This is a genomic window from Pseudovibrio sp. Ad46, from assembly GCF_001623065.1.
Taxonomy (GTDB): Bacteria; Pseudomonadota; Alphaproteobacteria; order Rhizobiales; family Stappiaceae; genus Pseudovibrio.
In genome coordinates, this window is record NZ_LMCG01000019.1 from 57,672 (window position 1) to 104,177 (window position 46,506).

42 protein-coding genes and 1 tRNA gene (1 of these 43 cut by a window edge) are annotated in these 46,506 nt (G+C 51.2%); 14 read left to right on the forward strand and 29 right to left on the reverse strand.

Annotation, left to right across the window (positions count from 1 at the left end):
- From PsAD46_RS04665 to PsAD46_RS04685, 5 genes are all read right to left on the reverse strand, one after another.
- Nucleotides 1-213 carry the beginning of an SDR family oxidoreductase gene (locus PsAD46_RS04665; protein ID WP_063306253.1) on the reverse strand. It extends 657 nt beyond the left edge of the window, so only the first 213 of its 870 coding nucleotides appear in the window; it begins with the start codon at nt 211-213; the stop codon falls past the left edge of the window.
- A 328-nt stretch (nt 214-541) separates the two neighbouring features.
- Nucleotides 542-1,411, reverse strand: coding sequence for an ABC transporter permease subunit (locus PsAD46_RS04670; RefSeq protein ID WP_057464094.1), 870 nt, complete (start codon nt 1,409-1,411; stop codon nt 542-544).
- 9 nt (nt 1,412-1,420) lie between these two features.
- Nucleotides 1,421-2,203: an ABC transporter ATP-binding protein gene (locus tag PsAD46_RS04675; RefSeq protein ID WP_057464093.1), complete on the reverse strand. Its 783-nt coding sequence runs from the start codon at nt 2,201-2,203 to the stop codon at nt 1,421-1,423.
- Between the two features lie 123 nt (nt 2,204-2,326).
- On the reverse strand, nt 2,327-3,313 hold the full coding sequence (locus PsAD46_RS04680; RefSeq protein ID WP_063306254.1) for an ABC transporter substrate-binding protein: 987 nt from the start codon (nt 3,311-3,313) through the stop codon (nt 2,327-2,329).
- A 292-nt stretch (nt 3,314-3,605) separates the two neighbouring features.
- The gene (locus PsAD46_RS04685) at nt 3,606-5,120 is read right to left on the reverse strand and encodes a PLP-dependent aminotransferase family protein (RefSeq protein WP_063290949.1); all 1,515 of its coding nucleotides are present in this window, start codon (nt 5,118-5,120) and stop codon (nt 3,606-3,608) included.
- A gap of 171 nt (nt 5,121-5,291) precedes the next feature.
- On the opposite strand from PsAD46_RS04685, the gene PsAD46_RS04690 reads away from it, so the two are divergent.
- Nucleotides 5,292-6,629, forward strand: coding sequence for an aminotransferase class III-fold pyridoxal phosphate-dependent enzyme (locus PsAD46_RS04690; RefSeq protein ID WP_063306255.1), 1,338 nt, complete (start codon nt 5,292-5,294; stop codon nt 6,627-6,629).
- Between the two features lie 79 nt (nt 6,630-6,708).
- The gene (locus PsAD46_RS04695; protein ID WP_063306256.1) at nt 6,709-9,183 is read left to right on the forward strand and encodes an FAD-dependent oxidoreductase; all 2,475 of its coding nucleotides are present in this window, start codon (nt 6,709-6,711) and stop codon (nt 9,181-9,183) included.
- Between the two features lie 65 nt (nt 9,184-9,248).
- Here PsAD46_RS04695 and PsAD46_RS04700 read toward each other — a convergent pair whose 3' ends face one another.
- The 7 genes from PsAD46_RS04700 to PsAD46_RS04730 form a co-directional block, all read right to left on the reverse strand.
- Complete coding sequence (locus PsAD46_RS04700) at nt 9,249-9,800, reverse strand: AAA family ATPase (protein WP_063306257.1); 552 nt, start codon at nt 9,798-9,800, stop codon at nt 9,249-9,251.
- Nucleotides 9,801-10,013: 213 nt separating this feature from the next.
- Nucleotides 10,014-11,792 carry a sulfoacetaldehyde acetyltransferase gene (gene xsc / locus PsAD46_RS04705; RefSeq protein ID WP_063286688.1) on the reverse strand — a complete coding sequence of 593 codons (1,779 nt, stop codon included), beginning with the start codon at nt 11,790-11,792 and terminating at the stop codon, nt 10,014-10,016.
- A gap of 182 nt (nt 11,793-11,974) precedes the next feature.
- Nucleotides 11,975-13,780, reverse strand: coding sequence for an aminodeoxychorismate synthase component I (pabB, locus tag PsAD46_RS04710; protein ID WP_063306258.1), 1,806 nt, complete (start codon nt 13,778-13,780; stop codon nt 11,975-11,977).
- A gap of 243 nt (nt 13,781-14,023) precedes the next feature.
- Entirely contained in the window at nt 14,024-15,496 is a 1,473-nt protein-coding gene (locus tag PsAD46_RS04715) for a methyl-accepting chemotaxis protein (protein ID WP_063306259.1), read from the reverse strand.
- Nucleotides 15,497-15,912: 416 nt separating this feature from the next.
- Nucleotides 15,913-16,392: a MarR family transcriptional regulator gene (locus tag PsAD46_RS04720; protein ID WP_063286691.1), complete on the reverse strand. Its 480-nt coding sequence runs from the start codon at nt 16,390-16,392 to the stop codon at nt 15,913-15,915.
- 208 nt (nt 16,393-16,600) lie between these two features.
- Nucleotides 16,601-17,275, reverse strand: coding sequence for a peptide-methionine (S)-S-oxide reductase MsrA (gene msrA, locus PsAD46_RS04725; RefSeq protein WP_063296235.1), 675 nt, complete (start codon nt 17,273-17,275; stop codon nt 16,601-16,603).
- A gap of 26 nt (nt 17,276-17,301) precedes the next feature.
- Nucleotides 17,302-17,619, reverse strand: coding sequence for a hypothetical protein (locus PsAD46_RS04730; protein WP_208981041.1), 318 nt, complete (start codon nt 17,617-17,619; stop codon nt 17,302-17,304).
- Nucleotides 17,620-17,929: 310 nt separating this feature from the next.
- Here PsAD46_RS04730 and PsAD46_RS04735 point away from each other — a divergent pair.
- Nucleotides 17,930-18,019: transfer RNA gene (locus PsAD46_RS04735), tRNA-Ser, on the forward strand.
- A gap of 74 nt (nt 18,020-18,093) precedes the next feature.
- On the opposite strand, the gene PsAD46_RS04740 is transcribed toward PsAD46_RS04735, so the two are convergent.
- The 8 genes from PsAD46_RS04740 to PsAD46_RS27850 are packed head-to-tail and all read right to left on the reverse strand — an operon-like array spanning nt 18,094 to nt 24,007.
- A complete protein-coding gene (locus PsAD46_RS04740) occupies nt 18,094-19,140 on the reverse strand; it encodes a tyrosine-type recombinase/integrase (RefSeq protein ID WP_063306260.1) in 1,047 nt (348 codons plus the stop codon).
- Nucleotides 19,137-19,325 (reverse strand): hypothetical protein, encoded by a 189-nt coding sequence (locus tag PsAD46_RS04745; RefSeq protein WP_057462193.1) that lies wholly within the window; start codon nt 19,323-19,325, stop codon nt 19,137-19,139. The genes PsAD46_RS04740 and PsAD46_RS04745 overlap by 4 nt, the downstream gene beginning before the upstream one ends.
- Before the next feature lie 8 nt (nt 19,326-19,333).
- Nucleotides 19,334-19,666, reverse strand: a complete 333-nt coding sequence (locus tag PsAD46_RS04750; RefSeq protein ID WP_063306261.1) for a DUF2190 family protein — start codon at nt 19,664-19,666, stop codon at nt 19,334-19,336.
- Nucleotides 19,667-19,681: 15 nt separating this feature from the next.
- The gene (locus PsAD46_RS04755) at nt 19,682-19,894 is read right to left on the reverse strand and encodes a hypothetical protein (protein WP_063306262.1); all 213 of its coding nucleotides are present in this window, start codon (nt 19,892-19,894) and stop codon (nt 19,682-19,684) included.
- Nucleotides 19,894-21,675 carry a prohead protease/major capsid protein fusion protein gene (locus PsAD46_RS04760; RefSeq protein ID WP_063306263.1) on the reverse strand — a complete coding sequence of 594 codons (1,782 nt, stop codon included), beginning with the start codon at nt 21,673-21,675 and terminating at the stop codon, nt 19,894-19,896. The genes PsAD46_RS04755 and PsAD46_RS04760 overlap by 1 nt, the downstream gene beginning before the upstream one ends.
- Nucleotides 21,672-23,087, reverse strand: coding sequence for a phage portal protein (locus PsAD46_RS04765; RefSeq protein ID WP_063306264.1), 1,416 nt, complete (start codon nt 23,085-23,087; stop codon nt 21,672-21,674). Before PsAD46_RS04765 ends, PsAD46_RS04760 begins: the two co-directional genes overlap by 4 nt.
- Nucleotides 23,084-23,548, reverse strand: a complete 465-nt coding sequence (locus PsAD46_RS04770) for a MerR family transcriptional regulator (RefSeq protein WP_063306265.1) — start codon at nt 23,546-23,548, stop codon at nt 23,084-23,086. The genes PsAD46_RS04765 and PsAD46_RS04770 overlap by 4 nt, the downstream gene beginning before the upstream one ends.
- A 36-nt stretch (nt 23,549-23,584) precedes the next feature.
- Nucleotides 23,585-24,007: a hypothetical protein gene (locus PsAD46_RS27850; RefSeq protein ID WP_153040685.1), complete on the reverse strand. Its 423-nt coding sequence runs from the start codon at nt 24,005-24,007 to the stop codon at nt 23,585-23,587.
- Between the two features lie 91 nt (nt 24,008-24,098).
- Between PsAD46_RS27850 and PsAD46_RS04780 the strand changes: the two genes are divergently transcribed.
- Both PsAD46_RS04780 and PsAD46_RS04785 read left to right on the forward strand, forming a co-directional pair.
- On the forward strand, nt 24,099-24,347 hold the full coding sequence (locus PsAD46_RS04780; RefSeq protein WP_084404338.1) for a helix-turn-helix transcriptional regulator: 249 nt from the start codon (nt 24,099-24,101) through the stop codon (nt 24,345-24,347).
- Between the two features lie 24 nt (nt 24,348-24,371).
- Nucleotides 24,372-25,631 carry a hypothetical protein gene (locus PsAD46_RS04785; protein WP_063306268.1) on the forward strand — a complete coding sequence of 420 codons (1,260 nt, stop codon included), beginning with the start codon at nt 24,372-24,374 and terminating at the stop codon, nt 25,629-25,631.
- A gap of 1 nt (nt 25,632) precedes the next feature.
- Here the strand turns inward: PsAD46_RS04785 and PsAD46_RS04790 are convergent, their stop codons facing one another.
- From PsAD46_RS04790 to PsAD46_RS04805, 5 genes are all read right to left on the reverse strand, one after another.
- Entirely contained in the window at nt 25,633-27,531 is a 1,899-nt protein-coding gene (locus PsAD46_RS04790; RefSeq protein ID WP_063306269.1) for a phage terminase large subunit family protein, read from the reverse strand.
- Entirely contained in the window at nt 27,524-28,063 is a 540-nt protein-coding gene (locus PsAD46_RS04795) for a hypothetical protein (protein ID WP_063305503.1), read from the reverse strand. The genes PsAD46_RS04790 and PsAD46_RS04795 overlap by 8 nt, the downstream gene beginning before the upstream one ends.
- Before the next feature lie 240 nt (nt 28,064-28,303).
- Nucleotides 28,304-30,175 carry an AAA family ATPase gene (locus tag PsAD46_RS04800; protein ID WP_063306270.1) on the reverse strand — a complete coding sequence of 624 codons (1,872 nt, stop codon included), beginning with the start codon at nt 30,173-30,175 and terminating at the stop codon, nt 28,304-28,306.
- Complete coding sequence (locus PsAD46_RS28050) at nt 30,172-30,348, reverse strand: hypothetical protein (RefSeq protein ID WP_159096894.1); 177 nt, start codon at nt 30,346-30,348, stop codon at nt 30,172-30,174. The genes PsAD46_RS04800 and PsAD46_RS28050 overlap by 4 nt, the downstream gene beginning before the upstream one ends.
- A 237-nt stretch (nt 30,349-30,585) precedes the next feature.
- Complete coding sequence (locus tag PsAD46_RS04805; protein WP_063306271.1) at nt 30,586-31,431, reverse strand: LysR family transcriptional regulator; 846 nt, start codon at nt 31,429-31,431, stop codon at nt 30,586-30,588.
- Nucleotides 31,432-31,523: 92 nt separating this feature from the next.
- Here PsAD46_RS04805 and PsAD46_RS28055 point away from each other — a divergent pair, with 92 nt between their 5' ends.
- A complete protein-coding gene (locus PsAD46_RS28055) occupies nt 31,524-31,694 on the forward strand; it encodes a hypothetical protein (protein ID WP_193776912.1) in 171 nt (56 codons plus the stop codon).
- A gap of 257 nt (nt 31,695-31,951) precedes the next feature.
- On the opposite strand, the gene PsAD46_RS28520 is transcribed toward PsAD46_RS28055, so the two are convergent.
- Complete coding sequence (locus tag PsAD46_RS28520) at nt 31,952-32,188, reverse strand: hypothetical protein (protein ID WP_084404339.1); 237 nt, start codon at nt 32,186-32,188, stop codon at nt 31,952-31,954.
- A gap of 444 nt (nt 32,189-32,632) precedes the next feature.
- Between PsAD46_RS28520 and PsAD46_RS04810 the strand changes: the two genes are divergently transcribed.
- From PsAD46_RS04810 to pheT, 8 genes are all read left to right on the forward strand, one after another.
- The gene (locus tag PsAD46_RS04810) at nt 32,633-33,355 is read left to right on the forward strand and encodes an IspD/TarI family cytidylyltransferase (RefSeq protein ID WP_063306272.1); all 723 of its coding nucleotides are present in this window, start codon (nt 32,633-32,635) and stop codon (nt 33,353-33,355) included.
- Nucleotides 33,356-33,415: 60 nt separating this feature from the next.
- On the forward strand, nt 33,416-34,711 hold the full coding sequence (locus PsAD46_RS04815) for a CDP-glycerol glycerophosphotransferase family protein (RefSeq protein WP_063306273.1): 1,296 nt from the start codon (nt 33,416-33,418) through the stop codon (nt 34,709-34,711).
- Nucleotides 34,708-35,745, forward strand: a complete 1,038-nt coding sequence (locus PsAD46_RS04820) for a polysaccharide pyruvyl transferase family protein (RefSeq protein WP_063291000.1) — start codon at nt 34,708-34,710, stop codon at nt 35,743-35,745. Before PsAD46_RS04815 ends, PsAD46_RS04820 begins: the two co-directional genes overlap by 4 nt.
- Before the next feature lie 85 nt (nt 35,746-35,830).
- Nucleotides 35,831-37,144 (forward strand): hypothetical protein, encoded by a 1,314-nt coding sequence (locus PsAD46_RS04825; RefSeq protein WP_153040686.1) that lies wholly within the window; start codon nt 35,831-35,833, stop codon nt 37,142-37,144.
- A gap of 128 nt (nt 37,145-37,272) precedes the next feature.
- Nucleotides 37,273-38,322 carry an NAD-dependent epimerase/dehydratase family protein gene (locus PsAD46_RS04830; RefSeq protein WP_063291002.1) on the forward strand — a complete coding sequence of 350 codons (1,050 nt, stop codon included), beginning with the start codon at nt 37,273-37,275 and terminating at the stop codon, nt 38,320-38,322.
- An 88-nt stretch (nt 38,323-38,410) separates the two neighbouring features.
- The gene (locus tag PsAD46_RS04835) at nt 38,411-39,550 is read left to right on the forward strand and encodes a hypothetical protein (RefSeq protein ID WP_153040687.1); all 1,140 of its coding nucleotides are present in this window, start codon (nt 38,411-38,413) and stop codon (nt 39,548-39,550) included.
- Between the two features lie 730 nt (nt 39,551-40,280).
- Nucleotides 40,281-41,363 carry a phenylalanine--tRNA ligase subunit alpha gene (pheS, locus tag PsAD46_RS04845; protein WP_063286698.1) on the forward strand — a complete coding sequence of 361 codons (1,083 nt, stop codon included), beginning with the start codon at nt 40,281-40,283 and terminating at the stop codon, nt 41,361-41,363.
- Between the two features lie 28 nt (nt 41,364-41,391).
- Entirely contained in the window at nt 41,392-43,815 is a 2,424-nt protein-coding gene (gene pheT / locus PsAD46_RS04850; protein ID WP_063306276.1) for a phenylalanine--tRNA ligase subunit beta, read from the forward strand.
- Nucleotides 43,816-44,012: 197 nt separating this feature from the next.
- On the opposite strand, the gene PsAD46_RS04855 is transcribed toward pheT, so the two are convergent.
- From PsAD46_RS04855 to PsAD46_RS04865, 3 genes are all read right to left on the reverse strand, one after another.
- Complete coding sequence (locus PsAD46_RS04855) at nt 44,013-44,441, reverse strand: DUF134 domain-containing protein (protein WP_063306277.1); 429 nt, start codon at nt 44,439-44,441, stop codon at nt 44,013-44,015.
- Nucleotides 44,442-44,738: 297 nt separating this feature from the next.
- On the reverse strand, nt 44,739-45,128 hold the full coding sequence (bamE, locus tag PsAD46_RS04860; protein ID WP_244271719.1) for an outer membrane protein assembly factor BamE: 390 nt from the start codon (nt 45,126-45,128) through the stop codon (nt 44,739-44,741).
- A 1,103-nt stretch (nt 45,129-46,231) separates the two neighbouring features.
- The coding region (locus tag PsAD46_RS04865; RefSeq protein WP_153040688.1) for a transposase at nt 46,232-46,506 on the reverse strand (275 nt) is incomplete at its 5' end.

Consider the following 46,506-nt stretch of genomic DNA (forward strand, 5'->3'; position numbering starts at 1 on the left):
AGAGACGACAAGGTCAACATCATCCATCAGCCCGATCAAGCTGTTTGGGTGAGTAACTTCCCCCTCAAAAAACTCACTGGCTTCAAGGCCTTTCGTGCGGGCTGCTTGCTCATTGCGCACAAGAGCACGAACGCACCAGCCCTGCCGCTGATAATAGGAGGTGAGATAAGAACCCAGATAGCCGGTTGCACCTGCAATTACGACGGTCTTCATGACAATTCCTCAAACGATCAGGTGCCGCAAAAGGTCTGCTGCCAATGAAAATACGAGGCGCCGAGTACCTTTTGGGTATTCCGCCCCGGAAGTGCTTGCGTCGAGTAATGGCTCTTCAAAGGCGGGAGGTCTCTAAGTTTGTAGGGGATGAGGTCGCGCAGAAATTTGCTCAAGCAACGCTTATTCCCACTTTCAAAAATGAGAGCTTCCGCGGATAAAATCAACTGCTATTTGTGCATAGTCAAGGTTTCAGGACAAAGTGGATAAACAAAAAAGGGAAGAGCCTTTCAGCTCTCCCCTTCTGGTCTTGAGTGGCCTCTTGTTGCAATCAGCCTTTGCCTTGCCACGGAATGAGCAAGCGCTCCAAATACCGCATACCAAGTTCAATGGTGTACCCAATAAGCCCGATGACCATGATCCCGATCACCACCGTATCTGTTTGCAAAAAGTTCTTTGCAATCATGATCATGGAACCGACGCCCTTATCAGCTGCCACCAACTCTGCAGCAACAACAGTTCCCCAGCAAACACCCATGGCTGTTCTGAGGCCGGTGAAAATCTCCGGCAGTGCATTTGGCAAAATCACATGAAACAGGATCTGTGTGCGAGATGCTCCAAGTGAATAAGCAGCATGCACCTTGGTGATCTTGACGCTGTTCACGCCAGACCGTGCTGCAATGGTCATGATAAACAAGGACGCTAGGAACAGCAGGAAGATCTTTGCGGTCTCATCAATACCAAACCACAGGATAATCAGTGGTATCAGAGCAAGCGGCGGAATTGGGCGCATGAACTCCACGATTGGATCGAATAATCCACGCGCAATTGAGGATAGCCCCATGGCCAACCCAAGTGGAATGCCAACAAGTGCACCTAACAGCACGCCGCCAAGGACGCGGAACACTGAAATGCCGATGTGATCCCAGAAGGCGACATTACGGAACCCTTCCGAAAGCAGCTTGCCCATCCGGGTAAGAGTTGCATTGACAGACGGCCAGTAGAAGCTCTCCAGCATGCCGAGTGCGCTGGCAATCCCCCAGGCAGATAGTAAAATGACAACAGTCAGGATCGAATAAAACCGACCTGAATTAACCGCGCTGGCATCGCCAAAGCGAACGGTCTTCTGCTGCGTGAAAACATTGTCTTTAAGCCCGAGCCAGACGGAGACTCCTGAAGGCGGTGTATGGTGTTTGCTCATGTTGGCCTCCTATGCTGGTTCAAGTGCTTGGTCGTTGCCCATAATCTCTTCTTCCATGCCCCAAATAAGGGACAGGACTTCCTCACGCGTCTCCACAAATTCATGGGAAGCTTTGATCTGGCGTGGGCTCTCCACCAATCCGCGGTCCGCAAACGGCAGCTCGTACTCACGTAAAATACGGCCTGGGCGAGGGGCCATCACAATAAGCCGCTCCCCAAGGAACAAGGCTTCTTCAACAGAGTGTGTGATGAGAATGATGGTTTTGCGGGTCTCTTTCCAAAGCTTCAACACAAGGCTCTGCATTTTCTCGCGGGTCAAAGCATCCAGCGCACCAAGAGGCTCATCCATCAGGATCACTTCCGGATCATTAGCAAGGCAACGGGCTAAAGCGACGCGTTGCTGCATGCCACCGGAGAGCTGATAGACTGGCTTTTTGCCAAAATCCTGCAAACCGACAATCTGCAAAAGCTCGTCCACTTTGCGTTTGGTCTCCGCCGCAGGTCGCCCTGCCATTTTTGGTCCGAATGCAATGTTTTTTTCAACCGTCATCCATTCAAACAAAGCGCCCTGCTGAAACACCATTCCGCGGTCAGAGCCAGGGCCAGTCACATCCACATTCTCACGGATGATTTTACCCGAGGTGGGGCGAAGAAAGCCTGCAATGATGTTGAGAAGAGTAGTTTTACCGCATCCCGATGGACCAAGAACGGAGACGATTTCACCGTCCTTCACATTCAAATTGACGTTGTTGAGAGCATGGACTTGATCACCGTTGGGAAGGGTGAACACCATAGAGATATTGTCGGCAACTATTCCACTCAAAGCGCTTCTCCCGGTTCTTTGGAAAATGCCTGGTTCGCCCGGTCTTTTTATTGGAAGAATGGCGGGACATTGCCCGCCATTTTCAAAAGTTTTTTATTTAAGATAGCTGGCGTCGACGAACTGGGAGTAATCATCCAGTGCTTCATCAAGCCCGCCAGCAGAAACCATGACATCCGCCACGCCTTTTGCTGCAGCCTGAATGCCACCGCCGAGCCAGTTCTCACTCAACTGCTCTTCATTGCTTGGAAAGCCAAAGTTCGCGATCATTCTCTTTGCAGGCTCAATGTCCATACCCGCAGCACGCGCAATCTTGTCGTACATGGCGTTAGGGTCTGTATTGTAAGCTGTGTTGGCCTGATTGGTGACTTCCATGAACTTCTTCACCAGCTCAGGATGTTCAGCTGCAAAGTCGCTGGTCACGTTCACTACATCAAAGGTATTGATGCCAACGGCCTCCTGCTCTGCACCAGTCATCAGCGGAGTGCCAACCGTTTTCATCCGGTCGAGCGCACCACCAAAGGCGCAGCCCATCGCCACATCACCACGCAAAACAGCAACTGCTGCATCAGCCGGGTTCATTTGCACAAGGATCACCTTTGCGAGGTCAACGCCCAGATGGTCCAGCGTGCGGATCAGCTTGTAATGGGTGACGTTGCCAATCGGAGTGGCAACCTTCTTGCCTTCCAACTCCTTGGCATTTGCCTTGGTAATACCGGTGTCATTGCGCACAATGCAAAGGTCGTTCTCAGCATAAGTCACGGCGACGCCGACAAGTTTGATTGGAGCACCGGAGGAAACACCAACAACGAAAGGCACGAACCCATTGCTGTACGCAATTTGCACATCACCGGAAACCATGGCCTGAACCATCTCGTTTCCGTTGCCAAACGCCCGCCACTCAACTTCCAGACCCAGCGCTTCATCGTAGGTCTTGTCAATCTGGGCTGCTTGGTTCGCGGTGGGCCATTCCAGAAAATAGGCTACGGTGATTTTATCAAGCGCGTGAGCAGAGCTCATACCAAGGCTCACGACCATACCTGCTGCAAGAGCCAGTTTTCCTGCAAGCTTCTTCAATGCCATCTCTATTCCCCCTCTGCGGTGCTAAGTTCTTATTCCCTCGTTATTTTTACGCGTTCCCTATTCTTGGGACTTCCTTAAACCTAAGCTTTCAGCAATTGAGGACACTATGAAACCGCAGGTCCCGGTAGTGCCAGTTGGTGAAACCCGATGGAACCAGACAGTATTTCTCGACTCGTATTCATTTATAAGTGCCCAATCTGCCAATATTATTCTCTATATCTCTGCGGAAGATTGGGTCGGAGCTTCTCAATAACAGTGATTCTTCTGTATAAATAAACGAAGAATCCTATGTTCATGCTGATGTATATAAGCAATCGCTACTTTTTGTGCTGCGACGCAGCAATTTATCTGCGACCTCCGATAGTAATTCTATGCCCTTTGGAATTTTATCGGTGTGGATTGAAGAAAAGCCAAGACGGAAATAGTTTTTACCTTGGTTCGCATCTGCAAAGAACACGTTCCCCGGTTCAATCAATACGCCCTGCTTCAGCGCCTCTTGAGCAAGAACTGTCGCATCCAGTTCAGGTGGCCCGCTCACCCAGAAGGACGATCCACCAAACGCAGAAACCTGCGCCCAGCCAGGAAAGTGCGTTTCCATAGCTTCGCTCAGCGCATTCCAGCGGCTTGAATAGGCATGGTGCAGCTTGCTGATCAACGCATCTTGTGAGCCCTGTGCCAGAAACAACGCAACACTGCGCTGGTTGTTGCCCGGCGGATGGCGGAGCATCAGCCGCCGCATGGCGCGGATTTCCTTGATCACCGGCTTCGGTGCCACAATAAACCCAATCCTCAACCCCGGCATGATGGACTTGGAAAGACTTCCCACATAAAGCACCCGCCCAGATGCATCGACAGACCGCAAAGCAGCGGTCGGTTGCCCGCGATAGTTGGTCTCGTACTCGTAATCATCTTCAATAATCAGAGCGTCGGACTGGGCCGCCCATTCCAGCACCTCGCGACGTCGTTTCATCGTCATCGTGGTGTTGGTGGGGAACTGATGGCTCGGCGTCATATACACCAGCTTTGCATCCCCAAGCATGTCGGCCCGTATGCCTTCCTCATCCACAGGAATGGCCCTAATGTCGGAGCTCCTGAGACGCATGATGTTTCGCACATCGGGATATCCGGGGTCTTCCACTGCAACAGGTGTATCCGGTTTCACAAACAAGTGCGCGATCAGAAACAGAGCATTTTGCGCACCCATCGTCACCAGAATCTCGTCAGATTCGGCAATCACACCGCGCCGGATCAAGATGCGCCGCTGGATCTGTTCAATCAGCATCGGATCATCAGCCGTAAAGCGATCGTCCGTCCAGGCATCCAGCCATTTGATGCTCATTGTCTGACGTACACAATCCCGCCACGCACTGATTGGAAACAGTGTTGGGTCCACCTGACCGTAGATGAACGGGTAGGGATAGCTGTGCCAGTTCTCGGTCTTCAAAATATTGAATTGAGTGGACGGTGTAAGCCGCAACTTAGAAGCCCAATCCACACGATCACCGGGAACTTGTTCCTTGGGCTGGACCCGATCAGGCAGCTGTCCCAGATTCTCAATCACCTCTGGCGACACATAAAACCCGGATCGTTCACGGGTAATCAGATACCCATCCGCCGCCAGTGCCTGATAGGCCAGCATGACCGTGTTACGCGAAACACTCAACCGCTTCGCCAACGCACGCGTTGAAGGAACCGGTGTGTTTTCAGCAAGTTGGCCGGAAAGGATAGCAGAGACGAGCATCTCCCTGATCTGGCTTTGCAGCGTCGTACTGTCATCCCGGTCAACGGAAAACAAGCTGTATCTCATGGCTGGCCCCTCCCTCCAAATCACGAGTGAAGTATCAGCATGAGTTCATCTGGCTCTATGGTCAAGAACAACTGGACCTATCTGACCTATTATTTCGGCGACAAGATATTTCTCACAGTACCTCTGGGGAACTGTTGGCGAATAACTCAGTGTTCTAGGAGAAAGATCGAGATGAGTGTCCTTGCAGAGCCGATTGAACAAGCGAAAACCAATTCTCTTGAGCAACACTGGATGCCGTTTTCCGCAAACAAAGAATTTAAAAGCGCACCGCGTCTCATCACCCGTTCAGAGGGAATGTACCTTTGGAACCAGCATGGTGACAGACTGGTAGACGGTTCCTCCGGCTTGTTCAATGTGCCAGCAGGCCATGCGCGCAAGTCGATTGCGGATGCCGTTCATGCGCAGATGATGCAGAACGGATACACAGCGCCCTTCCAGCTGGGCCAGCCGACATCCTTTGAGTTTGCGGCAAAACTCACCAAAATTATGCCAGAGCCTTTCAATCACGTGTTCTTTGTGAATTCAGGATCGGAGGCCATCGATACCGCGCTGAAAATGGTCATGGCCTATCATCGTGCAAACGGTGCTGCACAGCGCACTCGCTTTGTCTCCCGTGAGCGGGCGTACCACGGCGTGAATATGGGCGGTGTCTCTTTGGCTGGTATGGTCAAAAACCGCGAAACTTTCCCGGTTGTCATGCCAAACATCGTCATGATGCGCCATACGTGGAACGAGGAAAACGCCTTCACAAGAGGCCAGCCGGAAACCGGTGTGGAACTGGCAAATGATCTGCAGCGCTTCTGCGAGACCTATGGTGGCTCCACAATCGCCGCTGTGTTCATTGAGCCTGTTGCGGGCTCCACTGGCACGCTCGTCCCGCCAAAAGGCTATCTGGAGCGCGTGCGCCAGATCTGTGATGAGCACGGCATTCTGCTGGTGTTTGATGAAGTGATCACTGGCTTCGGCCGTCTTGGCAAACCGTTTGCAGTGGATGCGTTCAACGTGATGCCAGATATCATCACATTGGCAAAAGCACTCACCAACGGAGCAATCCCGATGGGGGCCGTTGCAGCGTCGGATCAGGTTTATGAAACCATCACCGAAGCAGCGCCAGAAAATGCCATCGAGTTCTTCCATGGCTACACATATTCGGCACACCCGGCAGCCTGTGCAGCAGGTTTGGCGACGCTTAAAATTTACGAGGAAGAAGGCCTGTTCGAACGAGCAGCTGAGCTGAGCGATTACTTCCTTGATGCAATCTGGTCCCTGCAGGATATCCCGATTGTGAAGGATATCCGAGGCTACGGGCTTATGGGCGGTGTAGAGGTTCACCCGCTTCCCGGCAAACCCGGCATCCGCGGCAACGAGATGCAAAAGCAGCTGTTCTGGAACGGCTGTCACGCCAAATGGACGGGGGACACAGCCATCCTGGCGCCAGCGTTTATTGCAGAGCGAAGTCATGTCGATGAGATCGTAGACGCAATGAGGAAAACGCTCATAGCTGAATAGATCGAAAAAATTATTGTTTTGAGAAGAGCACATTTGTGCTCTTCTTTTGTTTTTCAAATTGGTTGAGGGGAGGCGATCAATGACGAAGTCTATTCCGCAAAATGCGCGTGTCGTGATCATTGGTGGCGGTATTGCCGGGTGTTCAGTTGCATATCATCTGGCAAAGCTTGGTTGGCAGGACATCGTGCTGCTGGAGCGCAAGCAGCTCACGTGCGGCACCACCTGGCATGCTGCAGGGCTGATCGCCCAATTACGCGCATCCAAAAACATGACGCGCCTCGCCAAATACTCGCAGGAGCTCTATGGCGAGCTGGAAGCTGAAACCGAAATCGCGACAGGTTTCCGCCGCAACGGATCAATCACAGTTGCCTTAACCGAAGAACGTCGCAGCGAGATCCTACGCTCAGCCGCAATGGCGCGGGCGTTTGGGGTGGAAGTAGAAGAGATCACCACCTCAGAATTGTTGGACCGCTACCCCTATGTAAATGCGCAGGATGTTACAGCAGCTGTCTACCTGCCAAAGGATGGGCAGGGTGACCCGGGCAACATCGCGCTTGCTCTTGCCAAAGGCGCCCGCCAACGCGGAGCACAGGTGTTTGAAGGTGTCAAAGTCACAGGCATCGCTAAGAAGAATGGTGCTGTCTCGGGTGTCTCTTGGCAGCGAGATGGCAGTGATGAGCAAGGTCACATCGCAGCTGACTATGTGGTCAACTGTGCAGGTATGTGGGCGCATCAACTGGGCAAAATGGCTGGCGTCAACGTGCCGTTACATGCCTGTGAGCATTTCTACATGGTCACAGATAACATCGTGGGCCTCCCACAACTCCCCACGCTGCGCGTGCCAGATGAATGTGCCTACTACAAGGAAGATGCCGGCAAAATCCTGCTGGGCGCGTTTGAGCCAACTGCCAAGCCGTGGGGCATGCAGGGCATCTCGGATGATTTCTGTTTTGACCAACTGCCAGAAGATATCGAGCACTTCGAGCCCATCCTGGAACAAGCGGTCAACCGTTTCCCTGAGTTGGCAGTGACTGGCATTCACACCTTCTTCAATGGCCCTGAAAGTTTCACACCGGATGATGCCTATCATCTGGGTGAGGCGCCGGAACTCAAGAACTTCTTTGTTTGTGCTGGCTTTAATTCCATTGGCATTCAATCCGCTGGTGGTGCAGGTATGGCGCTCGCCCATTGGATGGAGCATGGCCATCCACCCTTTGATATTTCCGATGTTGATATCCGGCGCATGCAGCCGTTCATGGGCAACAAAACGTTCCTCTATCAACGCTCGAAAGAAACGCTCGGCCTGCTATATGCCGATCACTTCCCCTTCCGCCAGAAAGCCACGGCACGCGGTGTCCGTCGCTCTCCGCTGCATGAGCATCTCAAACAAGCTGGCGCAGTCTTCGGTGAAGTTGCAGGCTGGGAGCGCGCCAATTGGTTTGCCGATCAAGGGCAAGACCCGACCTACGAATACTCTTGGAAGCGCCCAAACTGGTTTGAGAACTCCAAGCGTGAGCACCTCGCCATCCGCAACAATGTCGGCCTCTATGACATGTCCTCTTTCGGCAAAATCCGCGTTGAAGGCCCGGATGCGGAAAGCCTGCTCAATCATATGTGCGGTGGAGATATGTCCGTGCCTGTCGGCAAAATTGTCTACACGCAGTTCCTCAATGAACGAGGTGGTATTGAAGCCGATCTCACCGTCACGCGCCTCTCAGAGACTGCTTATCTACTCATAACTCCAGCAGCCACTGTTATCCGGGAACTCAGCTGGCTCAATAAGCACAAGGCTGGCGCCAGTGTGGTCATCACCGACATCACAGCAGGCGAGGCTACGTTGGTGGTGATGGGGCCAAACTCCAGAGAGCTGCTCTCCAAAGTCTCCAATCACGACTGGTCCAACGAGAACCATCCATTCGGAACCATGCAGGAGATCGAACTCGGCATGGGATTGGCCCGAGCCCATCGTGTGTCCTATGTGGGAGAACTGGGCTGGGAGCTCTATGTCTCAACCGACATGGCTGCCCATGCTTATGAGACACTCGTGGAAGCAGGCGCCGATATCGACCTGAAACTCTGCGGTCTCCACGCAATGGATTCCCTGCGCATCGAAAAAGGCTTCCGACATTTCGGTCACGATATCACCGAGGAAGATCATGTTGTGGAAGCAGGTCTCGGCTTTGCTGTCAGCACCAAGAAACCATCCTTCATCGGCAGAGACGCAGTCTTGCGAAGGAAAGAAGAAGGCCTCTCATCCCGAATGCTGCAGTTCAAGCTGAAAGATTCAGAACCACTTCTGCATCACAACGAACCAGTCCTGCGCGATGGTGAGATCGTCGGTTACCTCACCTCCGGCAACTACGGCCACACTCTGGGCGGTGCCATTGGCCTTGGCTACGTGCCATGCAAAGGCGAGACAATCAAAGACATGCTTGCATCCAGCTACCAGATCGATGTTGAAGGCACACTTTACGACGCCGAAGCATCCTTCAAACCGATGTACGACCCCAAGAGCCTGCGTATGCGCGGTGTGAAGGAACTGGAAAGCGCATAACTCAAGACAACACCTCGCACGGCGTGCGAGGTGTTCTTCTAATCTGATAGGTGCGATGCTGCTGCTTAAATATGCTCAGCTTTAAAGTACTCGACCCAGTTAGCGATCTCTTTTGCAGCATCTGCAGCTGTCAGTTCAGTAACATTCAGCTCCATAAAATGTTCTGCATCTTTACCGAGGAGGCCCCTTGCTCTTTGGTGGTTTTGAGCTGCGTAGTCAGCATCACGCGGTTTGCGCTTCAGGTCTCTATCTGAACTCTGAATGCGCCGCTGGTTTTCTTCCAGCTCACAATGCACATGCACAACAAGGAGGGGACCGCGAGATAGCGAGAGCTGTTCAAGGCCAGCCCAGTACTCTTCGCAAAATGCACTCCCAACGGTCAGAGCTTCTGTCATGACCACAGGTACACCGGCAGGCAGCTGGCAAATAAGATCATCAGCAAGGCGACGAACAGCCTTAATACTCTCGTAAAAAGCAGGTGTTTTCCGTTCAGTCAGAGCGAAGGCTAGATTCCAGACGGTGTGATTGTCTAAGAGACGGGCATCTATAGTGTCCGCTAACTCTCGGCCAATGCTCAGCTTCCCAACACCGGGATAGCCATTCAAAACGATAAGCATAATGAAGGTTCCAGAAGAGGTGTAGCACTAGCAGGCCGAAGAGGGATGCATATGAGAAAGTGCACTGGTGAGCCTATTCGAAGCTTGATCTTCAGGCAACCTCCGTTGGTGGGCAGACGCTTTAAAAGAAAAAAGCCCGGGCAGCTTTGCACTGCGCGGGCTTTAAGGTTCATGCCCCTCTCAGAGGAGGCGAGACGGGCACTGCTGGGGGACTTACGCGAGTTCTTGTTCGCGCATATCTTCCGCGTTGATGCCAGCGACAGCAACAGGTGCTTTCATGGCGTCTCTGCGGAAAGGCTCACCAAGTTCCTGGTTGAGGATCACCTCAATGAACGTGGTCTCGTTACGTTCCATCTGGCCCTCAATGGCGTCATTCAGGGTCTTGGTCAGCTCATCAGTGCCGAACACCTGAATGCCCTTCAGGCCGCAAGCTTCTGCAATCTTGGCGTATTGCACTTCTAGATTAAGTTCAGTGCCAACGAAATTATCATCGTACCACAGTGTCGTGTTGCGCTTCTCCGCGCCCCACTGATAGTTGCGGAAGATCACCATGGTGATTGGTGGCCAGTCATCACGACCACACGCGGTCATCTCGTTCATGGAGATACCAAAGGCACCGTCACCGGCAAACCCAACCACTGGCACGTCAGGACGCCCAATCTTTGCGCCCAAAATGGCAGGCAAGCCGTAACCACAAGGCCCGAATAGACCCGGAGCAAGATACTTCCGCCCCTCATCAAAACTCGGGTAGGCGTTGCCAATGGCGCAGTTGTTGCCAATGTCAGAGGAGATAATCGCTTCTTTCGGCAGTGCTGCCTGAATAGCGCGCCATGCCATGCGTGGAGACATCTTCTGAGGCTCGCGGGTACGGGCGCGCTCGTTCCAGCTTGTGCCCGGATCATCATCCTCGTGATCCATGGAAGAGAGCTCCTGCAACCACGCGGACTTCGCATGATGCACCAGTGCTTCCCGGTCTTCACGCCCTTCATTACCTGCGTGATCCGCCAGTTCTTCAAGGATCTGCTCCGCCACAGCACGAGCATCTCCTTGAATGCCGACACTTACCTTCTTGGTCAGCCCGATGCGGTCAGAGTTGATGTCCACCTGAATGACCTTAGCGTCCTTCGGCCAGTAATCCATGTCGTAGCAAGGCAGAGTAGAGAACGGATTGAGCCGCGTCCCAAGAGCCAGCACCACGTCCGCTTTCGAGATCATCTCCATGCCCGCTTTTGAGCCGTTATAGCCAAGCGGACCGACGGAAAGCGGGTGATTGCCGGGGAATGCATCATTGTGCTGATAGCCACAACAGACCGGTGCACTCAGCTTCTCCGCCAAAGCAGCAGACGCCTGAATAGCGCCACTCAGCACAACACCTGCGCCGTTCAAAATGACAGGGAACTTTGCATCAGACAGCAGCTCAGCAGCCTTCTTGATGGACTGCACACCACCACGCGGCTTTTCCATGCGCACGATCTGCGGCAGCTCGATGTCGATCACCTGTGTCCAGAAATCACGCGGTATGTTGATCTGAGCTGGAGCGCACCCACGCCAGGCTTTCTCAATCACACGGTTCAGCACTTCCGCAATACGGGAAGGATCACGAACCTCTTCCTGATAGCAAACCATATCTTCAAACAGAGCCATCTGCTCTATTTCCTGAAAGCCACCTTGTCCGATGGTCTTGTTGGCTGCCTGCGGGGTAACAAGCAGCAGGGGTGTATGGTTCCAGTAGGCTGTCTTGATCGGTGTTACAAAATTGGTAATGCCTGGACCGTTCTGAGCAATCGCCATGCTCATCTTACCGGTTGCGCGGGAGTATCCATCCGCGCTCATGCCTGCGTTACACTCGTGGGCGCAATCCCAAAACTTGACACCTGCGGCAGGAAAGAGATCCGAAACTGGCATCATGGCAGAACCGATAATGCCAAAGGCGTTATCAATTCCGTGCATCTGAAGCACTTTTACAAAGGCCTCTTCGGTCGTCATTTTCATGGCACAAGTCCTCCCCATCACGTCACAGGCACGGCTGTGATCTGCACATTCTGATATGCAGTCAAGCCTAGCCTGAGCCAGCGGAGGGGTTTAGGGCCAGATTCCGCTATAGCATTGGTCAGTTGTGTAGAAGGTATTGAAGATGCAGCGGAATGCCATCGCCCATATCAAGCAGAGCAGCGCTAGCTTACGTCAGCGCTGACGGAAACAAGGCTGGCATTCATCAATCCTCGCAGGGAGTTACCAACATAGACAGCATCCGCTGAGCGCAAATCGTGCACAGTCAGATCCGCTTCCTCTGCATATCCATGCTCCAGCAAACCAGCGCGGAAAACTCCCGGCAATAACCCATGCGTAAGAGCAGGGGTGAGCAACTTGCCGTCTTTGCGGATAAACAGATTGGTGAAGCTGCCTTCAGTCAGATATCCAGCTTCATTGAGGAAAATGACCTCAGAACATCCATAGTTAGCAGCATACTCTGCGCGGGTTTGATCGTAAAATCCGCGCTGGCTGGTTTTGTGGAACAGGAACCGGTCCTGTGAATGCACATGCTCGTCTGCAAGGCAGATCCGCCAGTCATCCCCGCTTGCTGCCGGCATTTCCTGCGCCGTCAGCATGAACTGTCCGTCTTCATAAAGATCAAGCCGAACCCGCATATTGCGATCAAACACTACAGCATGGTCTGAAAGCACGCTCAACGCCTGATCTAAGTTCCAGTTGAAACCGAAGTAAGATGCGCTGTCGGCCATCCGTTGCAGATGACGTTCCAGCAACGTATAGCCTTCGTCAGGCGTCCAACCCATAGTTTCAAACAAGGTGAAACGCTCTTCTGACGCCTTCAGGAAGTTCAGTTTCAGCAGACATTCATCATATTCAGGTGACGCACCGGAATCGAATACAACACCCGAGCCTGTCCCCATTTCAGCAGCGCCATCCTCGTCAATCACCAGAGTGCGGATCGCCACATTGAAGGTGAAATCGCCATTGGGCTCAATCATTCCAATGGAGCCGGTGTAGATCCCGCGCGGGCTCTTTTCCAGCTCATCAATGATCTCCATAGCCCAAAGCTTCGGCGCTCCGGTGATGGAACCACACGGAAACAGCTCTTCAATAATCTCGGGTAGTTCAGCTCCATCCACCAGCTCGCCAGTGGTGGTAGAAGTCATCTGGAACAGGCTACGGTACTGCTCAACCTCACAGTGAGACGGAACACAAACACTACCTGCTTTGGTGATGCGAGAAAGGTCATTGCGCATCAGATCAAGGATCATGGTGTTCTCGGCGCGTGATTTCACATCACTCTGCAGCCAGTCCTGAACACGCGCATCTTCTTCGCTCGTGCGCCCACGCTGAGCTGTGCCCTTCATCGGGCGTGTCGTCAGTTGTTTGCCCTTGCGCTCCAAAAACAGTTCCGGAGAAATTGAGAGAACTTTCTGGTCACCCAGATGCAAAAGGGCAGCATATCCAACCGGTTGCTGGAACAGCAGATTGTCAAACAAGGCAGCTGCGCTTCCAGTCTGCTCAAGCTCTGCACGCATGGTCAGGTTGATCTGGTAGATGTCACCTTGTGCCAGATGCTGCTGTGTTTTGGCAAAAGCGCTCTCATAGTCGCCTTTGCTCATATCAAACTGGTTGATGTGAATGGAAGGGGCGGCTTCATTGCCTGCAGCCTCAACCAACCATTGGGCTTCTTCATCTCGGGTCAAAAGCTGAGGTGCATCGTAGACGCCAAACCAGGCAAGAGGCACATTGCCTGTGCCCTTGAAGCGCTGCTTCAGCTTCTCTTCAAACGCAAAACCAAATTCATAGGAGAAGAAGCCAGCCAGATAGTGACCCGCTTTGCGCTCTTGTTCCAGTTGCTGAAGAAACTGAGGGACCTCAGAAAGAGTTTGGCAGGTCAGCACGTGCTTTGGGGCTTGGAAGAGACGCGCAGGCTCATGACTAAGCCTGTCGACAAAAAGTACTGTTCCAAACGCAAACTGCGCCATACCTGTCCATTCTTATTTGGGTTACCCTTATTAAGAATGCTCAATACCAGCCCGTCAGACCAAGGCAATCATAAAATTGTCTCCAAGTCCGTTTCTTGAGTAATTTTGCGTAAATTGTGATCAATTTCAGCCCAAATATCCGAAAATTCACCTCAAGGCAGCCGTTTCAGAAGAGCAGAAGCGTCGCTCAAACGCAAAACGGGCCACCAAGGTGACCCGTTTCATCAGAATTTGTAGCGCACATTAAGCAACGTCGTGGAAGAAGCGCTCCAGCGTGTCGTGAACTTCATTGAGATCACCATCAACCTTATTGGCTTTCTCAGTCACTTCGAATACGGAGCCTGTCGCCTCGTTCATAGCTTCGCTCAGGCTGGCAATGCTCTGGGAAACTGCCATGGTACCATCAGCTGCAGCTGCAATATTAGCTGAGATCTCATTGGTCGCATCACCCTGCTGAGTAATTGCCTCAGCAATCGCGCCAGTATGGGCGTTCACATCATCCATGGTCAAAGTGATGGAGCCAATTGCGTCCACAGCTTCCCGGGTTCTGCCCTGAATTGCGGACACCTGAGACGCGATCTCTTCAGTCGCTTTGGAGGTCTGGTTAGCCAGCTCTTTCACTTCCGCGGCAACAACTGCAAAGCCTTTACCTGCTTCACCGGCGCGGGCCGCTTCAATGGTGGCGTTGAGGGCCAGCAGATTGGTTTGCTCTGCAATCGCCTGAATGAGCGTTACAACTTCGCCAATGCGGCTTGCAGCTTCTGCAAGGCTGCCAATGGTGTCATTGGTCTCCTGCGCACCGCGGGTTGCAGCTTCAACCATGTCGTTGGCCTGTGCAATCTGGCGTGCGATCTCGGAAATGGAGGAGGAAAGCTCTTCGGAAGCAGCAGAAACGGTCTGAACATTGCCGGATGCTGAATCCGAGGAGGAAACAACTTCAGTGGTATGACCAGAACATTTATGCGTCGCATTCTCCAGACCTTTGGAAGCAGATACGATGCTGTGAGTGTTTTGTGAAAGGCTCTTCAGTTGCACATCCACCACGTCACGCAGACCGGAAATGTGTTTTTCAAAGAATGCGATACGTTCGGATTGCTCTGCAATCTTCTGTTCGTTCTCTGCAACTTCAGCTGCAACCACTGTAGCTTGTGCGGAAGCAGCATTGTCTGCCGCGTTAGAAGCTTCAGCATCGTCCTGACCGCTCAGGAAGGCCATCGTCACACCAGCAAGAAGAACCAGAATGATGAGGTTACCAGACATGGTGCTCTGATCACTCACGAGGAAGTCAGGCAAAACGAACAGGCTACCAAGAAGATAAATTGCGGAAATTGCAAGGAAACTGCCAAGCGCGCCGCCATTGCGAGAAGAACCCAAAACAACCACCGGGGCAAAGAACAGGATGTTGAAGTCCACTTGCCAGCCTTCTGCATATCCACCAAGAGCAGCAGCAGTGCTTGCAACCGCGGCCAAAATGGCGAGGCAAATGCCGGAAGCCAGGTCAGCTGCACCGGATTCCTTGTCTTTCAGCCACAATGCGGTTGGAATAGCCGCAAGAAGGAAAGCTGCTCCCGAAAGAATGCTCATTGTGCCGGTATCACCAGCCCAGCTCATCCCAAAGCTCAGGAGAGCAAGAACCCAACCCAAGGCAATCGGCCAACTGGTTGAACCCGTGTCAGATTGGCCTACCTCTTCTTCAAATCCGACTGCAGCACTCATTTCAGGTCTTCCCTTAATTGTATTGGTGCATGACACACCCAAATACATCCACCCAATTATTAAACGCATTCTGAATTTATAACTCTTTGATAGCAAAGAGGAATGCGCACAACCTCAAGCAGTCAGACGACACAATTACAGTCGTGAACCACTTGGTTGAATGAAAGAAATAATACGCACGAAAGGGCGAAATCACACAGCAATCGCCTCTAAAAGAGGCGGCCCTCAAAATTGAATTGCGTAAATTACTCCATTCAAATCTTAGTTGTAATTTGTATAAGATTTATGCTTAAGAGAAGCTTAATGGAGCGGAAGGGAAGTGTAAAAAGCAAAGAACACCGAAGCGTTCACTCCGGTGTTTCTGCGTTGAAAATAAACTGAAATCAATAAAAAAACTAAACCAGTAAAATTAAGCCTTAGGCTGGTTCGTTCTCTTCAACCTGTTCATCTTCCATTGGATCATCATAGCAAAAGCGTGTGCAAGCAGAGCTTTCCACGTCATTCAGGATGAACTTGAGGAGAGAGGAGAGGTTGTCCAATTGGCTCTCATCGATGTCACCGAGCAGCGCATGAGCTGCTTTACGGCGCGCCTCAGCCACTTCAACGGCCTTACGCTTACCACGAACGGTGAGTTCTACCATAACTTCCCGGCCTCTGCGGCGAAGACGTCGGACCAACCAGTCTTTCTCAAGACGGTCAATCAGGCGCACGGTGGCGGAATGGCTTAAACGAACTTCTTTCGCAACTGTACCGATGGAGATGGCCGGAGAGCGTCGCATAATAAGAAGAGCCGCGACGGCACTTGTTGAAAGATCTCCGTAAGCATCAACACTCGCATCTTCAAGTGCTGTACTTACCGCGGAAAGTTGGTCTGCAATATGATTGGTTCTCATCATAAATTAAATCTCTAAAATACTGTCCTGACGATTCTGACTTAGCGTCATTAGAGTTAATCCTAAAACTGCAATTTAACAAATGCAAGTTTAATAAAATTGAAAATAATAAGTATTTCGAAACCATGCAACCTGCAAAATCAATAAAAACCGCCGATTTGGTCCCTGATTATTAGCAGGTTGCAATTATCCATAAATTATTTTTGATCACCTATTGCTTAGGGGATTGGGGCGAAACCGGCAATGGGCAGGTCGCACCTGTGCCCGAAAGGCCACAGTATCCATCTGGATTCTTTGCCAAATATTGTTGGTGATATTCTTCAGCGTAATAGAATACGTCGAGAGGACCGATTTCCGTGGTAATCCCTGCGTTTTTGCCGATTTCCTTAAGGGCATCCTGATAAGACTTGGCTGTTTCTTTAGCCGTCTCAATATCTGCCTCACTCGTCAAATAAAGTGCAGATCTATACTGTGTCCCCACATCGTTGCCCTGCCGCATTCCTTGCGTTGGGTCGTGACGCTCCCAAAATACCTTCAAAAGTTGTTCCAGAGAAATTTCTTCTGGATTGTAGACCACTTTTACAATTTCGGTGTGACCGGTCTGACCAGTACACGTTTCGTGGTAGGTCGGATTCTTTGTTGCACCACCTGCAAAGCCAACAGCTGTTACATACACACCAGGCAGTTCCCAGAAGGCGCGTTCAGCACCCCAGTAACACCCCATGCCCACATAGAGCTCTTTCATCCCTTCAGGATATGGCCCATTCAGATCATGACCATTCACGAAGTGCTTTCCGGGAGTCATGATTGGTGTATCCCGGCCTGGCAGCGCTGTACCTGTATCCGGCATTTTAAACTTGTTTGAGAGCATTCTGAGAAACGACATATTCACTTACCTGTAAGAACTCTGCATCACAGCAGGGTTGTGCTGATGCGACGCCGCTTGTCGCCATACCATAGCATAATTAGTCCGAGAGGTCCGAATATAACCCACGGCGGCATGAGCAAAAGGCTTTGAATAATCGGATCCCAGAGAAGAGGGCTCACGTACCGCTGGATGGCCGCCTGGGATGCATTGAGCGTTTCTGGTGACAGATCAAACCAGATCAATCCCAGTGGTGAAGAGGTCCAGCTGGAGGTCGCAATGCTCTTAGTGGCATCCACGACAAATGAGACCAGCGCTATGGCGACAAACCACACACCTATAAAACGCAGAAAAAATCCAACCACGTGTCTGCTTCCTTTTTCTGTCAGCTATCTTTTAAACTCGCAATGAGCCTGCGTGTATCCACAGTACCTCATGCAATCTAAGGTGCAACCTATCAGAACAAGCATGCCAGACGCTCTTAAATTCCAGTCAAAACTGCGTAATGGATTGTGATTGGTTGCCCGTAGACAGGCAGAAAAATGCCTTTGTTTTCATTCTGGTTCCACAGAGTGGGGATACATGGCAAAAAAATCGAAAAGACCTCTTGCGCCCCCCAATAGTTTTGCATATACCCCCTCTCACGCCGCCGGGCATACCCGGTGAGCGGAATGCGGAGAGGTGGCCGAGTGGTCGAAGGCGCACGCCTGGAAAGTGTGTAGGCGGGGAACCGTCTCCAGGGTTCGAATCCCTGTCTCTCCGCCATTACCATTTCTTTTCCCTTACATCTCAGTTGTTTAGTAGACGTTTTGTCCAGCTCATTTGAGTTGGTTGGACAATTATCTGTTCTCGTCTTGTGCTTTCAGGCTTCCAATTGCCTGAGTGGCTAAGCGCTGTTGATCAGCTGCCGCGGTATAGATTGTCAGCTCCTTCAAGCTTTGGTGTCCTGTCAGGGCTTTAATCACGTCTGCTGAACAACCTGCTTCTGCCAGTCTTCGTGCTGCTGCTTTGCGCAAACCATGGGGAGAGCAGTTAGATAATCCCGCTTCTTTCGCCCTGTCTCTGAACCAGTTTCCAAAGCCTGCCACTGAGAATGGTTTTCCAAACTCGGTGACAAGGAAGGTCATGTTCGTCTTTGGTGTTTGTGAAAGTGCTTGCTGGAGGGTGCTGTGCAGAGGAATCGAGAGTGCAGTTCCTGTTTTCTGCTGTGTGACCCGCAAGTTGCTTCCTGAAATATGCTGCCATCCCATGGTCACGACGTCAGAACGCCTTTGTGCAGTGTAAAGAAGCAAAGTGAGAGCAAGGTATGCCTTGCTGCCTTCAGGGTGCTGTTTTGTGAACTGCTCTATTTCTTCCTCAGTCCAACTATGAAAGCCTTCTGTCTTCTTCCTGAAGCCCTTCACTCCACGCGCTGGATTGTTGGCGATCATTCCCAGATCCATGGCAACGTCGAGCAGGATCTTCAGGAGAGATAGAACCCGATTTGCAGCTTGTGGCCTGTCTTCCATCTCTCCGAGTAGTTTCTTGATGTGTCTGCGTTCCAGGCGGCGTATAGGAAGCTTGCCAATCCTTTCCCTGAGCTTTTCGATAACTCCTCGGTAGGTGTGCTTGGTGCTGTCTCGTAAACCGAGGAACTCAGGTGAACGATAGTAGGCAACGCAGAGAGCATCAAAGCTTCCTGGCTTCGTGCGCTCTGCTGCTATGTTGGCGCTCTGTGTTTTCACCCCTTCCAGTGCGCCGTAATACTGGCGCATGAAATCGTCGCCATAGGGTGTGCCTGTCAGATAGGTTGAGAACCCTGACTTGCGGAAACGGACACGGCGGGTGCCGTGCCTGTCTTTGTTCCAGCTGCAATATTGCGGCAGTCCGCTTCGGTTCCGTCTCATAGGAGGTCGTCCCAAGGATTAGGAGTATTGTCATTCACCTCTTGCTTGAGTGGCTCCATGACAATCTCTTGGGTTTCCGGTCGGATCGTGACGCGCAGCTGTTCGGGAGCAATACCAACCTTCTCAGCTGCCTTGTAAGCCCTAACAACATCAGCCTGTTTAAATGGAACTGTTTGCCGTGCCATGCTTGCTCCTATGCTGAGTAACCGCTGAGGCGAGTGCGTACGCTTGGTTCTGCTGGGCCTGCTGCCAGCACTGCTGCCCCAACTTTCAGATTGTCTGATGCAGTGGTGGTGAGACGCTTCTCAGCGTTATCCCAGTAAAGAGGTTCACCCTGAGCAACCTGCTCACTGTCGGTCTTGGGAAGCTCAAACACCCCCTGCATGACCGTCTCAACATCCTCACCAGAGGCCGCATTGGTTGCGACAACACCAAACAGAGAGCCAACTTGCAGACCATCGCCACTGGAAACGTCATGTGGGGCAGTCAATGTGATGGCAACGCCATCTTGAATGTAATTCCTCATGTGCAATCTCCGCGCCTAAGCGCCTTTACTTGAAATGATACGAACCCGACGAACTGTGCGACCTTGGCTTGCTGCAATCTTCCTGTTCAGGTCTGCGAGCGCTACTGCCATTTCGCTGTCAGATTTATAGGTGACTTCATCGCGACCAAAGCGAACGGTTTTGACACCCTTGGCTCTTTTCTTTTCCAACTTGTCACGACAAGCAATCAGCTCTTCCAGAGTGGCCATTACTTGCCCTCGTTCATTTGCCATCCGCGCCAGTCGCCGAAGCAGGCACCGAAGTCGAGACGAACTTTGATCTTGATGCCATCAATCTCAAATCCGGCTTTGGTTTCTGTCTGTGGTCCTGGCTCACCTTCCAGATAGGCGTATTCTAGGCCATCCATCTGGCTATGGCTGGTTGCCAGATACCAACGATCCGGATTGTTGAAGCGGCCTTCCACCACCATTCCCAGATCAGAGAACGGGTTCACATCGTCGATGCGGTTTGGTGTGATCTCGGCAAGTAGCTTCTGTGCCAGTGTCTCCAGCTCGGCTGGAATAATCAGATGGCGAGGGGAGAGATTGAGGCGCTTGCCGGACAGGCTCACCTGGTGGCGCAGTGCCTGACGCAATACAGAGAGTGTTTCAATGGACGGCTTGCCCTTGGTCTGCGCAAGGTTGCGGTGTCCTGCATGGAAAACCGGATTACCGTCTCCCATCTTTGGGCCTTTGCCACCATTCATCTCCAGCAACTTGATGAAGAACTCTGCTTCAAAGTCTGCTGCTGCAATGCCTAGTCTGCGCGGTAGGTCGTTCAGAGCGCCAAGGTCATCGTTGATGAGTGCTTGGCGAGTGACACCGATCATCCGTCCGAAGGTGTCGATTTTGAAGCTTTCGGCGCTCTCGCTCATGGTGCCGTGTTTGTATTCACCATGCTCGTTGAGCTTCTCCAGATCCGGCGCTTCAGAAAGGATAATTCGGTGCTTTGCGCGGAAGTCTTTCACGGTGGTTTGTCGTGCCAGTTTCTTCAAAGCGCTTGGCACACTCTCATAGGATTGACGCAATGTCCGCCCCACGGTGTTTCCCATGATGAGGGGAAAGTCACTGGTAGAATGGAGGGCTCGAGAGACAATCGTTGCCTGGGAAAGGGCCGTGGTTGAAACATTGGCATTGCGCAGACAATCGCGAGCCATCTCCGGAATAGACATTCCGATGAAGTCGCGGGCGCTGTCCTCCGGCTTATGGGTTGGGTCAATGCGCGTCATCATGGCGTCGGCCATGCGTTCGGCGCGTGTATGTGGATCGGTGTGATCTGCGAGAATTTGCACCGATTGCGTCCGGATCGGCGGTGTCGTCCGCTTCTCGGCCTCGGTAATTGCGGCGGCTCGGATCTCGTCCAGTGTAGCTGAGCTGTCGATCTGGCTGTCAGTCCACTCAGTGGTCAGGTTCAATGTCCCTGCGATAGAGCGGATCTGCTGGTTGCGTTGTGCCATGTCTGGCGTGGGTGTTTTGGGTGGTTCCTGCGAGTTGGGTTGGTTCTCCGTTGGCATTGCTCTGATCCTTGCGTCCGGGTCCGCTGGCACACTGACAAAGCTGACTTCTCTTGGTTTGAACTGGGTGATGGTGCGAATGGAGCGTCCGGTGTCCGGATCTCTGCTGTCCGCCCATTTCTCTATCTGGTAGCCGATGGAAACGCCTGTAATCATTCCCTCGCGAATGTCGGCAATCACTGGGTTGGCACGGCTGTCAGATGTAAACTTGATGGTGACGATGATGCAGCCGTTGTCCGTTCGTGCTGCTGTCACGGTGCCCAGAACGGCACTCAGGCTGTCCTGGCGATGGCTGTCTAAAACCGGAAGGCCGATAAAGGCTTCCGCTGTGGTGGCTGTGGGTTCCAGTCGCTCGATGTAAGCGCCACGGTCCACGCTGCCAAAGGCGGTGGCGGTTGCCTCGACGGTCCGCTGCTTTTCGTCGAGGCTGGAGGATTTGAAAGTCAGATCACGGGTGAGGAAGGCTGGGGCATTCATGCGGCTTTTCCTGAAGTTGAGGGAGCGGGGTTGGTGCCAGCGGACATCTGTTGACCAATACCCCGCTCCCTGTCTGTGTCGCGTTTGCGCTCCTCGTCGATTTCTTCGACAGAGAAGCCGCGCTGCGCGACAACCCGGGTCCGGCTGGTCAGTCCGTTTTGAATTTCAAGAATGGCGGCTTTGGCGTCTTTTTCAGGGTCTACCCAAGGCCATGCGGGTGGCAGGTACTCGGCAGCATGAAAAGCTTCCGGCTCTGCAGAATAGGCGCCTAGATCCAGCGTGCCCCGCACGGCCAGCAATCCCACAAAGCGCTCATAGATCGGCTGTAGAAACTGCTTGACCAGAACAAGGTGCTGGACGCTCTCCACCTTGCGGCGAAACTCTAGCAGGGCGGCGCGGCTGGAGGAATAATTGGAGTTGGAATAGTCGCCTGTCAGCTGCTCGTAGGTGATGCCAAGCCCTGCTGCCATGGCTCTCAGCTGCCACTGGATGAAGGCAGGGAAGTCTTTCACGTCTGGCAGGTTGGGGAACTCGATATCCGATCCCGGTGGCAGGAAGTGTAGGGCTCCCGGTTCCATGCCAGTTTCCAGCAGGCCGTTCTTTTGCTCGCCATCGAATGGATTGGCTTGACCGTTGACGTCTCTCACAAAGCCAGCAAACAAGGCCGCAACCCGCTGGCGTTCCAGTTGGGCATCTTCGTAGCTGTCCAGTGATTGAGCGCGGAGCAGAACGGGGGAGAGCCATGAAAGGCCGCGCACTTGTCCTGGCTCCAGCGGAACAAACACATGCAGCATATCTTCGGCAGGCACGCGGATGTGTCCAAGGTTTTGCAGCAGGGCGGTGCCACGACGGCGGGGCAGCACGTGGTAGGCGATGCGCTTGCCATCTGCATCAAACTCGACGCCCGCGAAAATGTGGCCTTTGCCTTCCAGCTCGCGGAATAAAGTGGCGTCCACCATGTCGGCGGGGATGAGCTTTAGTTTCAGGTCTGTGCCGCTCTGCACCAGCTGGATGAAGCTTTCGCCCTTTACCACGATCTCGCGCATTGCTTGGGCTTGCAGGCCGTAAAAATCCTGCCGCCCTTCAAAGTCGCAGGTTTCCAGCCAGCTCTCATGGGCTTTCTGGATTGTGTCGCGGATGGTGTCTGTCGGGAATTTGGGGCGGGTGACGATGCCGGCACCGATGTAGTTGGCCACAAGGCCGGAAACAGCGGCGTGTCCCCAAGGGTTGTTGGTGGAGAGCGCAACCCCGCGCTCTTGGATGGTCTTTGATCCGGCTGCGGTCGCCTCGGAAAGATTGCCGATCCCCGCGATGCCCTGCCACCTGTGCCCCCGTCCAGCAGCTTCCAGCCCGATCATCCGGGCGACGAGGTGTTGAAGGCGTTTTGCAAGTGGGCGGCGGGGCTGGATCACTCAATCTCTCCCGCTGCTTTTGCTAGTCGGCTTACGTGACTTGCAATGTCGAAAACGTGGTAATTTGGAAAGTTCTCACCCTCTACAACTCTGCGTTTAATCGCTTTTATCAGCTGCTCAGAACCGTAGACCTCTTCCATATGGACCTCTGAGTTTTCATTCCGGCTACAGATGACGTATGGCGCTTCCCCGGTTCGGACGAGTTCGGTGACCAAGGCAGGGCTACGTGCTGCGATGACCGTAGCAAGCTCCAGCGTGCCATGTGACTGAGTAATGGAATGAAAGATGGCGACCTTGAGGGCATCTATGAATGTGTAGCGGGTCCATCCGCCCTCTTGCTCACTCAGCTCAAAGTGTTGTCTACGTCGCCAAACACGGAGTGTTTCTGTTTTCACACCGCATAGCTTTGAAACTTCTGAAGCGGTGAATGTCCGCTTAAAAAAATGTTGCTTCTCTGGCATGTCGATCTCCTGATTCGTGACAACTGTAACGCTTTACTAAAAGCGGGTCAATAGTCGCGCTTCACAATCCTTCAACGCTGAGGCGATGAGGGCGTAGTCGGGGTCTAGGTGTCCGGCGACTGTCATCTCTTCCAGGAAGAGGCGGAGTTTGGTGACTATGCCGGTGAGGGTTGGGGCGGGGGTGTCGATGAGGTGGCGGTAGGTGGTGGTGACGGCGTCGCTGTAGGGGCGCAGGAGGGCGTCTTCCTCGGCAAAGCTTGCGGATTTGGGGATCTTCAGCTCGCAGTAGTGCTGGCAGGCGGTTTTGTAGCGCTGTGCCAGGTCTGGGAGGGGATCGTGTGGGGTGGCTTTGGCGCTGGGTGTTGCCACCACGGCAATGCTGGCGAGGCTTCCGGTCAGCACCGCGCGGCGGTCCGGGCTTTGGGCGCACTTCTCCCGTTCGCGAAAAAGGTCTTTCATCGCGTTCTCCATGATTGATTGCTAACTATACATCATTGATGTAACCTTACATGAAATAAGTCAACACTAAAAATGTAAGGTGACATTAAAAATGACGATTACACCAGCGCAGTGTCGGGCCGGACGAGCATTGATTGGTTGGTCGCAAGGTGATTTGGAAGAAAAGTCCAGAGTCGCCAAGAAAACTATCGCTGATTTTGAAAGAGGTGTGCGCAATCCATACGCGAGAACTCTTGCTGACTTACAATCTGCAATGGAATCTGCTGGTGTAGAGTTCATTCCAGAAAATGGTGGTGGCGCTGGTGTGCGATTGTCGAAAAATCTAAGGCGTTCACTTTAAAAAACTATCGATGAAAGTATGCTTATGAGTTCAGATAATGATGAGTTTTTCAGAGCGTTAAAGACCGCCAATGTGCTGGTGAATAACTCGACGATTCTTCAAACATCAACGCCAGCATTGTCTACTTTTGCAAATAAAATTAGGTATTTAGAATGGTCGTTAAAGAAATCTGAGCCTAAACTTTTTTCAGATCCAGAAGTGCGTTACCTGAAAAATGGCTTAGATAAGCTAGATGTTTTAACCAATTCATATCAAGCAAATCCACAAGCAGTAAGCCAAACTGATTTTGATAATGCAATTAATGAGTTGCTAATAAAATTTACTCCTCCAAGAAACATAAATATTGAGTACGATAATGTTGGTGAGGTGATTGAGAGTGTTCGGGATAGCTCAAAGTTAATAATAGATGATCTTTCAGCTCAAGTTACCGCTGAAAGATCACACTTGGCTAAACTGCGATCCTCTCAGCGTGAGGTTGAGAAGAAGGTCGATGAACTAAATGCTCTTCTCTCTGAGCAGAAAGGGCGAATAACGAGTTTATCTGACAATTATAATAAGGAGTTTAATGCTGAATTAGAGCAATTTCGGGCGAAGCATGGAGTGCAGCGAGATGACTTCGAGGTACAGTTTCAAAAAATTACAAACGGTATTGAGCTGAGTAATGCTAAGCTAGTTCAACAACGCAGTAATGACCTAGATGACGAGCTAACTGAAATATTGGGAGAGTGCGAGACGGCACGGATGAAGTCTCAAGGGCTCGTAAAAGAAATAAATGATCTTTACGGGATTGCTGGTTCCAATGTTATGTCAGGTGATCTTCTCAAGCAGGCAGGTGAAGAGAGGACAACATACATTTGGTATTCTAGAATTGCCATGTTTTTCTACCTTGCTGCCCCGTCAATTCTATTTTATCTACTTGCGATAAAGAATGGAATTCAGACAGATAATCTCGAAGCTCTGCTGAAACGAGCTCCTTTAGCTGCTGTGTTTTTGATCCCTGCTTGGTACATCAGTGGGCTCGCACAGAAACATCGTAGAGTTGAGGTTGCACTGAGATCGTTAGGACTTAGACTTGCTGCGTTTGAGCCTTACTTAGCCCACTTCGATACTGAAGAGAAAAATGAGCTGAAGAGACAAATGGCAGACAAGTTCTTTGATGCTCAGATTTCTACTGAAACCACCAAGTCATTGAACTCAAAAGAGATTAGCAATTATTTAGATAGCGTTGTGGGGCCAATGGAAAAAATAATTGACGTTGTGAAGAAAAATACTGGTGCAAAGTGAGCTACCTTATCCATTTTGAATAAATAGTAGGTGGTTTTTGTTTCAGCTTAGGACTCCGAGATCCCGCGGAGTCCTGTTGCTTATTTGAACTGAGCAACTCTGCGCAGTCGTCTGGCCTAACGGCCTTCTCACCTAAGGCCTTCACAGCCTGCTCCACCCGAACACCACTCGCCGCCAACCCATGCAGCGCGGCACTGGCATATACCCGACAATCCAGCGGCTCATTCCTGACGCCGCTATCAGCCACCCATTTAATTTTGGCAATGCCGCCCTTGTACACCCGAATGGGCTTTTCGGCGGTGATGCCTCTGAAGTAGTCCAGATCCCGCCCCTCAGGAAAATGGCAGTAGCCTGCGCTGGCGGCTTCTATGCGCAACCGTGAAATGAGCGTGTGTTTGAGGCTGTCCACGCCCACAATGTAAAGCGGGGCTAATTGGCCTGCCTTGAGCTTTGGCGGGCGTTTGGGCCATGCGGGAATGCCCGGGCCACCTCGCCCCTTGATCGCCCACACACGGCGGTTCTGGCGTGGTTGCACATACTCCATCACATTGGGCGTTCTGTGCCCGCCGCTGTCGATTGCTACTGCTGAAATGGGCAGAGGGGGCACGTCTCGTACGTGTGGGTAGCGCTTCAACAGCACAGCATCCAGCTGCTTCCACACTTCCGGAAAGGCTGGATCACCCCAAAGCACCTGATAGTCCAGGCTCCAGCTTTCCTCGCCCTTGCCCCAGCCGACAATCTCCAGCTCCAGCCGGTCATCCTGCGTATCCACGCCCGCCGTGATCAACGCCACCTCATCCGGCAGGATCTCGCCAAACGGCTCGCAGCGGCTCAACAGGCGTTCTGCTTCAATCGGCGCGGTGTCACGGTCCTCATAGGCTTCTCCCAACCGTGTGTTGACGAAGGTTTGCAGCCGTGGCGGATCGCTTTTGACGGTGAGAAACTCCGCTGCCATCTCGCCCCACGTCTCAAAGGGAGAATACAGCCCCGGCAACCAGAACCCCGCCGTGCGGCCATCACCATCCTTGGTCGCCTGCCATTGGCCTTGTGCCAGCATCTTCAGCTTGTGGCGCTCCTCAATCGGCTCCCCGCAATGCTCACAGATGAGCGTTGCTTTCAGCGGTTCGCCCTCCGGCCACTTAATCCGCGCCCACGCAATCACTTGCAGGGCTCCGCAGTGCGGGCAGGGCACAAAGAACTTGCGCTGATCGGATTCCGCATAGGCTTTCTCGATGCGCGATACGCCGGAAAGGGTTGGTGTCGAACAGAGATAAATCTTCTTCTTGCCCGCATAGGTTGCCGTGCGTCGGATCGCCAGTTCCACCGGATCGCCCTCGCCATCTGCATCCACCGGATAGCCGTCCACCTCATCCAGAAAGATATAGCGCACGGGTGTTGAGCGCAGACCTGTTGGCGCGTTGGCGCCCGTCATCACCAGCTCTCCACCCACAAAGCTTTTCATGGCGATGGTGTTGCCCTTCTCTCGGGTTTTTGGCGCGGCCACCTTGGCCTTGAGGGCTGGCGTGTCGTTGATGAGCGGATCGATGCGCGTGCGGCTGTTGCGCTTGAGCATATCCAGCGAGGGCATCACCAGCAGCATCATTCCTGGCGCGTGGTCGATGACATAGCCGATCCAGTTCAGCCCTGCCTCCGTCTTGCCTACCTGAGCGCCCGCCATGAACACCACCCGCTCCACCTGAGAGGCAGTGGACAGGCAATCCATGATCTCGCCCAGATACGGCACCCGCTCCGTTTTCCATCGCCCTGGCTCGGCGCTGGTGGGTGGCAGCTGGCGATAGGCGTTGGCCCACTGGCTGACGGTGAGCTGTCGCTCCGGTGCCAGTGCCTCGCGCCAGATGGCGTCTGCCCATGAGGCGGTGGTGGTGGCGAGGTCAGACATTGGCAAGATCCTTCAGCGGTGTTTCTGCAAGGTCGGCGAGATGATCACGGACGATGCGGTCGAGGATGGCGTAGGTTTCTCGCGGATCGCTGCCCAACTCGGCGGAGAGGGTGGAGGCAGCGCGGCTCGCCCAGCCCATCCATGCATCGCGCTCGCCTCTGGCCCGCTCAAAGATCGCCTTTTGCGCGGCGTGCTTGTCGATGATGTTGCCAAGCTCGCGTTCCAGCTCCAGCTTTGCCAGCTCCGCCTTGATGCGCTCCAGCTCGCCCTTTGGGGTGAGGGGTGGTGCATCAACCAGCGACTTGCGCTTGGCGGCGCTGGTGTTGGCAACGTACCAGGCTTTGCCGAGTTTGATATCAATCCGCCCGTTGCCAAGCGTTGGCAGGCCTTCCTTGATGAGCTGGGACACGCGGCCCCGGGACATTCCCAGAATGTCCGCGAATTGTGCCTTGGTTGCGGTGCGTTGCTCTGGCTCGGCAACTTGCCCGAAAATGCTGATTTGTTGCTCGCCCGAGCTATGCGCTGAATGCATGGTTTAGCCCTAAATTCCTCTCTAAACTGCTGTTTCGTTTAGGCAATTTCAAAACGATCTGTGACCAAAGCGTGGGATGTCGCATACCCGTATTGAGCATTGGTGGGAAGGACCCGGACAGCGCCGCAAAGGCGATGGGGTTGTCGGACACCGGACACCCCCCTATGGGGTGTCCGGTGTCCGCCCCCTGAGCGGGACATTTTGTCTTTGTCCGGGACATGTCCCGGTATGTCCTGTCTGTCACGGTATCCATACATACGGGTCATAAACACCTATTCTCCCTTTCAATTGCAGGCCTTGGAATGCACGGTTGAATGCCTTGCGGCGTGCCTCTGATGATCCTGTTGGGCTGATGCCCATTTGATAAGCTTGCTGACGCCAACACTCGATGGTGATGGTGTTCACGTCCTTGGGGATCTCTTCCGGAGTGATTGGAGGTTTTTGGCCGTGAACACACACGGCTTCCTGAAGCGCCCGCATGGCAATCTCCTGAGAAGCAGGCAGCCTCGGTTTTTGCCCTCTTTCTGTCTCGCCCGTATCCGCAGGCTCAATGACACATGACGTTATTTCATCGCCATCTTCATCAAGGCTGAGAACCGTTTGCGAGAGCGTGAAGCGGAAGGTCTGACCGTCTTCGCCGTCTTTCTGCTTGTCGATTGTCGCGAGGCAGGTTTCGCTTTCTCCAATACGTTCCAGTTCAATCACAGTGTCCGCGCAATCTCTCAGGGTGGACGCGCCACGCATGCCGCGCTCTTTGTCCTTTCCGGTGTGGTGGACAATGAGAATGTGAGCATTGGTTTTCTTTCTGAGTTCTTCGACATTGACGATGAATGCCGCCATGTCGCGTGGATCTGCATCCGTGCCGCCCGCCATCATGCGGGAGAGTGTGTCGATGATGATGAGAGAGACGGGAGCGCCTGCCATCTCACCAATGCTGGCAATGTCATTCGCCAACTGGGAGACGGGGCTTTCCGGTGTGCGCATGTCCAAGGCTGTCGGGATCATGGCGAACGGGATGCGCTCTGTGATGCCGTGCCGCTCGCGCCATGCCTTGAGGCGCTGTCTGGCTCCAGTCGCGCCTTCTCCTGCGATGTAGGCGACTGTGCCAGTCTTCACTCGGTTGTCGAACCACTCCATGTCTGCGGCAATGCGCAGGCCGAGGTCAATTGCCATGAAGCTCTTGCCAACGCCTGAGGGACCAAACAGGACGGACATTTCGCCGGAGGCCAGAATGTTCTTGATGAGCCATGAGCGGGGAGGCGCGTTGTCTTCCTCTCCAAACCAGATGGTTGGGAAGTGTGTCTTGGTTGGTCGCCATGTTTCTGCGGTTTCGGTGGCTGTGTTGAAAGCCTCTACGGTGCCGCCCTGATCAAGCCAGTCGGAAACATCTCCCTTGGCTTGCAGGTTTGGCAGGCGCACCACGGCCACGCGCTCGGCAACCTCGCGGAGGTTCTTGGCGACGATGTCCCGATGTTCACTGCCAGCTTCGTCATTGTCCGGCAGGATGAAAACGCGGGCGCCTTTGAAATAGTCTGCGAAATGGTTCGGCCACTTCTTCGCGCCGCCCGGGTTGCAGGTTGCGACGATGCCGAGGCTGGCAAGGCGGTCTACATCCTTCTCGCCTTCGACGATGTATACGGGACGCTCCAGTGCGAGAGCTTCGGTTAATTCTGTGAGACGGTAGGGGATGAGGCGTGTGCCTTTGACCTTCCATTCCCATCCGCCATTGGGGAGAGGGCGGCGCTGTCTGAAGGTCTTTGGCTCCATGCGCACGACCTGGTAAAGCAGCTCTCCGGCCTCATTGCGGTAATCGTACTCGGCAACGACCTTTCCCTTGCTGTTGACGTGGGGCTGTCCGGCAAAGTCGCCAAACTCTGACTTGAGCCAGTTTACAGCGTCTTCTTTGGAGCCGCCGTTGACGTGCTTCACTAGATCGATGACGCCTCCGCCTGTGTCAGCTTCAAAGTCTTTCCATGTGCCTTTGGCTTCACCTGCAATGTTTACTTTCAAGCTGCCATTGGTTCCAAAGCGCAGCTCGCGACTAGAGGCGCTGGTTGCTTCTCCGAGAAGCCGCTTTGCTGTTGGTTCTATGAAGCTCGAAAAGTCTGTCACTGCACAAGCTCCAGCACTTTGGCGAGCTTCAGAAGGCGTTCGCTGGCTTCCTCTTTCTCGACCAGAAACGTCTCTGGATTTGACCTGCGGCGAGTGCCAATCCTACGCACTTCATAGGCGATGGCCTTCAGCTCTTGCGGGACATTCAGGGAGGCTGTTTGCAGACTGTTCATGGCCGCTTCCTCCCCTCTGAGAAGGGAGGAAAAGGGGCTGGTCGTTTTGAGAAAAAGCCCAATAGTTTCAGTGGGGGTGTTGCCGAGGCTGGGCAAACTAAAGCATTGATTTCAAGTCGACAGGTTAATCCCTGTCTCTCCGCCATAACTTCCCTTGAAAAGTAAATCACAACAACGCCAACTGGCATTGCTTTTCTGCGACTATCTTCCTTACATCCATACCTTTTGCGTGCTCAACTAGCGCCCGCGATGTTGTTCAATCACTTGCACGATCCGGTCGGTCATCATCCGCACCTCGGGCAAGTGCCGCCGGTCGTCATGCATTGTTACCCATTGGAACTTCGTCAGGTCCTCAATCACCGGCCCGCATCGCCGTAACTGAGGCGACGTATCCCCTAGAAAGCTTGGCAGAATGGAAGTGCCAGCGCCTGCGCACAGCATGTCCAGCAGGGTGTGTTGAGAGCTCACTTGCATCACCATCTCACTGCCATGCTGCTCCAGCAACCAGCGTGAGGATTTTGTCGTGGCGTATTCCGGCGCGATGCCGAGCCACCGCTGCTCCGCCGCCGCATCAGCTCCCGTCGCCACATAGGGCGCGAACTCCACGGGCGGCAGACGTTTGCTCGCAAGCCCGATCTCAGCAGGTGCTGAGCTGCGCAGCCCAATGTCGATCTCGCGTTTTTTGATGTTCAGCCGGTCCTCGCTGGTAATGAACACCACCTCAAACCCGTCCTCCGGCTTGCACAGAGCACCAATATGCATGCTGAGAAACTTCATGGTCCAGCTTCCGGCAGAAACCCGAACCTGCGGCTTGCGAGACTTCGCGCTCAGCCACTGCTCAAACCCGGCATAGGCACACTGAAACGGCTCCAGCTGCTCCAGCACATCCCGCCCGTCCTCGGTCAGCACATACCCGGCCTGCACCCGATCAAACAGCTTCAGCCCCACATCCTCTTCCAGCTGCTGCATACGGCGGCTGAGCGTGGCCGGACTACACGCCAGCCTCTGCGCAGCTTCACTCAGCGTACCGCAAGCCGCAAGCACGAGGAATGCATTGAGATTATCCAGCAATCGAACCTTCATTTTTGAAAACTGCTTTTGAAATTTGGCCGCTATCCGGCAGAAAGAACACAAGGAAAGATAGGCTTAGTTCTCCTCAAAGAAAAGAAGCCAGAATGTTGATTTTCCCACTTCGTGAACCTGATAGACACCCACCAAACCCAACGCCGCGGCAGTTGGAAGACTATTACACCAACTACGCCAGCGCCTGCGCCCGGCCCTATTACATCGCACTGGCCTCTATCATGGCGGTCATCTTCACGCTGTTCTGCATTTTTACGCCATAACACCAGCACAAAGCTCTGGCCTGCGGAGCGCGTTACTCACCGCAGACCAGCAGGGTGCATGCGCTTGCTATTGCCGGTCGCGGGCAAACAGCTAGCGAGAGGGCGGCAGACAAAGGGTGCGAGGCTCCGCCCACGGCGAAACGCCACTTTGCACCGGCACAGTGAAAAGGCGCACCTCTAACATCGAGTAAAATGACGAGAAGAGGCGCTAACGCAGCCGAACAGGGCAGGGGGCTCAGCGCCCCACGCCCAACCCGTTACTCAAGAAGCGTCAATGTTGTACTGATCGGTTGTGGGTCGACGACCTGCTGTAGGACCCCACAGGTCTTTCTCAACGCTTCTATGCGGTCTCGCAAGGCATAATGCAAAGTGAACAAAGCATCCCGCTCACTGCTCTGGTTCATCCGCTCACTCAGCACAAGCTGCTGAAAATAAGCAAGATTTTCAAGATTAAAACAACGATTATAATTAAATATACTTAATTTTACAAAAATACATAGTAGAAGTCAATGTTCAATGGCATTTTCTGTAAAAGCACGCTAATTATATAAAATATTAGTATAATATCTGCGTAATATGAGTTTTGTTTAGGGTGTGATGTAAACATAAGGTAAAACTAATAAACGTTTGGTAAAAATAAAATATATTACCAATTTTGTGTCGAAATATTAATAATATGTACTGAGCAATATGCGTGTGAATGATGATAGTGCTTCTCTTGTTCTATGTTTATGTGAGGAGTCACGAGTGGGGGGTGTTTTGTGCTTTAGTTTACTCGTTGGTGAGATAAGTGTTTTCTTCTAGGATTCTGCCTTGGCGGCACAACGTCTTAATAACGTCATAAAAGTGTATGGATGGCCTTGACGCCTGAGTTGAGAAGGCGCAAAGAAAAACCACGTTTGAATCTTTCATGATAGTGTGGTGCGGAGTTTTCCCAATTGAGCGTTGCGATTATTTTCGGTGGTGGGGTCGGAGCTAGATTTTCAAAGAGCGGTACCCCAAAACAGTTTGTAGAACTTTATGGGAAGCCCATTATTGTTTATACGCTAGAGCATTTCTCCAATAATCCTCATATCGAGGAAATTGTCATTCCCTGCGTTGCCGGGTGGGCTGATTTCTTAAAGGATCTAATCGAGCGTTTTAATATTCGAAAGCGATGTCATATTATTCCCGGCGGTGCAACTTCTCATGAATCCAGGCTAAATGCACTGGATTACATAAAGAAGAATATTCCGAGCACTGAGACGGTGGTAATGCATGATGCTGTTCGTCCAATCATTACGCAGGATATAATCACAAATGTCGTTAAGGGCGCGACAGAGCACGGCGCAGCTGCCTCATATGTTTCCTTAACGGAGACGCCTGCGGAGACAGACGATTTTCAGAAAATATCAACCGTCCACAATCGCAGTAGCTATATCATAGTTAAAGCACCTCAGGCCTTCAATTTTATTGAGGCTTACAGGCTTCATATAAATGGAAAGGATTTGCCGGAGGATGCTTTGGTAGATAGTTGTACTCTCATGTCACATTATGGGAAAAATATACATCTAGTAGAGACAAGTTATGATAATATAAAAATTACGACAGCTAAAGATTACTTCATCTTTAAAGCATTAGTCGATGCAAGTCACTATGAATCTATTTTCGGATTGCCTTAAGGTAGAAGTAAGTTGTTTAATAAGTTGAAGAAAAAATATCGTGGCTTTCAGAAGTCTCTAGTGTCAAGCTCATTAAAGTTGGTGCAACGGCTGATTTTTGCGTGCGTGAAGATCGATAAGAATAAAGTTGTTTTTGATCATTTTAATGGTTTAGATGTTGGATGTAATCCAGGTTACATAGCAAGAAAAGTGTCTACAAGGCATGCGGATTTGAAGACTGTTTGGTTGTTGTCTAACAACCGCAAAGGCTATAATGGCGACTGGATTACTTATGGAGGTGGCGGTTTCGTTGGGAAATGTATTGCGCTAGCTTCAGCTAAGGTGGTTGTTTTCAATACATTGAATTCGATGAGTGATTGGCCCAAAAAGAAAGGGCAAATCTGGATTCAAACTGGACACGGATCATTTGGAATCAAGAAGGTTGGCCTCGATTTAGGCAATAAACGAAAGCAAAAAATTATAAGAGAAGCCAAGAGGACAAATGTTTTTCTCTCAAACTCGGTATTTGAGACTAAAGTGTTTTCCAATGGTTTTCGTTTTAAGTCGAAGCAAATTATCGAGATTGGCCATGCGCGAAGTGATGTGTTTTTTGATGATTTATTGAAGTTCTCTCTGAAAAAAGAAATTTGTAAAAAATATGATTACGAGGGTAAGAAGCTAGTCTTATTTGCTCCAACTCACAGCGAATTTGATGTCGATTTCGTTAAAAAGATTGATGTTGAAAGCATATTGAGGGCCTTTCAAGATAGATTTAATGGGGAATGGGTGTTTGGTTTGCGTTTGCATCCGAGGACACGCAATAAGATCCTAAAAAATGGATTGTCATTGAAAAGTCTAAATGGCAAAAATGTAGTCGATCTATCCGAACATTCAGATATGCAGGAGCTTTTAGTTGCTTCGGACGCGATGATTACAGATTTTTCTAGCGGTATTTTTGATTTTCTACTTACCAAACGACCGTGCTTTTTTCATTTGGAAGAGCTGATGCGGGAAAGTTTGCAAGGAACTTTGTATTTTGATTTTTTAGAAACCCCTATTCCGACGTCCTTTGACTCGAGCGTTCTGACCGAAAATATTAGAAAGTTTGATGAAATACGTTTCCTCGGCCAAGTGGATAGTTTTTTAGAGCAAGCTGGATCGTATGAAAATGGGCGTGCTGCCGATAATGCGGCTGATATTATAAAGGCGCTTACAAAAGGTGTAAGTGTCGCACGATTACGCCTGCAATATAAGAATATTAGTGATCTGGAAGGGATTTCGTCTTCTGAGATTGCCAGAAAAGAAAAGGCTGGAGGCGCTCAATTGCTGCAGAACAAAGCGCAATCCGGAAAAGGGTATGTTGAGGTTGCTGAATGAAAACTGTAAATGACTCCGAACACAAGTTTGGGCTGCTGAGCTACTCTTCAATGAATATTGGAGATGAGATTCAAAGTATTGCTGCGCTGAGATTTTTGCCGAGTATTGATACTTTAGTGCATCGCGAGCAAACCGCTTCCTTTAAGTCTAAGGTCGATACTAAGTTAATTATGAATGCTTGGTGGATGTGGAAGCCAGAGAGTTTTCCTCCTAGTGACTCTATCGCGCCGTTGCCAATCTCAATGTACATTCGCGATGAGCTTCGTGACACTCTTAACAAAAAATCTATTGATTATTTGAAGAAAGTGGGACCAATTGGCTGTCGCGATCTGAGCACTCGAGATTATATGGAGTCAAAAGGAATTGATGCGTATTTCTCTGGTTGTCTTACTTTAACATTGAAGAGGAATCCTGATGTTCCACGCGGGGACTTCATTCTTGCGATAGATCTACCGGATGCTGTTGTTAAGAAGATTAGACAGACAACGAAAAGACGCGTTTTTAGGATGTCTGCTATAATGACACCGTCTTTTACTCAAAATCAAAGATTTGATTTGGCAAGAACGGTGCTTTATCTGCTTTCTAGAGCTCATTGTGTGGTAACAACAAGATTACATGCAGCTTTACCTTGTCTTGCCCTGGAAACGCCAGTTCTGAGGGTGGATTTGGCAAAAGACAATAACAATATTCAATCGAGATTTTCTGGTTATGAAGGTTGTTTGCATGTAACTCATGAGAACAAGAAGGAAGAGATTTTTTCAGATTTCGACCTAGATAACCCTCCGTCGAATTCAGATAAATATATGGTAATTCGAGAAGATTTAATAAAGAGAACAAAAGCATTCACTGGTCATGATGGTGAGGCGCCATGCTACGGATATACTGATGATATCGAAGCTCTCATGCGTCTTACGCAAAACCTAAAATATGACAGGCGTGTTATGAAGAAAACTTTGTGGTGGGGCCGGAGTAATGATTTGTTTAAGGTGTGGTACCAGAAGACCTTCTTAAAAAAAACCAAGAATGATCGATAGCTCCCTGAGGGAAGTTTGAAGAGGAACTGAAATTTTGGGGCGGCAGAGGGGTGTTACAAACTGGCCATTAGGTGATATTTCTCCTATGAAATATGATGAAGCCAAAGCGCATGCTATTAAGCTTCGACGACATCTCTTAGCCGCCGCCCCTCAATGTCTTGATTTAGATTTGTGGAATGGTGATCTCTCAAAACAGCGTATTAACCTGAGTAAAGATGGATTAACCATAGAGTGTTTTGGTGTTTGCTCTCGAGAAAGTAAGTTGTTTGTATTTTTAAGTTCAGGTCGTAGTAGGAAGGGTGAAAATGCTACGCGCTTTGAGAGAGTTAGCTGGTACCCGTGGTTTAACGGGGTGTGTTTATTTATAGAAGACCCCACTCGAAAGTCGATTTCTTCCAACATTACTGCGGGTTGGTATTTTGGTTCTGAAAAGATACACGCACTTCCGATTGTTGCTGCAATTGTCAGGAAGGTTCAAAGTAAATATGGAATCGCAAATGAAGATACTCATTTTATCGGAAGTTCTTCGGGAGGCTTTGCCGCGCTCTGGTTGGCAGATTTTGTAGTTGGCGCAATCGGATTTGCTGGAAACCCTCAATATTATGTAGCCAGATGGCCAGATTCTAAGCGATTTGCGATGGAGCAAATTGACTTAACAAATCCAGAGTTTGAGAAGAGAGTAAGCTTAGAGCACTTGTCTCAAAATCATCGGTCTCGTTTTTTTAGCCAAATCAACGCCAAGTCAAAGAATGATTATGAAGATCAATTAGTTCCACTTCTGGAGAGTTGGGGACTTTCTCCTGTAAGCTATGGATTAAATAATTATGGAAATTTTAGTGTCTATTGCCGGTCAATTGGAAACGATGGAGCTAACTCCACACATCATGCCTTTGATAATGTACAAGAGTTCAGGCTCATATTCAATGCTATCAAATTTGAATATTCTATAGATGCTAGAGCAGATGCACTTAATATCGTGCATGAAATGCAGTCGGAGCGTTTATCTTTACAGGATAGGATTTTATACTCGAAAGTCTGGACTGTTTTCTTTTCGAAAATACGACTTCCGATAGTTGTTCCATGGGATGCCCTTGATGGGAAAGCTGCTAAGTTTACTTTAAGAAATTCGAATCGTAGGCTGTATTATCATGTAGTTTGGGGCGGGCAGGCGAAACATGCTTTTATTTCCCTAAGAGCCAAGCAGAGAGACAGGGAGCTTGCACCTGTTTTTGAGGAGTTAGCAACAGCTGGTTACGGCAGGCATTTTTGCAAAAATGGTACTCGCATACTTACTATTGGAAAATCTAACTATGAAGTTGCTCGTGTTAGATTTACTTCATTTGTAAAACAGACAACGCCATTTCTGTATGCGGCTCTGGACCTTCATGAGATGAAATAATAAGAACCCATTGGCCTTCGGCTTTTTGATGTCAGAAGAAGACGCTGATTAAGATCAGCGTTTAGAGTAATTATAGCAAGCTGAAATGACGGTTTGCCAATTCAAATGAAGTAGAATGTGAGAATTGCATGTTTAGTTCCAAGGCGGAAGTAATAAAGCAGGATATTTTTGAGTTCGGTAGCAAAATTGATGCTAATGAGCTGCTCTTTTTATCAGACGCGAAAATACTGGTAACTGGATCTACAGGACTGATTGGTTTTTACATAGTTGCAGCGATGAAGTACCTTAATGAAAAACATAACTTGGGTATTTCTCTGTATTGTTCTAGTCGAGATATCACGGCGGCCATGAAGTTATTTTCCGGTTATTTCGAATGTTCTGGAATAGAAGTTGTTGAATACGGAAAAGAAAATATTTCTGGCCCCTATGATCTTATCTTCCATACGGCAAGTTCAACAAATCCTGTAGAATTGGCTAAGCGTCCGCTGAATGTTATTGAAACTAATGTACAGTACACGAATGACTTACTAAAGTTGCTGAAGGAAAAAACAGGTAACTTTGTCTTTTTTTCTACTCGGGAAATCTATGGTAAGAAAGTGGACCTGACTAAGAAGTATGTCAGCGAAACCGACTACGGTGTACTCGATCCTCTAGAAATACGTTCTGCTTATCCGGAAAGTAAGCGGCTCGGTGAGAATATGGTAGCCTCCTATGGGATGCAGTTTGGAAATCCATATCGTGTAGTTAGAATTTCCCACACTTATGGTCCCGGCATCAAGCTAAACGATGGTCGGGTTTTGAGCGATATCATTGGTGCCATGGTAAGTAATGATGATATCAATCTTAAATCTGATGGTACGCATCAGATTTCCCCGACATACGTTGCTGATGTTGTGGCTGGGCTGCTTGTAAGTCTGATACGTGGAGAAGACGGGTGTTACAATATCTCCAATCATAAAGAGATATACTCGGTATATGACATCGCTAAGATTGCTGCTGACAATAGTCCTGATGCTGAGGTGACGCGGAAGATAACTCCGGAGAAGTCATCTCTATATCTAAAACATGATACTGGTATTTTATTGTCAAATAAAATTATGGATTTAGGTTGGGATTTTAGTGTTTCTCTGGAGGATGGTTTGGGTCGAGTTTACTCACATTATAAACTTAGTGCATAAAGAACAAAGCTTGCGATCAAGATCGCAGAGTTGATAAAAGGGGACCTTAAAGTCCTCTTTTAAATGTGTATAGAAGGTTTGCTTAGCTTTGCAGAATTATTTCTTTATAGATTCAAAAGGAAAGTCGAGCGCAAGCCAATACACTTTTGCTTTTGAAAATGGTTTATTTTCGCCTGAAGATATTGAAGTAATAATAAGATTTCGCTTTCGTAGTTTTTTGAGTAATATTCGGGCCTGGCTTAAGTATAAATATAAAATTCGGTTTGTAATTAGAACTAGGGAGAACTGTGTTTCTTCTCAGTGCGGTAATGTATTCTATTTTTTTAACTCAGTAGAAAATATTAGACTCCTGAAAAATAGAAATGTAAATCATTTTTTTTTGGGACACGGTGAGAGTAATAAGCGAGCTTCTTTGCATCCGATGTACCGTGTTTATGATTATTTGTTAGTGGCTGGCCCATTTGCAAGCCATAGATTACAACAATATGGAGTTATGAATCAAGAAACCGCTGCACAGCGAGTTTTGGACATTGGGAGCTCTGGAGTTGCAAATATCGATTTTGATGATTTGAGAGTGATTGGAGAGAATAAGTTAAATTCTGAGGCGCGTGGATTATTATATATGCCTACTTGGGAAGGTGGGACTGAATCGGAAAACTCTTCGACATTGTGTTTTCCACGATTACTGGAATTTTTAATTGAATCTTTGAAAATAAATAATGCCAATTTTATATTTTTCAGGCCGCATCCTAATATTGGCAGTAGAAATTCAAAGTATAAAGATGCGTATTTTTCTCTATTGAAGCAACTCAAGCGGGAAAACGTGCAGATCGTCGTAGGCAAAAAAGGTTTTGAAACGCTTTCAGTATGGCAGCGAGCTCTTTTAGGAGTTCGCAAAATGGCTGTTGAAGAGAAGAGTTTAAATTTTTGCTATGCTCTTGTTGATGTTTCCGCAGCCGAGACAATGGCTGCAAAATTAGGCATACCTTCGATAATACTCACTACAGACAAAAGCGATATTTTTGCTCCAAAGGCATATCTAGAATTAAAGGGATCCGCAGTAATTCAACTAGATAGGTGGAGTTCAATGCAAGAATGCTCTGAATATGCAAAGTTGCAGACTGTACAGACGTTTCAAGGTGAGTTTATTAGCTATTTTCGCGAAGATGGTAATGCTAAGTTAAGGCATGTATTATCGGGATTTGGTATGCTAGGTAAAGCTATATAGTAGCTATTGTATAGCTACAGTTTTGTGAATTCTCAATTCTTTCATTTAGAAAAGCGTTGTTCTCTCTCATGAGAGGAGCTGGTTTGGTTCTAGTATTTATATTTTATTTCATTTTGGGACTGGCGTACCTCGTCTTTATTAATGTTGAAGCGGGCCGTACCATTTCGATAGCTGTTAGGCGTTCAGTTCATAATGTACCTTGTAATTGTTACTAGCGTGAAGATCCAACAACGCATTTCTTGAACGATCCCAATCTGGCTCCCCTTCCCATCCTCCGCCATTTCCGCTACCCTCCGCACACCACCATCAATCCTCAAAGGATTCCCAATGCCGTTGCGCATGCACATCGCCGAAAAAATCACCACCCGTGTCCATGATGGTCCGGCGTGTGGGCGATTTATGTGCTTGGCTTGATGCTCGCTATGCAAGAGTGAGAACCGCACCGCAGAGCCATTGTGCTCGCCCGTTTGTGCGTGTTCATTCAGGCAAGAGCGTTTAGGCAGCGGGGCAGGGCGTGCCATTCCACGAGCAGCCCCAGCGGGTGTTTTCATCGTAATTCCTGAAGTTTCCGCTGAAAAACGGGAGTATTGAGGAAATCTAAGAGGCTGATTATCAATCAGCCCCTTTATTGCGCTGCCAGCATTCGCTAAAAGACCTCCACGAATTTTATTTGCCCGGCCGGGACTCAGGTTCCAATCAGCTGCTGGCACATCCAAACCCTTGAGGGATTATGTCCGACCTCGAAACACTCGAAGCCGAGATTAACACCGCGATTGCCGGTGCTGACTCCGAAGCCGCACTGGAAGACGTGCGCGTTGCCGCCCTTGGCAAAAAGGGCAGCGTTTCTGAAAAAATGAAAACGCTTGGCAAAATGAGCCCGGAAGAGCGCAAGGAAATGGGTCCTGCGCTCAACGGCCTGAAAAACCGCGTTGGTGAGGCTATCACCGCTCGTAAAGACGTGTTGAAGGTTGAAGCACTCAACGCGCGCCTCGCCTCTGAAACCGTTGATGTGAGCCAGCCACTGCGCACCACTCCGGCAGAAGAAGGCCGCATTCACCCGATTTCTCAGGTGACTGACGAGCTGATCGCCATCTTCGCTGACATGGGCTTTTCCGTTGCTGAAGGCCCGGACATCGAGACTGATGAGCTGAACTTCACCGCGCTCAACTTCCCGGAAGGCCACCCGGCCCGCGAAATGCACGACACCTTCTTCTTCAATGAAAAGGAAGACGGCGAGCGCATGTTGCTGCGCACGCACACATCCCCGGTGCAGATCCGCGCGATGAAATCTCAGGAGCCACCGCTGCGCCTGATCATGCCGGGCCGCACATACCGTTGTGACAGCGACCAGACCCACACACCAATGTTCCACCAGCTGGAAGGCCTCGTGATCGACAAGACCACGCATATCGGCCACCTGAAGGGCACATTGGAAGAGTTCCTCAAAGCCTTCTTCGAAGTGGATGATGTAGAGCTGCGCTTCCGCCCAAGCTTCTTCCCGTTCACCGAGCCATCCATGGAAGTGGACGTGAAGTGCGACCGCTCCGGCGCTGAAGTGAAAATCGGGACCGGCAACGACTGGATGGAAATCCTCGGCTGCGGCATGGTGCACTCCAACGTTCTGCGCAACTGTGGTCTCGACCCGGATGTGTACCAGGGCTTCGCATGGGGCATCGGCATTGACCGTCTGGCAATGCTGAAATACGGCATGAACGACCTGCGCGCCTTCTTTGATGCAGACGTCCGCTGGCTCAAGCACTACGGCTTCCGTCCGCTGGATATGCCAGCGCTGGTCTCCGGTCTTTCCAAGTAATTTGGTCCAAACGTAAAGAGCTAATAAAATGAAATTCACCCTTTCCTGGCTCAAGGACCATCTTGAGACCGATGCAAGCCTTGATGAAATTGTAGAGCGCCTGACGCTGATCGGGCTGGAAGTGGAAGAAATCTCCAATCCAGCTGATCGCCTTGGCACATTCAAAATCGCCCGTGTTCTGGAAGCCGAGCAGCATCCGAATGCGGACCGTCTGCGCGTGCTGAAAGTGGACACTGGCGAAGGTGAACCCCTACAGGTTGTCTGCGGCGCCCCAAACGCCCGCAAAGGTCTGATTGGCGTGTTCGCAAAACCGGGCGATTACATCCCCGGTCTGGACGTCACATTGTCCGTCGGTAAAATCCGCGACGTGGAAAGCCACGGCATGATGGCCTCCGAGCGCGAGCTGGAGTTATCCGACGAACACGACGGCGTCATCGACCTGCCAGAAGACGCACCAGTCGGCACCCCGTTTGTTGCATATGCTGGTCTGGACGATCCGGTCATCGAAATCGGCCTGACCCCGAACCGCTCCGACTGTGCAAGTGTGTTCGGAATTGCGCGTGATTTGGCTGCTTCCGGCTTAGGAACGCTAAAAACCCCGCAAAAAACGCAAGTGAACGCACATAGCAACGCAAACGACCTAAAAATCCTTTTGGATCTAGGGGATAGCCCGGAACACTGCCCTGCATTTGGCTATCGTGTGGTCCGTGGCATCAAAAACGGCCCGTCTCCTAAATGGATGCAGAAGCGTCTGGTTGCTATCGGTCTACGCCCGATTAATGCCCTCGTGGACATCACCAACTACATGACCTTCGATCAGGGCCGCCCGCTGCATGTCTTTGATGCAGATAAGGTTTCCGGCAACCTGACTGTCCGTCACGGTAAGGCTGGCGAAGAACTTGTTGGCCTCGACGGAAAAACTTATGCCGTTGACGAGAGCGTCGTAGTCATTGCTGACGACAACGGTCTGGAGTCTCTCGGCGGAATTATGGGTGGAGAATCAACAGGTTGCGATGAAAACACCAGTAACGTGGTGATTGAAAGCGCACTCTGGGATCCGCTCAACATCGCCCGCACAGGTCGTAAACTGGGAGTATCTACCGACGCCCGCTACCGCTTCGAGCGCGGCGTAGACCCGGCGTACATGGTAGAAGGCCTTGAAACTGCAACGAAATTGGTCATGGACCTGTGTGGCGGCGGCGAAGCATCCGACGCGCACGTTGTAGGAGAAGTGCCACAGGAAGAGCGCATCATCGACTTCCCACTCAGCGAAGTCAAACGCCTCTCCGGTCTGGAAGTATCCCACGGTGAGATCAAAGCTATCCTCTCCCTGCTCGGCTTCTGGGTCGCTGGCAACGGCGATGTCGTGAAGGTTTCTCCCCCAAGCTGGCGCCCGGACATCCACGGAAAAGCTGATTTGGTAGAAGAGGTTATGCGCATTGTCGGCATCGACAAAGTGCCAACTGCTACCCTGCCGCGCATGGAGCCAATCTCCCAGAAGGTTCTGACTGTTAGCCAGATCCGCCGCTCTAATGCCCGCCGCGCACTCGCAACACGCGGCATGGACGAGGCCGTTCTGTGGTCCTTCATTCCAAAAGCCCACGCAGAGCACTTCGGCGGTGGTAACCCACTGCTATCATTGGCAAATCCGATATCAGCAGACATGTCCGACATGCGTCCGTCCCTGCTGCCTGGCCTGCTCACCGCAGCACAGCGCAACGCAGACCGCGGCTACGCCGACGTTGCTCTCTTCGAAGTTGGCCAAGTCTTTGAAAACGATAGCGAAAAAGGGCAGAAGATAGTCATCGCCGGCATCCGCCGCGGTACCGCCAAACCAACCGGTTCTGGTCGCCACTGGTCCGGAAACGCTGAAAACATTGATGTTTTCGACGCGAAGGCCGATGCGGGTGCGGTACTGCAGTCCATTGGTGCGCAGGTAAACAACCTGATGGTCTTCACCGACGCTCCGGATTACTACCACCCAGGCCGCTCCGGCGCCCTCAAAATGGGTCCGAAAAACACTCTGGCGTACTTCGGTGAGATCCACCCTAAGACCTTGGAAGCATTGGACATTGAAGGCCCGCTCGTGGCGTTCGAAGTCTTCATCGACGCTGTTCCTCAGCCGAAGAAGAAAGCGACCAAATCCAAGGGTGCGTTGAATGCTGCGGATCTTATGCCGGTAAAACGGGACTTTGCGTTCCTGGTAGACAGCTCTATCCCGGTTGAGAAGCTCCTGAAAGCTGCCAAAGGTGCGGATAAGGCATTGATCACAAACGTGAATCTCTTCGATATCTACGAAGGGCAGGGCGTGCCGGAAGGCCAGCGCTCCCTCGCGATCGATGTAACCCTGCAGCCGACCAAGAAGACCCTCACCGATGAGGATATCGAGGCGGTCTCAAACAAAATTGTTGCGTCCGTTCAAAAGGCTACCGGCGGTACCCTGCGCGGATAACTCCCGTTGAACAGCGCTAACGAAACACAAAAACGCGGATTCCGGAAAATTTCGGAATCCGCGTTTTTTAATGCGAAATCGGCGAAATTCGACCCGTCAGCAGGGGCATAACCTCACCCACCCACGGGGATATCCAGCCCGTCAAGCACAGCCCAGCCCCAGAACCCAGCCAGAAACCACAACCACCCAGCGCCGGCCTAAACCGCCCCCTCCGCCTCATCCAGCTGCACAGGCTCAGAGATCACGCTCGCCCGTCCGCAGAACCCGCGCCGCCGACGCCGCTGCATACGCTGGCAGTCCTCGTCACTCAACTCCGCTTCGGGCAGGCAGGAGTCGTCCGCCGCAACGGCACCACCCTCAATTTTCAGCGCCAACCCCTCCGTCAGCGCCGTCGCAACCACCGTGCGGGCGTGGGAGACAAGGCGGGAGAACGTAGGCCGTGAAATCCCCATCAGATCAGCTGCAGCCGTATGTTCCAGCCCTTCCGCATCGGCCAGACGCAACGCCTCCATCCCGTCCTGCGATAAAACCGCCGCCTGAAGCGTGCGCAGCGGCACGCCCTGCGGCTTGAAAAAGCGCACTCCTGCAGTTCCATGAATTCGGCGTGGTTTTCTTGGACGTGGCATAACAAACACTCCTTTCACAGCCTCTCCCATAAGAACCATCAGTGATTTAGGCAGGGGAGACGCACAGCAACATAAATCTAGAGCAGGGGGCGTGAGGAATAGAGAACGCGGCCAGCTCTAATGAGCATATGTTCATTATACTGCGCCTCTTATCAGTCTCTGACAAGCTAGGAAAAGAACATATGCTCATAATGCCACCTCACCACAACGGGCATAACCAGCAGCATACAAGGGCATAAACAGCAAAACCGCCCGAAGCTTCCACCCCGAGCGCGCCAACCCATCTAAAAATCTATGCTACATGTTCGCGGTGATAAGTCCGGTGCGAACCTCGTCCTCCACCTCAATCATGGAGTAGTTCCTCAGCAAACCGTCCTGATCAAAAAACAGGGCCACTTCCTTGGTGGTCACATCCTGCCCGCTGGCAAGCAAATCAACCACAGGAATGAAGTTCTCAACCTTCGCCTGCGTCCGTACATGCCTGTATTTCCAAATCTCATTGCCACTATCGGTAAAATCAGTGGTGTTCGGATCGCCCAACGCAACGCGCACATCTTCCTTGGTTGTCTTGCCGTTCTCCAGCTGGCTTTCCAGCCCTTCACGCGTCAAATGCCGAAGGCTCTCATTGCCAACAGAAGCGCAGCCAGCCACAACCAGCCCAAGCCCCAGAGCGAGGATAACGTGCACAATTCGCAAATCTATGCCCCTTTGCGTTGGTTTGCGTTGCTCCGTAAATGCAACGCACAGCGAGTTCTTCTTAACTGGGAATAGAACTTCGTTCTCTTAGCCGAGCGTGCCGCCAGAGCGCAGCCCTGTAAACCTGAGATAAGACTCGTGTAAGAACTGTCAGGGGGCAATAGAAAGAGGGAATTACGAAATTAAATCAAAGCGCTAGAGGGCGCCTTAGTGCACACCAAACACCAAAGCCGGCAAAAAAGCCTGCACACTTCATGTGGAAGAAACCACCACACGCCCACGTGCACCAACGGGCATAACCCGGCAAACATCATTTTGCGTTGCTATGCGCAACTTTGCGTTTTTCTGCGTTCCTATGAAATTCGGGAGATCAACGAACCTGAGCGCACCGCTAAACCCGAAATCTACGGCAAAAAAGGGGAATAAGTGCAACAGCCCTTCGCCTCATATAGTGCACCAAACACACCACCCAAAATCCAACTTATCCCCGCACACCCAACCCGCTTCAAACCACCTCTCCCTCCACCGTCATCCCACACACCTCCCTCTTGTCACGCCACACACCCCGTCTCATCATCCCGCACACCTCCATCTCGTCATCCCGCACTTGATGCGGGACCCAGCTGGAAATCACCCCTCATAACAAACTGCATGTGTCATGATGTCGTGGCCTGACGTGACGAACGCTGACATAGCAGGAGTAGTATCTGGAGTTGATTTGATGGGGGTGCGGCCTTGGCCTAGATCCCGCATCAAATGCGGGATGACGTCTGAGGGGAGGCCAGCCTGTATTCCAAAACGGCCCCAACACAAACCGGAAACCGCAATTTATAATTGGAATTTCACTAGCAGATATGCAGGGCACATGCCAATATTTTTAATCAATGAGCCAGTAAAACTTAATGCCAAGTATTTTGCCGATTATCGATGATTTTTCACCACTTTCCGCCCGCTCCATCAAGCCATTGCCACTCACAACACTCGTCCTTAACTTGGCCCTATTGGAAGCTGGAGTACATCCCGCGGCAAACCCCCACCACCGTCATCCCACACACCTCCCTCTCGTCATCCCGCACTTGATGCGGCAACTGTGTTTATGCATTGAATGGAACACTATCTCTGAGGAGTGCATTGGCTGTGATGAGTATCTTTCTCGCCAGAGCAATCATTGCCGCTTTGAAGGGCTTCCCTCTTTTGATGAGGGCTTGAGCAAATGAAGCAAAGTGAGAATTAGATCGTGCCGCTGTAACCGCTGCCATATAAAGCGCGTTCCGCACGCGTTTGCGCCCACCCTTAATGGCCCGATGGCCGCGAAACTGACCACTATCTACATTGAAAGGAGCAAGGCCAGCCAGAGCGGCAATGGCTT

What these genes read in the sequence shown, in the direction of transcription:
- PsAD46_RS04715 (WP_063306259.1), bottom strand. Translation starts at nt 15,496, where the DNA reads ATGAGTGCTGCAGTCGGATTTGAAGAAGAGGTAGGCCAATCTGACACG.
- PsAD46_RS04805 (WP_063306271.1), bottom strand. Translation starts at nt 31,431, where the DNA reads ATGAAGGTTCGATTGCTGGATAATCTCAATGCATTCCTCGTGCTTGCG.
- PsAD46_RS04820 (WP_063291000.1), top strand. Translation starts at nt 34,708, where the DNA reads ATGAAAACTGTAAATGACTCCGAACACAAGTTTGGGCTGCTGAGCTAC.
- PsAD46_RS04780 (WP_084404338.1), top strand. Translation starts at nt 24,099, where the DNA reads ATGACGATTACACCAGCGCAGTGTCGGGCCGGACGAGCATTGATTGGT.
- PsAD46_RS04680 (WP_063306254.1), bottom strand. Translation starts at nt 3,313, where the DNA reads ATGGCATTGAAGAAGCTTGCAGGAAAACTGGCTCTTGCAGCAGGTATG.
- PsAD46_RS04755 (WP_063306262.1), bottom strand. Translation starts at nt 19,894, where the DNA reads ATGGCCACTCTGGAAGAGCTGATTGCTTGTCGTGACAAGTTGGAAAAG.
- PsAD46_RS04690 (WP_063306255.1), top strand. Translation starts at nt 5,292, where the DNA reads ATGAGTGTCCTTGCAGAGCCGATTGAACAAGCGAAAACCAATTCTCTT.
- PsAD46_RS04760 (WP_063306263.1), bottom strand. Translation starts at nt 21,675, where the DNA reads ATGAATGCCCCAGCCTTCCTCACCCGTGATCTGACTTTCAAATCCTCC.
- PsAD46_RS04720 (WP_063286691.1), bottom strand. Translation starts at nt 16,392, where the DNA reads ATGATGAGAACCAATCATATTGCAGACCAACTTTCCGCGGTAAGTACA.
- PsAD46_RS28055 (WP_193776912.1), top strand. Translation starts at nt 31,524, where the DNA reads ATGTTGATTTTCCCACTTCGTGAACCTGATAGACACCCACCAAACCCA.
- PsAD46_RS04770 (WP_063306265.1), bottom strand. Translation starts at nt 23,548, where the DNA reads ATGCCAGAGAAGCAACATTTTTTTAAGCGGACATTCACCGCTTCAGAA.
- PsAD46_RS04785 (WP_063306268.1), top strand. Translation starts at nt 24,372, where the DNA reads ATGAGTTCAGATAATGATGAGTTTTTCAGAGCGTTAAAGACCGCCAAT.
- PsAD46_RS04695 (WP_063306256.1), top strand. Translation starts at nt 6,709, where the DNA reads ATGACGAAGTCTATTCCGCAAAATGCGCGTGTCGTGATCATTGGTGGC.
- pabB (WP_063306258.1), bottom strand. Translation starts at nt 13,780, where the DNA reads ATGGCGCAGTTTGCGTTTGGAACAGTACTTTTTGTCGACAGGCTTAGT.
- PsAD46_RS28050 (WP_159096894.1), bottom strand. Translation starts at nt 30,348, where the DNA reads ATGAACAGTCTGCAAACAGCCTCCCTGAATGTCCCGCAAGAGCTGAAG.
- PsAD46_RS04830 (WP_063291002.1), top strand. Translation starts at nt 37,273, where the DNA reads ATGTTTAGTTCCAAGGCGGAAGTAATAAAGCAGGATATTTTTGAGTTC.
- PsAD46_RS04745 (WP_057462193.1), bottom strand. Translation starts at nt 19,325, where the DNA reads ATGGCACGGCAAACAGTTCCATTTAAACAGGCTGATGTTGTTAGGGCT.
- pheT (WP_063306276.1), top strand. Translation starts at nt 41,392, where the DNA reads ATGAAATTCACCCTTTCCTGGCTCAAGGACCATCTTGAGACCGATGCA.
- PsAD46_RS04825 (WP_153040686.1), top strand. Translation starts at nt 35,831, where the DNA reads ATGAAATATGATGAAGCCAAAGCGCATGCTATTAAGCTTCGACGACAT.
- PsAD46_RS04795 (WP_063305503.1), bottom strand. Translation starts at nt 28,063, where the DNA reads ATGCATTCAGCGCATAGCTCGGGCGAGCAACAAATCAGCATTTTCGGG.
- xsc (WP_063286688.1), bottom strand. Translation starts at nt 11,792, where the DNA reads ATGAAAATGACGACCGAAGAGGCCTTTGTAAAAGTGCTTCAGATGCAC.
- PsAD46_RS04685 (WP_063290949.1), bottom strand. Translation starts at nt 5,120, where the DNA reads ATGAGATACAGCTTGTTTTCCGTTGACCGGGATGACAGTACGACGCTG.
- msrA (WP_063296235.1), bottom strand. Translation starts at nt 17,275, where the DNA reads ATGTCGTTTCTCAGAATGCTCTCAAACAAGTTTAAAATGCCGGATACA.
- PsAD46_RS04750 (WP_063306261.1), bottom strand. Translation starts at nt 19,666, where the DNA reads ATGAGGAATTACATTCAAGATGGCGTTGCCATCACATTGACTGCCCCA.
- PsAD46_RS04675 (WP_057464093.1), bottom strand. Translation starts at nt 2,203, where the DNA reads ATGGTGTTCACCCTTCCCAACGGTGATCAAGTCCATGCTCTCAACAAC.
- PsAD46_RS04855 (WP_063306277.1), bottom strand. Translation starts at nt 44,441, where the DNA reads ATGCCACGTCCAAGAAAACCACGCCGAATTCATGGAACTGCAGGAGTG.
- PsAD46_RS27850 (WP_153040685.1), bottom strand. Translation starts at nt 24,007, where the DNA reads ATGAAAGACCTTTTTCGCGAACGGGAGAAGTGCGCCCAAAGCCCGGAC.
- PsAD46_RS04670 (WP_057464094.1), bottom strand. Translation starts at nt 1,411, where the DNA reads ATGAGCAAACACCATACACCGCCTTCAGGAGTCTCCGTCTGGCTCGGG.
- PsAD46_RS04740 (WP_063306260.1), bottom strand. Translation starts at nt 19,140, where the DNA reads ATGAGACGGAACCGAAGCGGACTGCCGCAATATTGCAGCTGGAACAAA.
- pheS (WP_063286698.1), top strand. Translation starts at nt 40,281, where the DNA reads ATGTCCGACCTCGAAACACTCGAAGCCGAGATTAACACCGCGATTGCC.
- PsAD46_RS04700 (WP_063306257.1), bottom strand. Translation starts at nt 9,800, where the DNA reads ATGCTTATCGTTTTGAATGGCTATCCCGGTGTTGGGAAGCTGAGCATT.
- PsAD46_RS04790 (WP_063306269.1), bottom strand. Translation starts at nt 27,531, where the DNA reads ATGTCTGACCTCGCCACCACCACCGCCTCATGGGCAGACGCCATCTGG.